Annotated in this window: 40 protein-coding genes (2 of these 40 cut by a window edge); 18 read left to right on the plus strand and 22 right to left on the minus strand. The window is 38.1% G+C overall.

Features of this window, described 5'->3' with window-relative positions:
- The 4 genes from QM524_RS20760 to QM524_RS20775 all read right to left on the minus strand — a co-directional run.
- On the minus strand, positions 1-969 hold the 5' portion of the coding sequence (locus QM524_RS20760; protein ID WP_283346031.1) for an alginate export family protein. It extends 408 nt beyond the left edge of the window; only the first 969 of its 1,377 coding nucleotides appear in the window; it begins with the start codon at positions 967-969; its stop codon lies off the left edge, out of view.
- 150 nt (positions 970-1,119) lie between these two features.
- Positions 1,120-2,898 carry an amidohydrolase gene (locus QM524_RS20765; protein ID WP_283346032.1) on the minus strand — a complete coding sequence of 593 codons (1,779 nt, stop codon included), beginning with the start codon at positions 2,896-2,898 and terminating at the stop codon, positions 1,120-1,122.
- 198 nt (positions 2,899-3,096) lie between these two features.
- On the minus strand, positions 3,097-3,786 hold the full coding sequence (locus QM524_RS20770; RefSeq protein WP_166580138.1) for a hydrolase: 690 nt from the start codon (positions 3,784-3,786) through the stop codon (positions 3,097-3,099).
- 412 nt (positions 3,787-4,198) lie between these two features.
- Positions 4,199-5,020: an alpha/beta fold hydrolase gene (locus QM524_RS20775; protein ID WP_283346033.1), complete on the minus strand. Its 822-nt coding sequence runs from the start codon at positions 5,018-5,020 to the stop codon at positions 4,199-4,201.
- A gap of 527 nt (positions 5,021-5,547) precedes the next feature.
- Here QM524_RS20775 and QM524_RS20780 point away from each other — a divergent pair.
- A complete protein-coding gene (locus tag QM524_RS20780; protein ID WP_283346034.1) occupies positions 5,548-5,910 on the plus strand; it encodes a sugar 3,4-ketoisomerase in 363 nt (120 codons plus the stop codon).
- 118 nt (positions 5,911-6,028) lie between these two features.
- On the opposite strand, the gene QM524_RS20785 is transcribed toward QM524_RS20780, so the two are convergent.
- The 6 genes from QM524_RS20785 to QM524_RS20810 form a co-directional block, all read right to left on the minus strand.
- Complete coding sequence (locus tag QM524_RS20785) at positions 6,029-6,508, minus strand: cyclophilin-like fold protein (protein ID WP_283346035.1); 480 nt, start codon at positions 6,506-6,508, stop codon at positions 6,029-6,031.
- A gap of 8 nt (positions 6,509-6,516) precedes the next feature.
- Positions 6,517-6,930 (minus strand): (R)-mandelonitrile lyase, encoded by a 414-nt coding sequence (locus QM524_RS20790; RefSeq protein ID WP_283346036.1) that lies wholly within the window; start codon positions 6,928-6,930, stop codon positions 6,517-6,519.
- Positions 6,931-7,049: 119 nt separating this feature from the next.
- Positions 7,050-7,619, minus strand: coding sequence for a DapH/DapD/GlmU-related protein (locus tag QM524_RS20795; protein ID WP_283346037.1), 570 nt, complete (start codon positions 7,617-7,619; stop codon positions 7,050-7,052).
- Between the two features lie 276 nt (positions 7,620-7,895).
- Positions 7,896-10,073, minus strand: coding sequence for a xanthine dehydrogenase family protein molybdopterin-binding subunit (locus QM524_RS20800; protein WP_283346038.1), 2,178 nt, complete (start codon positions 10,071-10,073; stop codon positions 7,896-7,898).
- An 11-nt stretch (positions 10,074-10,084) separates the two neighbouring features.
- Positions 10,085-10,603, minus strand: a complete 519-nt coding sequence (locus QM524_RS20805; RefSeq protein ID WP_283346039.1) for a (2Fe-2S)-binding protein — start codon at positions 10,601-10,603, stop codon at positions 10,085-10,087.
- A gap of 3 nt (positions 10,604-10,606) precedes the next feature.
- The gene (locus QM524_RS20810; RefSeq protein WP_283346040.1) at positions 10,607-11,371 is read right to left on the minus strand and encodes a hypothetical protein; all 765 of its coding nucleotides are present in this window, start codon (positions 11,369-11,371) and stop codon (positions 10,607-10,609) included.
- A gap of 150 nt (positions 11,372-11,521) precedes the next feature.
- On the opposite strand from QM524_RS20810, the gene QM524_RS20815 reads away from it, so the two are divergent.
- Positions 11,522-12,418: a helix-turn-helix domain-containing protein gene (locus QM524_RS20815; RefSeq protein ID WP_283346041.1), complete on the plus strand. Its 897-nt coding sequence runs from the start codon at positions 11,522-11,524 to the stop codon at positions 12,416-12,418.
- A 352-nt stretch (positions 12,419-12,770) separates the two neighbouring features.
- On the opposite strand, the gene QM524_RS20820 is transcribed toward QM524_RS20815, so the two are convergent.
- A complete protein-coding gene (locus QM524_RS20820) occupies positions 12,771-13,481 on the minus strand; it encodes a FadR/GntR family transcriptional regulator (protein WP_166577404.1) in 711 nt (236 codons plus the stop codon).
- Positions 13,482-13,835: 354 nt separating this feature from the next.
- On the opposite strand from QM524_RS20820, the gene QM524_RS20825 reads away from it, so the two are divergent.
- The 10 genes from QM524_RS20825 (at position 13,836) to QM524_RS20870 (ending at position 28,314) form a co-directional block, all read left to right on the plus strand.
- Entirely contained in the window at positions 13,836-17,108 is a 3,273-nt protein-coding gene (locus tag QM524_RS20825; protein ID WP_283346042.1) for a SusC/RagA family TonB-linked outer membrane protein, read from the plus strand.
- An 18-nt stretch (positions 17,109-17,126) separates the two neighbouring features.
- Positions 17,127-18,662 (plus strand): SusD family outer membrane lipoprotein NanU, encoded by a 1,536-nt coding sequence (nanU, locus tag QM524_RS20830; RefSeq protein WP_283346043.1) that lies wholly within the window; start codon positions 17,127-17,129, stop codon positions 18,660-18,662.
- Positions 18,663-18,772: 110 nt separating this feature from the next.
- On the plus strand, positions 18,773-19,702 hold the full coding sequence (locus QM524_RS20835; protein WP_283346044.1) for a dihydrodipicolinate synthase family protein: 930 nt from the start codon (positions 18,773-18,775) through the stop codon (positions 19,700-19,702).
- A gap of 3 nt (positions 19,703-19,705) precedes the next feature.
- Positions 19,706-20,848 (plus strand): Kelch repeat-containing protein, encoded by a 1,143-nt coding sequence (locus QM524_RS20840; RefSeq protein WP_283346045.1) that lies wholly within the window; start codon positions 19,706-19,708, stop codon positions 20,846-20,848.
- 363 nt (positions 20,849-21,211) lie between these two features.
- Entirely contained in the window at positions 21,212-22,432 is a 1,221-nt protein-coding gene (locus QM524_RS20845) for an MFS transporter (RefSeq protein WP_283346046.1), read from the plus strand.
- A gap of 114 nt (positions 22,433-22,546) precedes the next feature.
- Positions 22,547-23,752 (plus strand): AGE family epimerase/isomerase, encoded by a 1,206-nt coding sequence (locus tag QM524_RS20850; RefSeq protein WP_283346047.1) that lies wholly within the window; start codon positions 22,547-22,549, stop codon positions 23,750-23,752.
- A gap of 8 nt (positions 23,753-23,760) precedes the next feature.
- Positions 23,761-24,915 carry a sialidase family protein gene (locus tag QM524_RS20855; protein WP_283346048.1) on the plus strand — a complete coding sequence of 385 codons (1,155 nt, stop codon included), beginning with the start codon at positions 23,761-23,763 and terminating at the stop codon, positions 24,913-24,915.
- A 63-nt stretch (positions 24,916-24,978) separates the two neighbouring features.
- Positions 24,979-26,520: a sialate O-acetylesterase gene (locus QM524_RS20860; RefSeq protein WP_283346049.1), complete on the plus strand. Its 1,542-nt coding sequence runs from the start codon at positions 24,979-24,981 to the stop codon at positions 26,518-26,520.
- Positions 26,521-26,662: 142 nt separating this feature from the next.
- A complete protein-coding gene (locus QM524_RS20865; protein WP_283346050.1) occupies positions 26,663-27,346 on the plus strand; it encodes a GDSL-type esterase/lipase family protein in 684 nt (227 codons plus the stop codon).
- 329 nt (positions 27,347-27,675) lie between these two features.
- A complete protein-coding gene (locus QM524_RS20870; protein ID WP_283346051.1) occupies positions 27,676-28,314 on the plus strand; it encodes a YdcF family protein in 639 nt (212 codons plus the stop codon).
- Positions 28,315-28,526: 212 nt separating this feature from the next.
- Here QM524_RS20870 and QM524_RS20875 read toward each other — a convergent pair whose 3' ends face one another.
- The 4 genes from QM524_RS20875 to QM524_RS20890 form a co-directional block, all read right to left on the minus strand.
- Positions 28,527-29,048 carry a hypothetical protein gene (locus tag QM524_RS20875; RefSeq protein ID WP_283346052.1) on the minus strand — a complete coding sequence of 174 codons (522 nt, stop codon included), beginning with the start codon at positions 29,046-29,048 and terminating at the stop codon, positions 28,527-28,529.
- A gap of 73 nt (positions 29,049-29,121) precedes the next feature.
- A complete protein-coding gene (locus QM524_RS20880) occupies positions 29,122-29,952 on the minus strand; it encodes a chromate resistance protein ChrB domain-containing protein (RefSeq protein WP_283346053.1) in 831 nt (276 codons plus the stop codon).
- A 43-nt stretch (positions 29,953-29,995) separates the two neighbouring features.
- On the minus strand, positions 29,996-31,291 hold the full coding sequence (locus QM524_RS20885; protein ID WP_283346054.1) for a sensor histidine kinase: 1,296 nt from the start codon (positions 31,289-31,291) through the stop codon (positions 29,996-29,998).
- Between the two features lie 175 nt (positions 31,292-31,466).
- On the minus strand, positions 31,467-32,150 hold the full coding sequence (locus QM524_RS20890) for a response regulator transcription factor (RefSeq protein ID WP_283346055.1): 684 nt from the start codon (positions 32,148-32,150) through the stop codon (positions 31,467-31,469).
- A gap of 328 nt (positions 32,151-32,478) precedes the next feature.
- Between QM524_RS20890 and QM524_RS20895 the strand changes: the two genes are divergently transcribed.
- Genes QM524_RS20895 through QM524_RS20905 form a run of 3 tightly spaced genes read left to right on the plus strand, consistent with a single transcriptional unit; the run spans position 32,479 to position 38,308 of the window.
- Positions 32,479-33,870 (plus strand): TolC family protein, encoded by a 1,392-nt coding sequence (locus QM524_RS20895; protein ID WP_283346056.1) that lies wholly within the window; start codon positions 32,479-32,481, stop codon positions 33,868-33,870.
- A gap of 4 nt (positions 33,871-33,874) precedes the next feature.
- Complete coding sequence (locus QM524_RS20900; RefSeq protein WP_283346057.1) at positions 33,875-37,156, plus strand: efflux RND transporter permease subunit; 3,282 nt, start codon at positions 33,875-33,877, stop codon at positions 37,154-37,156.
- A gap of 9 nt (positions 37,157-37,165) precedes the next feature.
- The gene (locus tag QM524_RS20905; RefSeq protein ID WP_283346058.1) at positions 37,166-38,308 is read left to right on the plus strand and encodes an efflux RND transporter periplasmic adaptor subunit; all 1,143 of its coding nucleotides are present in this window, start codon (positions 37,166-37,168) and stop codon (positions 38,306-38,308) included.
- Positions 38,309-39,205: 897 nt separating this feature from the next.
- Here the strand turns inward: QM524_RS20905 and QM524_RS20910 are convergent.
- Complete coding sequence (locus tag QM524_RS20910) at positions 39,206-39,937, minus strand: 3-keto-disaccharide hydrolase (RefSeq protein WP_283346059.1); 732 nt, start codon at positions 39,935-39,937, stop codon at positions 39,206-39,208.
- Positions 39,938-40,466: 529 nt separating this feature from the next.
- Positions 40,467-41,309, minus strand: a complete 843-nt coding sequence (locus QM524_RS20915) for an aldo/keto reductase (RefSeq protein WP_283346060.1) — start codon at positions 41,307-41,309, stop codon at positions 40,467-40,469.
- A 225-nt stretch (positions 41,310-41,534) separates the two neighbouring features.
- Here QM524_RS20915 and QM524_RS20920 point away from each other — a divergent pair, with 225 nt between their 5' ends.
- Complete coding sequence (locus QM524_RS20920) at positions 41,535-43,169, plus strand: carboxylesterase/lipase family protein (protein WP_283346061.1); 1,635 nt, start codon at positions 41,535-41,537, stop codon at positions 43,167-43,169.
- Positions 43,170-43,238: 69 nt separating this feature from the next.
- Here QM524_RS20920 and QM524_RS20925 read toward each other — a convergent pair whose 3' ends face one another.
- The 5 genes from QM524_RS20925 to QM524_RS20945 all read right to left on the minus strand — a co-directional run bounded on the left by QM524_RS20925 (position 43,239) and on the right by QM524_RS20945 (position 50,380).
- Positions 43,239-44,510 (minus strand): DUF5690 family protein, encoded by a 1,272-nt coding sequence (locus tag QM524_RS20925; RefSeq protein ID WP_283346062.1) that lies wholly within the window; start codon positions 44,508-44,510, stop codon positions 43,239-43,241.
- 544 nt (positions 44,511-45,054) lie between these two features.
- Positions 45,055-46,167, minus strand: coding sequence for an alpha/beta hydrolase-fold protein (locus QM524_RS20930; protein ID WP_283346063.1), 1,113 nt, complete (start codon positions 46,165-46,167; stop codon positions 45,055-45,057).
- A gap of 190 nt (positions 46,168-46,357) precedes the next feature.
- Entirely contained in the window at positions 46,358-47,242 is an 885-nt protein-coding gene (locus QM524_RS20935; protein WP_095164192.1) for an alpha/beta hydrolase, read from the minus strand.
- 271 nt (positions 47,243-47,513) lie between these two features.
- Positions 47,514-49,181, minus strand: a complete 1,668-nt coding sequence (locus QM524_RS20940; protein ID WP_283346064.1) for a glycoside hydrolase family 43 protein — start codon at positions 49,179-49,181, stop codon at positions 47,514-47,516.
- Positions 49,182-49,987: 806 nt separating this feature from the next.
- Positions 49,988-50,380 (minus strand): hypothetical protein, encoded by a 393-nt coding sequence (locus tag QM524_RS20945; RefSeq protein ID WP_283346065.1) that lies wholly within the window; start codon positions 50,378-50,380, stop codon positions 49,988-49,990.
- A 249-nt stretch (positions 50,381-50,629) separates the two neighbouring features.
- On the opposite strand from QM524_RS20945, the gene QM524_RS20950 reads away from it, so the two are divergent.
- On the plus strand, positions 50,630-54,712 hold the full coding sequence (locus tag QM524_RS20950; RefSeq protein ID WP_283346066.1) for a hybrid sensor histidine kinase/response regulator transcription factor: 4,083 nt from the start codon (positions 50,630-50,632) through the stop codon (positions 54,710-54,712).
- Positions 54,713-54,961: 249 nt separating this feature from the next.
- Positions 54,962-57,671, plus strand: partial view of a SusC/RagA family TonB-linked outer membrane protein gene (locus QM524_RS20955; RefSeq protein ID WP_283346067.1) — the 5' portion only. It continues 440 nt past the right edge of the window; the window shows 2,710 of its 3,150 coding nt (coding positions 1-2,710); its start codon is at positions 54,962-54,964; its stop codon lies off the right edge, out of view.

Raw genomic sequence — 57,671 nt, forward strand, 5'->3', positions numbered from 1 at the left:
ATCACCCGATATAGCTTCAGTTTTTAAGCCAAACTTTGGTTTTAAACGCCATTCATCTTTTTGAAAAGTAGTATTGGATGAAACCGTCCAAGCGCGAATTGTTTTATCTTGAAAAGTCCCAAACTGATAAACTCCTTCAAAATCATATTGCCAAGCGCCAGAGGTTTTCCAAATTCGAGTACCGACCGAGTGACGAAGTTCTTCGCCTTTTCCTGCTACGAGTGTGGCGGTTTTTTTCCAAATACCCAAGTAATAAAAATCAATATTGTTCAATACAGGAGCATGATTAATGACCGAATAAAGCCCCCAAAATTTAGCATTTTCATTAAAATGGTCGTCAAAAATTCCTGCTTTGTTGGCGACGGGATGCGAGTAAAAAGCATCGGATTTAAAGTTTTTTTGTTGGTAAATAAGCTTCAAAGCATCAAATGCCATTCTGTTGTTAGGCGCTTCACGTACTGCCACTAATCGCTGTGAACCATAAGATAATTCTTGGCGCCCGATGCGAGTGGTCAGTGTGGTTTGTGATGAAGTGTTCCATTTCGCCTCAACAAATGCCTGATGTAAATCCAGAGGATTTTCTTCGACTATACTTGGCTGTAAACGGCTGTTGGCCATACTGCTTTGCAATTGTACAAAAGCCCTCAAATGCTTGTTTAAATGCCAATCTGCATGACCTAAAAAACGGGTGAGTAAAAATCCATCTTTGTCGGGAATGGCATCGCCCCAGTCTTCATTTTTTAAGTAAAAGTATTGATAGCGTACCTCTCCACCCAAAGATAAATAGGGCAGTTTTTGATGCTTTGCTAAGGGGATAAACTTAATTTTATCGTAACTGCCTGCACTGCTATCACGTTTCATCTTGGACCAATCTTCGTCATAACGAAGTGGTTTGAAAAGCGAAGCTTTTTGAGCATAAGCACTGATACTTCCTAAGAAAATACCCAATGCTAAAATCGCGGTTTTCATACGGTATAACGAAGATTAAGTAAAACAAAATTGGGCATTAGGCTGTAGGCTGTAAGCCGTAGGCTAAAGTAGTTTCTCTTGTCAACCTATTTTAGGCAAGCACAGCCAGCCTAATGCCTATAGCTTAAAGCCTAAAGCATATTCTCACTATTACTTGGTTTGGTAGCCTCCGTAATATTTGACTGGACTCCAGCTCGGAATTACCTCTAAAGGTTGCGGTGCAATGGCTTTAAAATCTCCTTTGCCATAAACTACTTTCCCATCGAGAATCGTCAATTCTGAAGTAATTTCCTTGATTTTTTCTTCTTCTATATTGAAGTAATCATCGCTCAATACCACTAAGTCTGCCAAATAACCTGAAGCAATTTTCCCTTTTTGCTTTTCTTTAATCAAATCATATCCTCCTGCTGTATACAATTGGAGTGCAGTTTGTCGATCAAGCGTATTTTCTTTAGCCATTACCTGATTGCCTCCCAATGATTTTCCTGAAACTACCCAGTATAATGACATCCATGGGTTGTAGGATGCTACACGCGTTCCGTCAGTACCCAGACCAACAGGGATACCCAATTCAAGCATTCTTTTAACGGGAGGACTATTCAAGGCCGCCTTTTTCCCATATCTACGAATAAAACTTTCTCCTTGATATGCCATACGGTGCTGAATAGCAATGCCACCACCTAAGGCTTTGATGCGTTGCATATTTTCTTCAGTGACAGTTTCGGCATGATCAAAAAACCAAGTCAGTCCGTTGAGTGGCGTTTCTTTGTTTACTTCTTCGATTACCGCCAAATCTCTTGAGATACTTTCGTTATAAGTAGCATGCAGTCTGAATGGCCAGCGATTTTTTACTAATAATTGTAAAACAGGCTTTAGTGAGCTTTCCATGGTAGCTGGTAACTCTGGACGAGGAAAAAGGAAATTTTCAAAATCAGCCGCATCAGCCACTAAATTTTCGCCACCACCTTCAACATGATAATCTACCTCGTTATGTCCATTTGGATGCGAAGCGTCTAAATCAACCATACCAACCCATTTGTTATAGTCGTTTAGTTCAGTTCCTTTTTTCTGAGCAAACAAATAATAAGGCAATCGAACGGTTATTTTTCCTGCTCGGTCGAGCGAATCTGTAATTTTATAATCATCAGGGAAGTTCTGGAAACCACCTCCTGCATCCATTACCGCAGTTACACCCAATCGGTTGAGCTCGGTCATGTATTGTAAGGTCGAATTTATTTTTTCGTTGAGACTAAGCTCTGGTAATTTTGCTAGTGTAGAATACAGAATATAGGCATTGGGTTCAGCGGCTAATAATCCTGTTGGGTTTCCGTGTTCATCTTTTTCGATTAAACCGCCCATTGGATTAGGTGTATCTCCATTGATATGAAGTTTTTCGAGACCAGCCTTGTTGAGCCACGCTTTTCCATAGAGATATAAAATAAAAGTAGGAGTACTGCCAGTGGCCTGATTGATTTCTTCAAGCGTTGGCAAACGTCTTTCTTCAAATTGGTATTCGTTCCAGCCACCAACTACACGAACCCACTGACCTTCTGGCGTGCGTTGTGCTTGTTCTTTGAGCATTTCTAATGCTCTTTTTAGGGATTTAACGCCATCCCAACGTAATTCGGTATTAAAAAATCTTCCCCCACGTATTACGTGTAAATGACTATCAAAAAGCCCAGGAATAACGGTTTTTCCTTTAATATCTACCACTTGTGTTTTGGGAGATTTGTAGGATAAAATTTCTTTATTACTTCCTACTGCCAAGACTTTGTTTCCTGCAATGGCAATAGCTTCGGCATTACTCTTTTGAGCGTCAAGGGTATGTACTTTGGCATTAATCAAAACCATATCAGCTTTGATTTTTTGCCCAAAACCTTGAGAAATGACAAAGGTTAAGAGAATAGTGAGTGCGGTTAACTTCTTCATGGCAATAAGGAAGGTTGGGGTAATGGGGTAATAATGCTGAATGATAAGTTATGAATTGTGAATGTAAAGTGTTAAATAGCAATGCTTTACATTCACAATTATTTTAATTTTGCTCGCTTTAAACATTAGACTTTCGGCAAAAATATTCCCTATGAATGCAAAGAATCATTTGGCTTAATGCCTACCGCTTATAGCCTATTAATGTTTCAACATTTCGTGAGCATATTGGATACCGATACCGTAAGCACCACCGTATTTTTTCACCAAGTTGGTTACAGGTACATAAGTCTCGCTTCTTGCCCAGTCTCTCTGTAATTCAAGTAAGTATTGGATAGATGTCATTGGGTGCGCACCTGCTTGTACCATACGTGCGACAGCTTGGTCATGAGCCTCTTTTGAAACGTCACCACTAGCATCCGTTATAACATATACGTCATATCCTTCGCTGATGGCAGACAATGCTGGACCTACAATACAAACGCTAGTCCACAAACCTGCAAGGACAATTTTCTTTTTGCCTTTATCAACAATCGCTTTGTGAGCATTTACATCTTCCCAAGTATTCATGGTAGTACGGTCGATGTATTTAGTAGTTGCTTGAGGATAAAATTCAGATACTTCAGGAAAAACAGGACCACTAAATGATTTTTCGGCTACCGTTGTTACAACCGTTGGTACATTAAAGATTTTAGAAGCACCTGCTACAATGGCCGTATTGTTACGTAATTCGGTCATATCGATATTTTTTGTAGCAAATCCCATTTGGCTCTCATGGTCGATAAGTACCAAAGCGTGGTTACTTGGACTCAACAACATAGGAGATGGTTTTTGTGCTAAACCAATAAATGAAACAAGAGCGAATGCGATAGATAAGATGGACTTTTTCATGGTTTTAAATGTTTATTGTATTGTGTTGTGAAAATTTTGGGCAATATTTTTCCGCCTCCCAAAATGGGGAGTTGAGCTACATTGCAGGTTTTTGAGTATGAAATTTTAGCTTTACAAAACCTTCAAAGTGTTATTGATTCTCTGTCGTTGTTTTGTTGATTCAAAATTACTACAAGCAATAAACCTGTGCATTGATGTATGTTAAGTAATGATTTGACTAGGCTTTCGGCGGTCGGATATGGGCAATCGGCAAAATGTCTCCATTGTTTTATTAGAAATATATCCGAATTTCTATCCGTGGTCAGTGTCTCACTTACCACGGATGCAAAAAATGTTTATTTCCGAAATCAGAAATCCCAAATCTGAAATTGTTGGAAATCCTCATTACACTCCTAATTGGGCACCGATTCCCTTATTTTGTCAAAAATGCCAGTAATTCTGAGTTAAACTTTTCCAATTCTTCAATAAACAATGCGTGACCACTATTTTCAAATTTCACAACATAAGAATCTGAAATACCCGCGTGCATTTGTTCGGCTAAATGAAACCCACAAATGATATCCTTGGTACCATGGAAGATAGCCGTTGGAACTTTGATTTTGCCTAAATCTTCTCGCAAATCTTCGTCACGCAAGGCAATTAAGCATTGAGTTGTAGCATAAAATGATGCCTCAAAGTTGATGCCGCCCAACCAGCCTGCCAAAGGAGCTGAAATAGCTGTTTCGGATGCGCCGAAAATCTTTCCAAAATTTTCTAATAACTGTGGACGATTGGTAACACTCAAGTCAATCAAACCATTTACTGCTTCTGCCTCAGACCAGATTGGAGCCGCAGCACCAAACAAGGCTAATTTGTTGATGTGGGCGCCTGCGTACTTAGCTGCAAAGTGAATCGAAATCGCACCACCCATCGAAAACCCTCCTAAAAGTGCGTCTTCGACATTGAGTGTCTCTAGTACAATTTTGATATCCTCAGCAAAGATATCATAGTTGTAAGGTCCAAAAGGCTTATCCGATTTTCCGAAACCACGAAGTGTAATACCAATAACACGGTAGCCTTTTGCTACTAAAAATTGATATTGATACTCATACATCGCATTGCTAAGTGGCCAACCATGAATCAGTACTACTGTTGGGCCTTCGCCTAAATCAATTACATGCAATTTTACATTTTCTTCAACTGCAATAAATTCACTTCTACCTACTGAAGTAAATTGTCTGTTAGATAAGGTCATTGTTAGATTTGGAGTTTTAGTGAAACAATAGATAGAGATAATCTCATCTTATTGATTCCTAAAAGCGTGCCTGTTTTGTAACTAATTGGTAACCAATGTTTTGTGTTAAAGTGAAGCGCTTGTGAACTACGAAATATCGTAGTTTTATGAAAGTGTAGTACTATATTTCATAATAGATGTAAAAGAATAGCATTCTAAAAATGTGTGACGATGTTTATAAGTTTGTGCCTTAGGCTTGCTGGTATCGGCTTTCGGCGGTGGGCTATTGGCAAAAACATATCTGTAATTACTAAAAATATGTTAAAACTCTTTGCCTAGTGCCTAAATACACAGCTTAAATCTCATTTTGTACGATTACTTAAATGTTTAGTAAAAATTAAGTATAAATCAATTATCTATTCCTTTATAGATATATTTCCAGTAAAAGGTAAAGTTTTTATATAATTTTCACCTTTTAAAGTTAGACAAACATATATTTCTCTTCCAATTAACCACATTATTAATAGCTTATTTAGCCTTATTATAAGATGAGCCAATTGTTGTTATTGGATAGTTACAGTTCAGACACGGGTGATTTAACCGTTTTTGAAAAAATCTTTCCCGAACACATCAAAAGAGTGTGTTTTATTCAAGGAGATGACAATATCACTTATGGAGGATATCGTCATAAATCCACTAAACTAGCGCTAGTTTGCCTTTCAGGAAACTGTCGTGTCAATTGTAAAAATACTACTGTGCAGGAAGAATTTGTGTTAGATTCAGCACAGAAATGCTTGCTTTTATGTCCAGAAGACTGGTTTTTTATTGATTCTTTTTCAAATGATGCCAAAGTTCTTGTCATTGCAAATCAGCCGTATTGTACCGAAGAGCTAGTGCATGAGCCTTGTTAAAAAGATTTCATGTCTACGACAAAGCGATATTTGATGTCTCCTTTTTCCAGACGCTCAAAAGCCTCATTGATTTGCGATACACCTATCACTTAGATGGTTACACTCATATTTGTTATTTTTATTTTATGTCAAAATGAATTGTTGGATCACCACTGCCCACAGCATTAGCCAGTTTAGTAGAATCAATGATACTACCGAGCTTGGTATAGCTGTAGGTAGTTGATAGAGGTTGGTAAAAAAGAACAAGTGTGTTGGTACCATACATCATCAAATCACCTGCCTGAATGCGTGAGGGAACTATTGGAGCAATAGGGAGGTGTTTAGGAAGGCTAGCATATTTTTCATTGGCATTAAGCTCTGTCATCTTCAAGGTCAGAGGCAATAATGCTTTAAATGCCTTTGCTGTCTCATTATTCAAAAGAGCAGCCGTAAAGGATTGATTACCAATCTTTACTACAATACTATCTTCTTTCATGCTAATTAAATCTTTAGGTGCTTCTTCTACAACGATATTCTCATTAGGGAGTGTAGCACTCTTTTCACATGCAATACCAAAAGCTAAAATGCTTCCTAATAGTGTAATTTGTTTTATCATCATATATAAGATTAATAAGTCACTTGATTTACCCGTGCATACTCCTCCGTTGTTACTGGCTGAAGCCATGTCACTTGTACACCCTCTTTAAAATTGGTAATAGCAATATGCGTCATTGCAGAAGTGTTTGACGCACCATGCCAGTGTTCAATGTTTTCAGGAATATTTACGACATCTCCTTTGGTAATTTTACGAGCAGGATTTCCTTTTTCTTGATAAAACCCTTCACCTTCAATCACAATAAGCACTTGTCCTTTGGGATGCGTATGCCAGTTGGTTCTGGCGCCAACTTTAAAGGTTACACTCCCTACCGAAAATTCATTATTATGGTCTTGTCCGACCAATAGAGTTAAAAATGTTTCCCCTGTAAACCAGTCCTGTGGTAATGGTTGCCCTAAGGGAAATAGACTATTTTCTGCTGACATTTTTGTAGATGTTTTTGTGAAAGATATTTGCAAAGGTAGGTGGAGAAACTCTCTTCTATTTTATAAAAAATACGGTTTTCATAACCAATTTTACCTAAAGACTGTCGCCTCAATGCGTATTAAACAAAGCTCCTGATTACCCTCGCTGGAACTCCAGCAACTACGGTATTGTCAGGAACGTCTTTACTCACGACTGCTCCAGCAGCAACAACCGCATTTTCGCCAACCGTTACGCCAGGTAAGATAGTTGCCGCTGCTCCAATCCAAGCATTTTTCTTGATATGTACCTTCCCTAATACCAGCGCTTTCCGTTCACTCGGATGTAGTGGATGGCTTTCGGAAATAAGACTTACTTTTGGAGCTATCATGACTTCATCTTCAATAATAATACCTCCCAAATCCAGAAAAGTGCAATCGTGGTTGATAAAAACGTTTTTCCCCAACTGGATAAACCCACCAAAATTGGTATGAAAAGGAACAAACACAGTAGTGCTTTCATCTATGTTTGTTCCTATAATTTGAGAGAGTATTTCTCTTACTTGTTGTATATCAGTAGCAGTATTTAGCTTGGCAGACAGTTGCATCGTTTGCGATACTTTTTCCATGATTCTAGGATATTCAGGGTCATGAAAAGAAATCGTCTCGCCTGCGAGCATTCTGGTAAAAATATCGTTTGAGAATGTATTCATTTTTAAAAGAGTTTGTTAATAATAGGTTGGCTGTAAGTATCAATGATGAATTGTGAATGTATTTTCTAATTATCAACAATTCATCACTCCCAATTCTATATTAAGTAATCGAGCAGAATAAGATTTAATCAATTGGAGATGTAAGATGTTGATAATTAAAATTTTACATTCACAATTCACAACTCATAATTCAGCACTAATACTTAGCATATATTGACATAGCTTGACTAGTAACAGCTATTAAACTAATCACTAACAACTTAACCCTATTTTGTACTAGCTAAGATTATCTATGTCAAAAGGCATTTTACGCACGCGGATACCTGTTGCCGCAAAAATTGCATTAGCCAGTGCTGGCGCTACAGGCGGTAAACCTGGCTCACCAACGCCTTTGATTGTTTTGCCACCTTCTGCCAAGATATGTACCTCTATTTGAGGAACTTCGTTTATTCTTAGCACAGGATTATCATGAAAATTGCTTTGTTCTGTTTTCCCTTCGGCAAAGGATATTCCGTTTTTGATAGCGGCCGTAATACCCATTATTACAGCTCCTTCCATTTGTGCCTTTACGGTATCTGGATTTACTACTGTTCCTAAATCTATTACAACATAGACTTTATCAATCTTTACAGCCTTGTTTGATAGTTTTGTTACCTCTACGACGTGTCCACCCAAACCTGCAAAAAACTCCCATTGAGCTATACCACGTCCTTTACCTTTAGGAAGAGGTTTTTCCCATTTGGATACTTCTTTTAATTGGAGTAATAAACGTTTAGTATCCGATTCTTTTGTTAACATTGCTAATCTAAATGCCAAAGGGTCTTTACCTGCTGCGTGTGCCAGTTCATCAATAAAGCACTCATGTGAAAAAGCCAAGGTCGAGCTGGTTACCGAACGCCACCAAAAAATAGGAACATGTATATCTGAATACACGAAAGTGTTTTTCATATTCGGAATTTCATATTGCTGATGACTAATGCCTTCGGTCATATTTCTATCAACTTTTGTTTTGTCATGATTTGGGTCTAAAAATGACATAATCGTTGGCGAAATAACTTTATGCTGTAGAGCAACCAATTTACCATTTTCCGAAATAGCCCCTTTCATGGCCGAGAAGGTAGGCGGTCGGAAAGGGCCAAACTGTGTATCGTCCTCTCTTGTCCAAATAAGCTTAACTGGCTTTTGAATAGATTTAGATAAATTGACCGCTTCAATAATAAAATCGATAGCTAATCTACGTCCAAAACCACCACCGCTCAACTGGCTATGCAACGTAATTTGTTCTTCTTTTAACCCATATCGACCTGTCAAATCTCGTATAATATCAGAAGGAACTTGCGTTGATACCCAAATTTCTAAGGTATTGTTCTCTTTCCAATTTGCCGTACAATTCATTGCCTCCATCGGCGAGTGCGACACAAAAGGAGTTTCGTAGAAAGCTTCTAGTTTTTGGGAAGTATTCTGATAGACCTCATCAAATTTTCCTACATTAGCGTCTTCTACTCCTTCTTTTTGGGCTAATTGATGCAAAGAATTGGTATAATCTTTCGAATTAAACGTTTCTTTTCCCTGATAATCCCAAGAAACTTTTAGAGCTTTTCTTCCTTGTAAAGCTGCCCAATAGTTTTTGGCAACTACCGCAACACCCGTAGATTTGTACACGCCAAATATGCGTTCTACTTCTATTACTTGCTCAACTCCTGCTATTTTGAGGGTTGCAGTTTTATCAAAGCTTTTTAGACTTCCTCCAAAAACAGGACAGCGTTCTACCGAGGCATATACCATATTAGGCACTTCGGCATCTATCCCAAATAGGGCTTTACCTGTCACCTTCAATGGAACATCTTGACGCTTGGTAGATTTACCAAGTATCTTAAAATCTTTGGCGTCTTTCAAGGTCGGATTTTTAGGAACCTCCAGTTTTGATGCTGTTTCTACTAATGCTCCATACTTTAAACTTTTACCCGTTGGTTGATGAAAAACCTGTGCTTTTTCGGCATAACATTCTGTAATAGGTACGTTCCATTGCTGACTTGCGGCGGTAATCAGCATTTCGCGTGCAGCAGCTCCAGCTTTACGTAGTTCAAAATAACTCGAACGCACCGAAAAGCTTCCTCCCGAAAACTGCGCAGGACCAAACTTACTTTCGCCTCCTGTTTGTTGGACGACATATTGCTCAGGCGAAACCTCTAATTCTTCCGCAATCAAGGCTGTAATAGACTGATAGGTGCCTTGTCCAATTTCTGGTTTTGAATTAAAAATGGTAATTTTTCCTGTATCTTCAATAATAATGTATGGCGTGAAATTGTAGGGTGTCGATGCTACATCCAAAGAAGTCCTGACTTCTAATTCCTGAGCTTTTGCAGAAGAATGTGATACCCCAAAAATAATTGCCGCTCCCGATAAACCTACATATCGTAAAAAATCACGGCGCTGAATCTGTTTAGATGACATAGTTGTAAAGTTTAGCGAGTGTTTGAAGGGCGTTTAGTAGTAGCTTTTTCTGTTTTCAACTCCTTAGCAGCTGAATGAATAGCCTTACGAATACGCACGTAAGTGCCACAACGACAAATATTTCCAGCCATATAGGTATCTATATCTTCATCCGACGGATTAGGATTAGCTTTTAATAAAGCCACAGCCGACATAATCTGACCTGACTGACAATAGCCACATTGAGGCACTTGCTCTTCAATCCATGCATTTTGTACCACATGATCGATTTTAGCGGCGTGGAGTCCTTCCGAAACACCTTCGATGGTAATAATTTTACTGTTTGCTTTTAGGGTAGAAATTGGCGTTTGACAAGAACGAATCGCCTGTCCATCTACGTGAATCGTACATGCTCCGCACAAGCCCATGCCACAGCCAAACTTGGTGCCTTTCAAACCAACATAGTCACGAAGTACCCAAAGCATAGGCGTTTCAGGTTCGGCTTCGACTTTAATCGTTTTGTTGTTGACAGATAATGTGTAAGTTTTCATTTCTTATTTCTGATTAAAGTTTTTACTAAAACTATAGCTTAACATTACATTCCACATAAATTGTTTGTTATCTGGAATAGTAGAAGTAAATGTCTGATTTATTGTTGATTGTATAGTAAAAGGGCTCTCTTTTTTTGATAAAATCCCTGTTAATGAGAGATATTTACCTGTGTAACCATCGGTATTCAAAAAATAGAAAGATGGAACAAGTTGGAATCTAAAATTACTTCCCAATTTTATGTTAGAAATACTCGTATTAAGGAACAAAACTTTGGTTTCTTGTGGCCCGTGCAATTGTAACGCATTTCCTTGCAAGTAAATAGCACTCACACTCCAATTGGGTGCAATTTGGTAATTGGGTACAATTTCATAAGCCAAAAACCTCAACATTTCCGTAATTTCTGTTGAAGCAGTATTATCTGAAACAACTCTTCTGACAAGCGTAAAAGCTGGATGTGCACTTACACGTAAACTAAACTTCTTTTGCTCGATAAGGTGATACCTCAGCCAAAATAGCATTCCTCCTTTGCTGGCATCCGATACCAATCTTATGTCAGGATTAAAGCTAAATCGTTTTTTCCGCCAAGCAAAATTGGTCACTACTGCTGGTCGATTTAAAGAAAAAGTCGGAATAATAGAAAAGCCATTATTGGTCACTCCCACAAAACTGCTAAAGGTATTAATCGTTTTGGTACTATCTTGCTGCCCATAAACGAGCCTACCCATGAAGACAAGTGTCATCAGGGTACATAATTTCTTCAAATTCATTTATATTGTGTTTTTGGATAGTGTTAATCTGCTTCAAAATTATACTTTTGAAAGTCTGTTTTTTTTATAAATTTCACGGTTTTACTTACCACTTTTACTGGTCTACACCACACGAATATTTTTCTTCCATAATTTAGAAGTATCACCAAAATGGAAAAGACCATGGTTATTTATGATACCGTCAAACAATACAGTCAGACATTCAACAACTCGGCGTTGCATCCTTTGATTAGTTTAGTCGATTTGGGAAAATCGACCCCTTTACCTCGTGTCAAGTTTAAAATGGGGATTTATGCTATTATTCTCAAAGAATCCAAGTGTGGCGATTTGCGTTATGGCAATACGTATTATGATTATGACGAAGGGACTATAGTATTTTTTGCACCTGAGCAAATCATTACAACAGAGCCAGAGGGAGAGATACATCAGCCCTTTGGTACTGCTTTGGTTTTTCATCCAGACTTAATCAAGGGTACATCGCTGGGGCGACAAATTCACGAGTTTAGCTATTTTTCATATCAGTCAAACGAAGCATTGCACGTATCTGAGCGAGAAAAAGAAACGATCATGAATTGTATCGAGAATATTTCTACGGAAATCAATCAAAATATTGATAGACATAGCAAAAAGCTCATCATTGCTAATCTAGAATTGTTGTTAAAATACTTTTCAAGATTTTATGATCGACAGTTTATCACTCGTGAAGAAATTCATCAAGGTATCCTTTTGCAATTTGACCAATTGTTGACCGACTATATATATGGGAAAGACTTGACTACGAAAGGACTGCCATCGGTGGCATATTTTGCAGATTGCCTACATTTATCTGCCAATTATTTTGGAGATTTAATCAAGAAGGAGACAGGGAAAACGGCATTAGAGTATATCCAATTAAAATTGTTGGATTTTGCCAAGGAACGAGTGTTGGATACCACCAAATCATTGAGTGAGATTTCGTATGAATTAGGCTTTAAATATCCGCAACATTTCACCAGATTCTTTAAACAAAAACTTGGTGTCACACCATTAGAATATCGTTTAAATTAGCTGTGAGGGATTTTTGATTTAGTGAATTGAGATTATTTCGTTGAGTATTGTCCTGTAGCCAATAGCTACTTTTGTTACTTTCATTCACGAAAGAATGATTTATAAAGTTTTCCAGAAATGGCACAAGTAATTTCTCTATTCTGAGTTCCCGCTGTGCTTTACCTAATTCTACAAAATGATTTAATTAATCATGCAAAAATATATTTAATTTTTGTGTTTTAGGCAACAGGCATAAGGCAAAGCGTGTTAAAATGTTTTTTCAAAGCCCACTGCCGAAAGCCGATACCTGAAAGCCTAAAGCCCAAAAGTTGAATTTTATTTTGCCTACTATCTTGATAATTCAATTTTACACTTATTCGGCAAAAAGTCTCGCAAAATGGTTTTCTAGGTGGTTTCTCATGCCATTGCGGAAAAGTTCTGGCGAGCCATTCTCGAGAATATCTACTAAGCCTTTGTGTGAGACAAATTTCTTTTGTGGTAAATCCTTTTTTAGTAATCCACTGTTGTGGACATAATCAAAAATAGGTAGCAACATTTTCTGGAAGCTTTTGAGGGTTTTGTTGCCAGTAATTTCATAGAGCTTTCCGTGAAAATTGATTTCGTGTTCGATATTGAACAAATGTGATTCGCTCGAACTAGGTTCATTTTTGACAATTTCCTTCAACTCATCAATATCCTTTTGTGTAATTTTTTGAAAAATCAAATCAGCCATTCCAATTTCCAAGACCAAACGTAATTCAAAAATTTCACGCAAAGTATCCTCATCCAGAATGTAAGGATTCATGCTTTTGCTCATGATACCTACAATGTCTGGGCTTGTAATAACGGAGCCTTTTTTCTTTTTGGATTCGACAATACCCATGGTTCGTAGTCGAGTAATCGCTTCACGGATTACGGTTCTACTCACGCCCAAAAGCTCGACTAACTCCACTTCTTTGGGAATTACGTCACCAACTTTGAGTTTTCTGCTTTGGAGTAACTCCACCAAATTGGCCTCAACTTTATCTACCAACGAACTATTATCTACTGCGATGAAGCTATCGCTAAAATCTTCATTTGTCATATTATGTATTACTTATTTTCATAAAAGTAGTATAATCTATCGATTTTGAAAAGCAAAACGTATGAAAATTCGAGCTAGAAGCTCTGTAAGGGGTATTTTATTATTTTGTCTAACATGAAAACTATTTTTTACTCTAGAATATCTATTTGTAACAAGAAATATTTATTGTATCCTAAATAAGTATTACATGTTAAATATAAAAATACTTATAAATATGGCTTTGCTACCTTGTTTTAGTAAGCATTTACTACTAAAATAAAATATTTTATAAAAATGTTACTAAAAGTTTGCAAAAGTAGATTGTCACTCTATACCTTTGTTATGTCATACATAATACATTAACTAAACTATATTATGAAAAACATTTATCAGCGAGTGGGTTTACTCATGATTTGCATTCTGTGGACATTTGTTTCATGGGGGCAAAGCAAAAAAGTGAGCGGAAAAATTACCGCCTTAGAAAATGGCGAGGCCTTACCGGGTGTTTCGATTCTCTTAAAAGGAAAAACACAAGGTGCTAGTACCAATGAAAAAGGCGAGTTTAGTCTTGCTGCATCGGAGGGTGATATTTTGGTGATTAGCTATGTGGGATATATCAAGGAGGAAATCAAAATAGGAACTGCAACCAATTTGAGCATTCAGTTGCGTTCAGATGTTACTTCTTTGGGAGAAGTAGTTGTGGTAGGTTATGGCACACAATCGAGACGAAATATTACGAGTTCGATTGGAAAGCTCGAAAAAGACATTCTTGCTAATGCCCCAAGAGCCAACCTTGGAACAGCCTTACAAGGGTCTTTGGCTGGTTTGCAAGTCATCAACCGTTCTGGAACGCCAGGTGCCGCACCTACCATTTTACTTCGTGGGGGAGCCTCAATCAACAGCCCTGGGGCGCCGCTAGTTGTAGTTGATGGTGTCATTAGAGCACTCAATGACATTGCGCCAGACGATATTGAATCGATGGAACTTTTGAAAGATGCTGCTTCAACGGCCATTTATGGTGCAAGAGCCAACAATGGGGTAATTTTGATTACAACGAAACAAGGAAAAGCAGGCGTAGCAAGAGTTAATTACAAGTTTACCTTGGGTTACAACCAAAATCGACAAGGATATAAGTACATGAATGCTCGTGATTATATCTATTACAATCGCTTGGGAAATTTGAACTCAGGTAGAACATTGGCGCAAGTTAATGCCACACGTGGGTATGGCTTATTGACGGACGCCGCCAACTTAGGATTATTTGATATTCGTGCCAATACGCCTGCCAATGCTGGTTTGCTAGCGCAAGGTTGGCAATCGATGGACGATCCTTATGGTAGTTCAATTTTATACAAAGATCATGGTGGCGAAATTGAGAATTTGATTTTTAGAAATACCTATACGCAAGACCATTACCTGAGCGTAGAGGGTGGCAATGATAAAGGAAAGTACTTTGCTAGTTTTGATTATTACAATGAACAAGGAGTAATTGTTGGTTCTGACTACAAGCGCTACACAGGGAATTTGAATGGCTCTTACAAAGTAAAACCAAATTTAGAAATTTCGACAGGGGCAACGTTTTCGACTTCGTCTCAAATCGGAACGCTTGGTTCCGAAGCTAATACTCTATACAGAAGTTTAGCAATTTGGCCAACCATGAATCCATGGCTAGATTCTTTGAAAACCCAGCCAAACCCTGGCAATGGAGTTACAGATGGAAATCCGCTATATTGGTTACAGAAAACAAAGCGTGAAAATGAGATAAATCGTATTACAGTTAATGCTTCGGCGAAGTATGATATTACCAAAGATTTGTACTTGAAGGTATCAGGTAATGCCTATTTATTTGAATCACTGAATAACTCATTTAGTTTGGCCACTCAAAACTATACAAACTTGTATACCAACCCTGTCTCGTATAGCAATACTACTAGAAATGCGTCATCGCTATTCTCTCGTTCGTTCCAACAGCAATACAATGCGATTTTGAATTACCAGAAAAATCTGGGAGATAAGCATCATTTGACTGCCATGATTGGTACGGAATACTTCAAACAAAAAACTTTTGAAATGCAAGTTTTAGGTCAAAATGCACCAACCGATGACATTGAAACCGCCAATGCTTCGACCACATTTGCGGCTGGAAGTAATTATTCTTACAAAGATGAATATCGTATTTTCTCACAATTTGGTCGTTTGAACTATGATTTCGATGAGCGCTATTTGTTGAATTTTGTCGTAAGGAGAGATGGTATTTCAAGTTTGGCTTCGGATAATCGATTTGGTATTTTTCCGGGAATGTCGGCAGGTTGGAATTTGCATAAAGAGGAGTTTTTTAAGGGTAGTACTTTGAGTGATTACGTGAGTTCAGTAAAACCAAGATTTAGTTACGGAGTAAACGGTAACGTTGCAGGTATTGGAAATTATGAAGTGCAAGGAGTTTATGGTTCGCAAGGAAATTATAATACCAATTTGGGCTTTTTGAGTACAAGCATTATTAATACAGGCTTGCGCTGGGAGAAAAGTACTACTTTGGACGTTGGTGTAGACGTTGGTTTACTCAAAAATCGTATTAGCTTGATGGTGGATTATTATGACCGTCGTACCAGCGATTTGTTGACCAACTTGACCCTACCAAGTTATACAGGATACAGCTCAGTGCGTACCAATTTGGGAACGTTCCAAAATACAGGTCTAGAATTGACTTTGAATGCAACAATTCTACAAAAGCCCAATGGATTAGTTTGGAATGTTGGTGGTAATGTTTCGTTCGTTGCCAACAAAATTTTACAGCTTCCATTCAACGGCAATGAAAATAATCGCCAAGGCGGATTGCAAGTGTATGACCCTGCACAAGGAAAAGTCGTGTGGGTAGGAGGTTTGCAAGAAGGTCAGCCGTTAGGTGCTATTTATGGATACAAACAGGTTTCTATTTTCAAAAATGATGAAGAAGTAGCTCGTATTGCAGGTAATAGAGTTGATAATGTTGCAGGAATTGGCGGTCCATCGACAACGATGACTAATAAAATTGCCCCAGGAGATGTCAATTGGCTCGATGTAGATAACAACAATATCATCGACTCGCGTGACCAAGTGTATTTGGGAAATGTTAACCCGAATGTCATAGGAGGTTTTACTTCTACCTTGTCTTACAAACGCTTTTCGCTCTTTACTAGATTTGATTTTGCTTTAGGGCATACGATTTATAATGACCTTGTGGCTCGTACATTGGGTAACTATCAGGGTACTTTCAACTATCTCGAATTGCAGAAAAATGCTTGGTCGCCAACCAATACGGATACAGATATTCCCAAAGTATATTATGCCGACCAAGTAGGCGCACCAGCAGGAAAGAAAAACTATACAAGAGCTAATAACGCTGGAGCAGTTTTGAATGGAAACAATTCAAGATTTTATGAAAAAGGAGATTACTTAGCTTGTCGTGAAATTACGCTTTCTTATGATTTATCGAAAAGCACCATAGTGAATAAACTATTCTCACAAGCTCGTATTTACGCCAACTTCAATAATCTTTTCTATATCAGTAAGTTTAGCGGTCCTTCGCCAGAGCCAGCTTCGGGAGGAATCTATTCGGGTACGTACCCAACACCAAGAACTGTTGTGATGGGAGTACAAGTGTCATTTTAATATTAAAGAAACCGATTTATGAAAAAGATATTTAAGATAACCTTTTTAGGAATAGTGATAGGTTTGGGAATGACCGCTTGTAATACAAGTCTCGACCTAGCACCTATCAGTAGCATCAGTGATGCTAATTATTGGAAAACAGCCGACCAGTTCGATGCTTTTGTTTCAGGAATTCATTCAAGACTAAGAAGTCATAATGCCAATATTCAAGCATTGGGCGAAATGCGCTCGGATATATTTGGTACTGAAGCTAACAGTGCCAGTACCTTCACAGGTGAGGCCACACAAGGTTTAGAAAGAATGTGGCAACATACTCTCGATTTGGACAATTCAGGCGTGAGCAATTTTGGAGGATTTTATACCAATATTGTACAGTTAAATTTATTGATTAGTAAGTTAAATACAACCAATATTGTAAGTACAACTAACAAGAATTACTATTTGGGAATAGCCTACGGAATGCGTGCCTATTATTACTTCCATTTGTATCGTACATGGGGTAGCGTAGTGATTCAAACTGAGCCAGTGTTGTCCATTGATATTGCCAACTTGGCAAAAGAGGCTTCTCCAGAATCGGCAGTGATGGATTTGATAAAATCAGATATTGATAAATCTATTGCTAGTTTTGGTAGTGATTATTCTTTCAGAAATAACAAAGGCTATTGGTCAAAAGCCGCATCATTGATGCTCAAAGCAGAAGTATCATTATGGAATAGTCAGCGAGGTGGTGGCGTAGCCGATGCCACAACAGCATTGAATGCTTTGAACGAAATCAGAACCAATATCCCAACTCTTACGCTGTTACCTAGTTTTAGTAATGTTTTTGCTTCGAATAATAAGGGTAATAACGAAATCATTTTTGCCATTCGCTATGTATTGAATGAAGCAAGTATGGGTTTTGTATCGAGTAGCTTTGTTCCGCAAACAGGTTTGATTGCAAACTTTTATGACTTGAATGGCTCTCGCCAGTTCAATGTAAATACCGATAACTGGAGTGGCTTATTACGTGCTCCTGTGCGTATTGCCACATTCAAAAAGTTTGATGAAGCCGATACTCGTCGCTTGTCTTCAATTCAGCCAGCTTTTGAAAAGCGTAGCACAGGTTTTGAGTTAGTAGGTTGTTTTACCAATAAATTCCAAGGCGAGCAAAATGCAGGCTCACGTGTATATACCAACGATTATCCTATTTATCGTTTTGCAGATTTACTATTGCTTACTGCCGAGGCTAAAATACTATTAGGTCAAGACCCATCAGCCGAAATCAATCAGGTGCGTGCTAGAGCTTTTGGTGCTAATTATGTGGCTAGTAAATACGGTTTCCCGAATCAAGCCAGAGATAAAGACCCTAAAAATGCTATATTAGATGAGCGTTTGTTTGAGTTCATTTTTGAAGGAAAACGTTGGTATGACCTTCGTAGATTTGGCAATAGCTATGTTTTTGCCAATACGACTTTATCAAGCAATGAAGCTTACAAAGTACTATGGCCAATCGATCGTAACTCCCTGACTAATAACCGTTCGTTGGTACAAATGGCAGGATATCCAAGTTTTTAATTTGAATTAAGTAAACTAAAATATAGGCAAGAGGTACAAGTGAAGAAGATTTTGTGTAAAACTTTGTACCTCTATGCCTTTGATTTGTTGTCCCCAAAATAAATAATATTATGAAAATAGCTCATCTTGAAGGACTTATTGCTGCGCCTTTTACTCCAATGTACTCAGATGGAAGTTTGCATCTGGAATTGATTGAAGAATATTACCATTTGCTCAAATCTAATGGTGTGACAGGTGCTTTTATTTGTGGCTCAACTGGCGAAGGAGTTTCGTTGACGCATACCGAAAAACGAGCGGTTGCTCAAGCTTGGGCAAAGGCAACAGTAGGTGATCCAGATTTTAAAGTAATGCTCTTTTTGGGTGGTACAAGTATTGCCGATTGTAAAGAGCTAGCACTATATGCTCAGGATTTAGGCTTGTATGCAATTTCGTTTACTTCGCCATTTTATTTTAAACCAAATTCAGTAGAAAAGCTCGCTGAGGCTTGTCAGGAAGTGGCTTCTGTAGTGCCCGATATGCCCTTTTACTATTACCATATTCCTGTGTTGACTGGCGTTAACTTTGCCATGTATGATTTGTTGAAAGCCATAGATGGAAAAGTGCCCAATTTTGCAGGAATCAAATATACCCACGAGGATTTCATGGATTATCAATCTTGTTTAGAATTTCAAAATAGGAAATATGATATGCTTTGGGGGCGTGATGAAAATATGCTGGCAGCTTTGAGTTTAGGAGCAAAGGGAGCTGTTGGAAGTACTTTCAATTATGCCGCGCCTCTGTACCATGATATGATAGAGGCTTTTGAAAAAAATGATTTACCCAAAGCCAGAGCCTTACAAATGCAATCTATCGAAGTGATTCGTTTGTTGGGCAAATATGGGGGAATCGCAACAGGAAAAGCCTATATGAAATTGGTTGACTTGGACTGCGGAACGTTTAGACTACCCGTTAGAAATATGACAGATACTCAATTCGAACTTTTCAAGAAAGATGTCGAAGCATTAAATTTCTCTGTATTTTGTTCAAAAATGCACGCTTAAACTATGAAAAATTTACTTATGTCTACGATTATTTCTTGTATGGGATATAGCAATGATATGTCGAACGACGTGCCACCTCAACTTCAGTGGTCGGTATTGCATTCATTGCCAGTGGCCAATGGACATACCAAACAAGCAGGCTTGGCTGGTCCAATCGTTGGCGTATCTCAAAATGTGTTGATGATAGCAGGTGGAGCTAATTTTGAAGATGCTTTGCCTTGGGAGGGTGGAAAAAAGAAGTATTTCGATGACATTTATGTATTACACAAAGATCCTAACAAGGCATTTTTCTGGCATTCTCAGACGTTTCGGCTGCCTCAAAAAATGGCTTATACAACCACGGTTCAGTCTGCACAAGGGCTGATTTGTATCGGTGGCGAAGACCAAGAAGGTTATCGAAAAGAGGTTTTTATCCTTAAATGGAATCCACGGGAAGAACAACAAGTAATAGAATCTTTACCTGATTTACCACAAGGAATTAGTAATGCGGCGGCTACCATTGTTCATGATTCGGATATATACTTGGCGGGTGGCGAAACCAAAACTGGTGTTTCGAATCAGTTACTCAAATTGGATTTGAAACATATATCACTTGGTTGGCAACTCGTTACGGAACTTCCTGTGAGCCTTTCGCATGCTTTACTGTTTAATCTCAACCATCAATTATATCTAGTTGGCGGACGCCAAAGGCAAGCCAACGGCATTAGTGATTTCTATAATTCTTGTTATACTTTTGATGATAATAAAAAAGTCTGGGCTACACAAAAATCTTTACCTTATGCTATTTCGGCGGGCACTGGTGTAGCGATGGGTAAACATCAATGTATATTATTTGGCGGTGATAAAGGCGAAACTTTTCATAAGGTAGAGATTTTGTTGGCACAAATTGCCCAAGAATCTGACCCTGAGAAAAAGGCTAAACTTACTGCCCAAAAGAATCATCTACAAGTTAATCACCCAGGTTTTAGTCGAGAAATATTACTTTTTGATTCGCAGAAAAATACATGGAAAAAGCTTGGTAAAATTCCTTTTGCTGTACCTGTAACTACTACGGCCATTACTTGGGACAACAAAGTCATAATTCCCTCAGGCGAAATAAAAGCTGGAGTAAGAAGTGTAGAAATATTAGTAGGAGAAATAAAATAGGGTTTTAGTAATGAGTTATGAATTGTGAGTTATGAATTGTGAATTGTGCTTGCCTAAAATAGGTTGTAAGAGAGTTGAGCTTTATCATTAAAATTAAATTGGTGTAGCGGTAACTCTTGCAGTTACCTCATTCAAAATGGCAACCGCAAGGGTTGCACCTACACCCCAAAAAAACAATAAATAAGAACTCTTTCGAACAAAATAAAAACCTTCGGACAGCAATGGCTTTAAATTTAAAATATTGATAATCAAGACTGTAAACTAGAAACTCAGCACTCATACTTAATTCGTTTGTTCAGTTTTTCATAAAACACAATACTGAGGTTGATATCCGCAATCTAAAATCCAAAATCACCAATCAAAATGTTATCGAATTCCAAAAACTATAAATGGCTTGTTGTAGCGCTACTTTGGGTAGTGGCATTGCTCAATTACCTCGACCGACAGATGCTCTCGACCATGAAAGCAAGTATGCAGGTGTCGATTGTTGAGCTTCAGACTGCTGCAAATTTTGGGCAATTAATGGCCATTTTTCTTTGGATATATGGGCTTATGAGTCCTATCTCTGGACTGGCTGCCGACCGTATCAACCGCAAATGGATTATTGTCAGTAGTTTGTTTGTATGGTCTGCGGTGACATTATTGATGGGCTTTGCTCAAAATTTTACTCAATTGTTGGCACTTCGAGCATTGATGGGCTTTAGCGAATCGCTGTATATTCCTGCTGCCTTGTCGCTTATTGCCGATTATCATGACTCCAAAAGCCGTTCAATAGCCATTGGTATCCACATGACAGGCTTATATATAGGGCAGTCGCTTGGAGGATTTGGGGCTACTATTGCGGCTTCTTTTTCATGGCAGGCAACTTTCCAATTATTTGGCTTTGTAGGCGTTGGATATGCTCTTTTATTAATGGTTTTATTAAAAGAAAATCGGAAAAAAGAAGAATATAATATCACTGAAGTGTCAGAAAATAAGATAGTTCATAATTTAAAAAGTCTGTTTGGCAATACTGCCTTTATCTTGCTATTACTTTATTTCACGATTCCTAGTCTGTCGGGCTGGGGTATCAAAAATTGGCTACCTACGCTATTTTCTCAAAGTCTAAAAATAGATATGGCTCAGGCAGGTCCGCTGTCTACCATCACCATGGCTTTTTCCTCTTTGGTTGGCGTTCTTGCGGGGGGATATTTATCTGACCGCTGGATACAAACACATATTCGAGGACGAATTTTTGTGAGTACGATTGGTTTGGGACTCACGATTCCTGCCTTGTTTTTACTCGGTTTTGGTACGGAAGTTTGGCATTTGGTAGGAGCTGCTATCTGTTTTGGATTAGGATATGGCATGTTCGACGCCAACAATATGCCTATTCTTTGTCAAATCGTTTCCGAAAAACAACGCGGTACTGCCTACGGACTTATGAATATGTGTGGGGTATTCGCAGGAGCATTGATTACCAATATTCTAGGAAAATCTACCGACCAAGGAAATCTAGGATATGATTTAGCGAGTTTGGGAGGCTTAGTTTTTATCGCCTTAGGAATTTTTCTAGCATTAATAAAGCCCAAAACCTCAAAGTGAAAATTGGATAGTTATGGACAAAGGGAAGAGCGATTATTTACCTGATGTGTACATGCTTCATCAAGGTAAAGGCTCTCCCTTTTCTTTCAATTTCTAAAAAATATGCAATCCAAAATGAACATCCAACGACTTACCTCATTAAGAGATTTTTATAAAAAACAATTACTAGAAGATACCATACCCTTTTGGTTTCCTCGAAGTATAGATTGGGAATATGGTGGTTATCTGCTCATGAGAGACCAAGATGGCTCGCTTATCGACGACGATAAAGCCGTTTGGATTCAGGGACGAGCAGCTTGGACACTTTCGACGTTGGTAAATACCTTTGGCAAAAATGAAATGTGGCTCAATGGTGCCAAAAACGGTATAGATTTTTTGAACAAACATTGCTTTGATACCGATGGACAAATGTTTTTTCATGTAACCCGACAAGGAGAAGGTATTAGAAAACGTCGTTACTATTTTTCGGAAACCTTTGCTGTAATTGCGCACGCTGCCTATGCCAAAGCATCGGGTGATGAGTCGGCGGCTCAAAAAGCTCGCGAGTTATTTGGCAAATGTTTGCAATACGCTACCAATCCAACCTTATTACCAGCGAAGTTTACGAACACACGCCCAACACGAGCAATCGGTGTGCCGATGATTATGATGAATACCGCCCAACAACTTCGTGAAACCATTGGTGATGAACGCTGTGATGTTTGGATTGAAACTTGGATTCAGGAAATAGAACAGTATTTTGTCAAAGATGATATTCGCTGCGTGATGGAAAGTGTGGCGCTCGATGGTAGTATTATCGAGCATATCGACGGGCGTACTCTCAACCCTGGACATGCGATTGAAGGCGCTTGGTTTATTTTGCACGAAGCCCGATATCGTAACAACGACCCACATTTGATTGAATTAGGTTGTAAAATGCTCGATTATATGTGGGAAAGAGGTTGGGATAAAGAGCATGGTGGTATTTTGTATTTTAGAGATGTTTACGACAAACCTGTACAGGAATACTGGCAAGATATGAAGTTTTGGTGGCCTCATAACGAAACAATTATCGCCACTTTATTGGCCTATTTGATGACAGGAAATGAAAAATACGCCCAGTGGCATCAAATGGTGCATAACTATGCTTACCAGCACTTTCATGATCCCATTAATGGTGAATGGTTTGGGTATTTACATCGTGATGGAAGTCTTGCGCAAACTGCCAAAGGTAATTTGTTTAAAGGCCCATTTCATTTACCTCGCCAAGAATGGTATTGTTATAAAATATTGAATGACTTTTTAGAAAAAGAGAATAAAACATCAGCTGTAGATTTTTAAATATAACTATGAAAAAGATACTAGGAATCATCCTGAATGTCTTGTTGACAAGCCAGTTGTGGGCACAAGTACCTGTTTTTACCTCAGGACAAGAGGGGCATAAATCTTTTAGAATACCTGCCATAATCAGTTTACCTTCGGGCGAATTATTGGCTTTTGCCGAGGGGAGAGTCAACGGAAGTGGCGATTTTGGAGATATTAATATTGTCCTGAAGCGTAGCAAAGATCAAGGAAAAACATGGGGCAATATCGAAGTTGCCATCAATTATGATTCTCTACAGGCGGGCAATCCAGCGCCAGTCGTTGACCTTACAGATCCAAAATATCCTCAAGGACGTATTTTTTTGTTTTATAATACTGGAAATAACCACGAAGGCGAAATTCGTAAAGGACATGGGATTCGAGAAGTTTGGTTTGTGACATCCATAGATGCAGGACACACATGGTCAAAGCCCCAGAATATCACCACACAAGTGCATAGGCCCAACCAACCAAAGATTAATCCAGCCTATCAGTTTAAAGAAGATTGGCGTTCGTATGCCAATACGCCTGGGCATGCTACACAGTTTTTGAAAGGCAAATACAAAGGTCGCATCTATGTAGCTGCCAATCACTCACAGGGCGAACCACAGGCACATTTTGTGGATTATTTTGCCCATGGATTTTATAGTGATGACCACGGCAAAACCTTTCATTTGAGCGAAACCATCAACATCGCAGGAGGCAATGAGGCTACAGCAGCGCCATTGTCAGGCAATAAATTGATGTTTAATGCTCGTAATCAAAAAGGAGATATTCGCCAGCGAATTGTAGCGATTAGTAACGATGGGGGACAACATTGGCACGATACCTATTTTGACCCAAACCTTCCAGACCCTGTATGCCAAGGAAGTATTCTGAGTTTTACAGAAGGTAAAAAGACGATTCTTGCTTTTTGTAATGCCGCAGATACCAAAAATAGAGATAACCTTACTTTAAGAATTAGTTATGACGAAGGAAAAACTTGGGTGAAAAGTTGGGTTATCGACAAAGCCGAGGCAGGACATACACGTGACAATGCTGCCTATTCAGATATTGTGCAAATAGGAAAAGACCAAATTGGAATTTTGTACGAAAAAGACAATTACAAACAAATCATTTTTCATACAGTGTCATGGAAGTAAGAGCGATTGGCAAAATTCTGTGAAATGGATGTTTACAGTTTTGCCATTTTTTGAATAATAATCATGAAAAAATATCTTTTTACACTTCTAGGCAAATTGCTGTGCTTGAGTCAATTGGCGCAAGCACAGCTTGAATTATCCGCTATTTTTAGCGATAACATGGTATTGCAGCAGAAAATGACTATTCCTGTTTGGGGAAAATCATGTCGAGGTTGTGAGGTGCAAGTTTCGTTTGATGGATTTTCACTAAAAACTAAAACAGATAAGAATGGTCATTGGAAAATCAATATGCCTGCTCATACCGCAGGAGGACCTTTTCAATTGCTGGTTACCTCCCAAAAACAGCGTCTAGTTTTTCAAAATATTCTAGTGGGGGAAGTGTGGCTCTGTGCTGGTCAGTCCAATATGGAATTTCGTTTGGAACAAACCAAAAATGCCAGACAAGAAATATCACAAGCTGAAAATGCTCAAATTAGATTGTTTCGAATGACTCCACGTGCTGTGGCTCGTCCCTTGGCTAAGGTGGTATTTAGTGATAGTCTTTTATCTGAGCTGAACGCAGGTAAGTTTTATGAGCCTACAAGCTGGCAGCTATGTACACCCGAAACTGCTGCCAAGTTTTCGGCGGTTGGTTATTATTTTGGCAAACAGTTACAGCAAAAGCTCAATGTACCAATTGGGCTAATTTGTAATGCCGTTGGTGGTACTACTACCCAAGCTTATATCGATTCGGCAAGTTTGGCTTCCCATCCTCAATTACAGCAGTTTGTGGATAAAGATTGGTTACAAAAAGCCCAAGATATTCATCCTTGGGTATTAGAGCGAAGCAATGAAAATTTGGCTCTTGCACTACAGGATGCCACGCCCAATCGGAAGTTGTTACATCCATTTGCAGGTTCCTTTTTGTATAATAATGGCATAAAACCTCTAGCTCCATTTGCCATCAAAGGTGTGATTTGGTATCAGGGTGAATCCAATGCCACACATCCCGAAATTCATAACCCTTTGTTTGAGACTTTAGTAAAAAGCTGGCGAAAAACATGGAATCAAAGTGATTTTCCCATTTATACAGTCCAATTGCCTGCCATTGCTAATCGTTCTGGCTGGCCTGCTTTTCGTGCGAGTCAGTTTGAGTTGAGTCAAAAAATCAACAATGTCGGTATGATAGTGAGTATCGATACAGGGGATTCCTTGGATGTTCACCCGACTGATAAAAAGCCTATTGGCGAGCGACTGAGTTTATTAGCTTTAGCCAAAACCTATCAGTTACCTCTTGATTATTCAGGACCTATTTTTAAAGAATATCAACAAAAAGGAAATATTCTTGAACTTAGTTTTGACTTTTCCAGACAACTGCAAACCAGTGATGGATTAAATCCTAAAGGCTTTATCTTACAAGGATTTAATCTAGGAGGAACAGAAGCATCTTTTTTTTATCCAGAAAAAATAACGCTCTTTTCTGATAAAATAATCCTTACCTTGCCTTCGGATAAACAGGTTACCCAAATCAATTATGCATGGCTTCCTAATCCAAAATGTAATATTGTCAACGAGGCTAATTTACCATTGATGCCGTTTAAAATAGAATTGAATGGGAATTTTTAAAACGGATTTTACGATAAAAAAACATATTTATACTCAAACAGAAATGAATTGCGACAAATAGTCTTGCTAAAGGTTTTATTAATAGCACTTTGTGCCTTAGTGCCTTTGCAACTCTGTGCCTTTTGTCTATAACATATCATCTATGAAAATTAGATTTGTAATAGGCTGTGTATTCGGCCTATTTTTTGCCTTTATGGCACAGGCTCAACAAGTAAAGTATCATATTCCAGATTCTTTATTTTCAACGTATTATCACCAACGAGTAGCGCTTTTTAAAGTTTTACCTAAAACCTCAAAAGACATCATTATGTTGGGCAATAGTATTACCGACGGCGGAGAATGGGCAGAAATGTTTCAAAATCCTCACATTAAAAACAGAGGCATTAGTGGCGATATTAGCGCAGGAGTATTGAACAGAATCGATGAAGTAGCTGAAAGAAAGCCAGCTAAGGTGTTTTTGTTAATAGGAACCAATGATTTGGCAAGAGGTATTTCACCCGATAGTGTGGTCAAAAATATTCGTCAGATTGTGGCAATTTTGCATGAAACATCGCCTAAAACGCAGGTTTTTGTACAAAGTATTTTTCCAGTGAATGAGTCTTTCAAGAAATTCGGAGGACATACTAGTAAAAAGGCTGAAATCATTCAAGTAAATCAATCTTTGAAAAACCTAAGCGATTCACTGCCATTTGTGTATCTCGATGTATATACAAGTTTGGTAGACGAAACAGGTCGAATTAATCCCAAATTCACCAATGATGGACTTCATTTGTTAGGAGAGGGATATTTGGCATGGAAAAAAGTGATAGAAAAGTATCTTAATTAATCGTGCAGAATAAGATTTAAGTTTTTTTTGAAGGCATAAGGCAACAGGCCTTGCTGTTTCAAGTTTAATAACTTGGAACAATAAATCAAGTGCAGTCTCCGACTGCATAACCAAAAAAGCCAATAGCAAAGGTTGAATATTTTAGTGTGCAAGGTCGCAGTCGGAGACTGCTTTTTATCTGGCGTTCCAAGTTCTTAAACTTGAAAGAGCTAGAAAATTAGACTTTAACCTTTTGATTATGAATACCTTCAAATAACCAATAGACTATTAACTAATAACGTTTTCCTACTTATTCACAATTTACAACTCACAATTCAGCACTAATCCTTATGTTGCCCGAAGAGAAAATTTATAACTACCTAAACAAACGTTGTGCCCCACAACATCCCGATTTTATCTTGGTATTGGGTAGTAGCGATTTGCGAGTACCGAAGTTTGCGGCTGAGTATTTTTTAGAAAATCCTGTAAGCAACATCGTTGTTTCAGGAGGTTTGGGAAAGATTACCAATGAAATTTGGACGGAGACAGAAGCACATACATTTTCCAAAGTTATGATAGATTTAGGTGTACCAGCCGAGAAAATCTATTTGGAAGAAAAGGCCTCTAACACAGGTGAAAACATTCTTTTTTCCAAAAAAATCATTGAACAACATGGCTTACCACATCGTGAAGGCCTGTTGATTGCCAAACCTTACATGACTCGCCGAGCTTATAATACCGCTTCTCAACAGTGGCCTGAGGTAGAATGGTCGACCGCAGCCGAACCCCTGACTTATCATGAATATTTAGAATTGGTAGACGATCAAGAAACCTTTATTCACTTGATAGTAGGCGATTTGCAACGCATAAAAGTATATGGACAATTAGGCTTTCAGATAACAAAACAAGTACCAGCGGATGTTTGGGAAGCGTATGAAGAGCTGGTTGATAAAGGATATAATCGGTTTGTTATTGATCATGTTGGGTAAGAATTTTACCAAACATGAGTTATCCCGAATTGAGTGAGTTGAGATTGAGTGATTATGGGAAAATTAGTAAAGACGTAATGACTGTGTCTCAAGCCAAGTTATATCGAGCATAATAGCATCAAAAAAGCGGTCGGAAAATATTTTTCGATCGCTTTTTTGATAATAAAACTCAGAAAATAATTCCAATCTTCAAAATTCTGGATGACTCCTGTTTAAAACCCTATACCAAACTGAAAGGCAATACCTACTGAGGTTGGTTTGTCCTTACCAAAACGAACGGGCAAGGGAATAGCGATAAAATAATTGGTATCTTTTCCTTTTTTAATAACCTTATTGAAAACGGGCGTAAACCCTAGTCTTCCAGAAGTTTCGAACGCCGCACGACCAACAAAGGTAAATCCGTGTTTGAATCGAAACATAATGCCAGGATGAAAAAGAAAATTGCTCACACGAGTCTGACTGGCATCGCTTCTTACAAAGGGCACAAACTCTAAACTAGCTCCAATGTGGTCAGATTTTAGGATATTGATACCTACGGGCATTCCAACAGTGTACACCGAGCCAAAGTTTCCCGTACTACCTTGCGAGTCAAATGTAAAGAGTGGATGTACTAGCCCTGCATATCCTACTACTTTAGGATAGCTATTACTTGGAGTTTGAGCCAATGATACAGTAGGTTGAATCGTAAAAATTAATAAGCTCAAATATAAAAAGAGAGAGTATTTGTTTTGCATAAAATGTTTTTTCTACAAAATTCTTACCCGAATCTTTCCCTAAATAGTACTATTATTACCTTTGGTATAAATTTTACTTTTTTGCTGTTTTTCTATAATTTGAGGGACTTTCTCCCATGATTTCCTTGAAAGTTTTAGTAAAATGACTTTGATCCGAAAACCCTGATAAATAGGCTATCTGGGTTAATTTATAATTGGTACTGACCAATAAGTCTTTTGCTTTTTCGATTCGTAACTTACGGATATATTCTCCGTAGGACATATTGTCAAAGTATTTGGGAAACTCCCTTGAAAGATAGGTTGGATTGAGGTCGAGTTCTCTCGAAATATCGCTAAGTGAAAAGCTTAAATCGGCATCGATATAATCTTGTAAGAGATGTTTGAGGTCGAGTACCCAGTTGGGTGTATTTTCGTTCATCAAATTTCCTTCCGCCGACAAGCCCACTAAGATACGTTCCACGCTACTTTGTACATGTTTGGCCTTTTGCAAATGACTCGCCCATGCATACAACGCATCGTAAATGATTGCTCCTTGGGCTAGTAATTGGTGGTCAACCAAAATATTATAGGATAAGCCCGACGAAATCGCCCATAGTCCTGCCGAGTATGGTGAAAAATCGTGACGGTCGGTATCGGCACCACGAATAATCGGTGCCATGATTTTAAGCGCAGGGTCGTTTAGTTTATACTTTTTGAGAAGCGTATCGAACGTACAGTATTTCCCTCGGTGTGAAAGTTCTACATGAGGTATGTCAAATGGGATAGCATCTTGTAAGTGAGCTATTTCTAGGACTTTATCCGATGGGACAAATAAAAATTCAGCATCGGCATCAATGTATTTTTTGATAAGCCATGGACAAGCTATTCTATCTATTTTAGGTCTTTCACGGGTAATCCACTTCATTTTTTATTCAAGTCTTTTTCTTAAAAGTAAGTAATAAAGTAATTTAAGATGATGCCACTTCCATATATTCAGCTTCTTTTTGAGTTTTGGCATTTTTGAAACATACCACAAATGCATGGCGATAGTCGATGTATTTGTAAGTGATTTCAAAAAAATGTAACTCGCAAATTTGCTTGACAATAGATAATCCTAAACCAATGGAGTCAGGGTTTTCTTTCTTAAATCGTCTGAAAAGCTCTTCGGTTGGCATACTTGGGGCTTTTCCTGTGTTTTCAATATAAAGTTTTTTGGGAGTCAAGGTTACGGATATTGTTCCATTACAAATATTGTGACGGATGGCATTGCTAAATAGATTATTCAAAAGAATAGAAGCCAATACAGGATGAAGTCTGAGCGAAATATGCGGTTCAATTTGCTTTTGAAGCGTAATAGATTTCATCTCCAAAAGTTCTTCAAAGCCTTCCAGTGTTTCATTGACTAATTGCGAAAAGTTGATTTCTTCGATACTTTCATATTCTTGATTTTCGAGTTTTGTCAATAAAATCAACGATTGGTTGGTCTTATTGAGCTTGTCGAGGGCATTTAGGGAGGATAAAATTAAACCTGCTTGTTCATCACTAATGGGCGATTGCATGAGCAATTCCAGTTTTCCTTGAATAATCGCCAAAGGCGTTTGCAACTCATGAGAAGCATTTTCAGAAAACTCCTTCAAGGAATTATAGTCACAAATGGCTTTATTCATCATTTTTTCCAGAAAATGATTCAAACGATTAAACTCATTAATGCTAGTTTCGGGAAGGTGAATAGCTTGTTTATTCTTTAAAGAAAAACGATGTATTTCATCTAAAGTATTATGAAAAGGTGCTAAAATTCTTTCGGAACCCAGCCTGATAAAAACCCATAAAAGTACAATTAGCAATAGGAAAATACCCGCCATCGACTCAAATACCACTTTGGTGACATCGTCGGTATTAATCATCATATTGTATACCGAAATATCATAATGATGCCCATTGATTTTGTACGATGCTGAGGCTTTTATCTGACGATCAATACGTTGTAATTGAGGACTCCACGCCAAAGTATCGGATAGCGTGACTTTTTTAACAGGAGAATTGTAAGGAATTTCAGCAATGTGCAATTGTTCTCTTACGAGCTTTTCATAAGGGACGCCATTTTCGATTTTTTGACAAATATGGTGTAAAAGTTTTTCTTGTTCTTTCGCTTGGGCTATTTCGATATGAGATTCAAAACTATAAAAAGTCAGTATCCCTCCGACCAAAAAAACAAAGGCTGAAATACCTAAATACCAAGAAGTGAATTTATTAATGAGTTTCATAATGTTTCGTAGCAACAAAAAGGATTGTGTAATATGTGAGTTATCAGGCAACAGGCATTAGGCAGATAGTTTTAAAATGTTTTTTTGCTGAAATTCAATTTCCCTCATCTTCTTACCTGAAATGGGCATTAAGCTTTATGCCTATGGCTTATAGCCTAAAGCCCACTACGACAATCTATTTTGCATTTGTGTCAAATTTATATCCAAGACCATAAACCGTTGAAATATAATCGTTTCCGCCAAAATGGCTAATCTTTTTTCTCAGGTTTTTTACATGTTGGTAAACAAAATCAAAATTCGATAAAGTATCTGTATAATCTCCCCAAAGATGCTCTGCAATAGACTGACGAGTGATGACTCTATTTTTATTCGCTAAAAAATACACTAATAAATCAAACTCCTTTTTGGTCAAATCTAAGGTTTGTTGATTGACTTGTACTTCGTAGGTAGTGGTATTAATGGTTATTTCATTGAAAGTTACCACGTTGTCGCCTCCCAAATGATTTCTACGATAAAGTGCTCGTAATCTGGCTAATAGCTCCGACAAATGAAAGGGTTTTGTGAGATAATCATCTGCTCCAATTTCTAATCCAGTGATTTTATCATCTAAGGAGTTTTTGGCGGAAATAATCAGTACGCAACTTTGAATCTTATTTCGTTTGATAAAACGGAGTATATCCAAACCATTGCCGTCGGGCAACATAATATCTAATACAATACAGTCATATTCAAAACCAAGCAAGCGGTCTTCGGCTTGTTGGGCAGTGGCGCAAAGTTCACATACAATGCCTTCTTTGCTGAGAAACTGGAAAATATTTTGAGCCAGTTCAGGATGGTCTTCTACGATTAATATTTTCATAAGTGCCTAAAATAAAAAATTCTTTTTGAAGCAAATTTGAAGAACTGTAAAGTTTTTAAATCGCCTCAATATTTTCTTGATTTTATCCTTTTCCTTTAACGAATCAAATTCATTCTTCTTAAAATACTACAATTATTGTATCATATTGGTACTATAGAACAGGATACAGCATAAAAACTGTTCAATTTTGTTGAAACTTCAAAATCTCCTCAAAATCTTGCTGAAAATTTGAATTAATCAAGCGTTAATTCGTCCATTTTCTCAACAATTACTAATGATATGAGGCTTTGTGGCAAAGATACCAAAGTCGTTAATTTCTCATAAAACTATGTCTCTAAAACCCTTGTTTATGTTTTTGTGTTGCTTTTGCTTGCTTCGGCCTGCTTTTGCACAAAAACCAGTACTTACTCTTTCGGAAGCTATCCAAACGGGTTTGCAAAATTACAATTCTATCAAAGCCAAAAAGAGCTATCAGGGTGCATCAACTGTTATGGTTGAAAATGCCAGAAGACAATTTTTGCCTGATGTAAACACCGCCATTCAACAAAACTACGGAACAGCCAATGGACAATTTGGTCCTTTGTACTCGTACAAAGGCGTAGGAATAGCGGCTTCGGGTCCAAGTTCAACTTCCCAAAACTGGAACACCGCTTTTGGGGCGCTTTATGCTACCAATATCAACTGGGAGGCTTATTCTTTTGGGCGTTTGGATGCTACCCTCGATTTGGCAAAGTCGCAGGTAGCACGTGATTCGTTGGATGTATTACAGGAAAAATTTGCGCACAGCATGAAAATCAGTGCGGCTTATTTTAATGTGCTGGCAGCACAAAAATTTGTAGAAGTCAGTCAGGCAAATCTCAAACGCGTTACTGCTTTACAAGATGTTGTAAAAGCACGCGCCAAAAATGGTTTGAATGCAGGGGTTGATTCATCTATTGCCAATGCCGAAGTCTCTAATGCTCGTCAGGGAATTATTGATGCTAAAAATCTTGAAATTCAGGCAAATGCACAGTTAGCACAGTTTCTTAATAAATCTCCACAAGCTTTTGATTTAGACAGTTTATACTTTATCAGTATTCCTAAAAGCTTGGAAACTGCTCAATCTATCGAGCAAAATCCAACCCTTCAGTGGTATGCTTCAAGAATTACTTTAGCCGAAAAACAACAAGTTTTATTTGAAAGAAATAAGCTTCCTACGGTAAACCTTTTTGGCGCTTTTCAGACTAAAGGTTCAGGTTTTAAAAATGATTATACTCCTGATAATCATCATATTGACGGCTCTTACTTCGGAGGAGTTGGACCTACTAGGAGTAACTTTTTAGTGGGAGCGGGAATATTCTGGAATTTTATGGCTCCAACCAAAATCAATAAGCAAATAGAGGCACAGAAGTTATTACGAGAAGGCTTGCGCTATGAGTATGAACAAATGAGTTTGCAACTACAAAATCAGGTAGTTTTGGCGGATCAGCGTATCCAAAATGCCTTAGCAAGTTTTCACGAAGCACCGATTCAGTTAGAAGCGGCACGTACTGCTTATAATCAAAAGGCACTATTATACAAAAATGGCTTATCGAATATCATCGACCTTACCCAAGCGCTATTTGTATTGAACAGAGCCGAAACCAATATCAATGTAGCTTATGCCAATGTTTGGCAAGCCCTATTGCTCAAAGCCGCCAGTTCTGGTGATGCTGATTTACTCATGAAACAAGCTAGATAATTGTATGAATTTAATTAGAACAGCCCTACGCAAACCCATTACTATTTTGGTATTGGTGGCAGGTATGGTCTTTTTTGGAATAAATGCAGTCCGCAATATTAAAGTGGATATTTTTCCAGATATGAACTTGCCTGTTATTTATATTTCACACCCTTTTGGAGGGTACACTCCAACACAAATGGAGGCCTTTTTTGGCAAGCAATATGTCAACTTATTGCTGTATGTTTCGGGAGTAAAAAGTATCGAAACCAAAAACATTCAAGGACTTACCTTGATGAAACTAACCTTTTATCAAGGTACTAATATGGCGCAAGCTGCCGCCGAAGTATCAGCGTTTAGTAACCGTGCGCAAGCCATATTTCCTCCTGGCTCTCAACCTCCCTTTATTTTGCGTTTTGATGCCTCAACTTTGCCAGTGGGTCAATTAGTATTAAGTAGTAAAGTTCGTTCCAATAATGAACTGCTCGACTTGGCAAATACCTATATTCGTTCGTCATTTACTTCAATCCCAGGTTTGATGGCGCCACCACCATTTGGAGGTAATATCCGAACAGTCGTAATCAAAGCAGATCCTGAGTTGATGCGCGCACACAATATTACACCTGACCAAATTGTTGAAGCTATTCGACTCAACAACCAAACATCACCTTCTGGAAACGTTCGTATTGGCGATGTCAATTATATCACGCCAGTGAATACAACCATTAAAAAGATTGAAGATTTTCAGGATATTCCTATTTTCAAAGGAGGGGTTGCCAACTTGTATTTGCGTGATGTGGCAAAAGTGGAAGATGCTGCCGATATTACTTCCAGTTACGCACTAGTCAATGGTAAACGCTCTGTGTATATGGCTATTACTAAAACGGCTGATGCATCGACTTGGGATGTAGTCCAAGATTTGAAAAAGAATCTTCCCAAATTCAAAAGTCAATTACCTGAAGATGTACAATTGTCTTACGAATTTGACCAAAGTGTCTATGTAATGAATGCCGTAAAAAGCTTGATGAGCGAAGGGGCGATTGGTGCAGTTTTGACTGGTTTGATGGTATTGCTTTTCTTGGGAGATACCCGTGGTGCAATGATTGTGATTATGACCATTCCGACCTCGATTATTTCAGGAATTTTATTCTTGTATTTGAGCGGACAAACCATCAATATCATGACATTGAGCGGTTTATCATTAGCAATTGGTATTTTGGTAGATGAATCAACCGTAACGATTGAGAATATTCACCAGCATTTTGATATGGGCAAACCCAAAGCCTTGGCGATTTGGGATGCTTGTAAAGAAATCGCTTTTCCTAAATTGTTGATTCTCTTTTGTATTTTGGCCGTTTTTGCACCTGCCTTTACCATGAAAGGTATTCCTGGCGCATTGTTTTTGCCTCTATCTTTAGCGATTGGTTTCTCGATGTTGGTTTCGTTCTTACTTTCTCAAACTTTTGTACCAATTATGGCCAACTGGATGATGAAAGGTCATGCCAAAGCTCATGCCAAACAAGCGGGTCATCCTATCACAGAAGATGAGGAATTCCAAATGTCAGGTTTAAGTCCTGAGTCAGAAAAAGATACGTTGAATCAGAAAAAAGTATTAGTAGAGCCCAAACCAAAACCTACTAAACTAGGAGTGTTCGACCGATTCAAAACTCGCTTTATGGCCTTTCTGGATAGGCTATTACCGCATCGAAAATTGGTTGTAGTTACCTATCTGATACTAGCGAGTGTGGCAGCGTTCTTTTTACTCAAAAATATTGGTCGTGACGTATTGCCAAGAGCCAACGGTGGTCAGTTTCAGGTACGTATTCGTGCCAAAGAGGGAACACGTATTGAGCGTACAGAGCAAAAACTGATTCAGACAGTGGGTATTTTAGAACAAATGGTAGGTCGAGAAAACATTTCTATTACTTCGGCTTTTGTGGGACAACACCCTGGGTTATTTTCTACAAGCCCTATCTATTTGTTTATGAGTGGACCACATGAAGCGGTATTACAAGTGCAATTGGAGGAGCATTACAAAGCAAATTTAGAAGATTTAAAAGAAGAACTTCGTGAAAAAGTAAAAGCAAAAGTACCTGACATTCAGTTGTCTTTTGAGCCTATCGAGTTGACAGACAAGATTTTGAGTCAAGGTTCGCCAACACCAATTGAGGTTCGTATTTCAGGAAGAAATAAGAAAAACAATGAGGAATATGCCAAAAAAGTTGTAGATAAATTGAATGAGTTGCCTTATTTGAGAGATGTCCAAATCGGTCAATCGACCAATTATCCTGCTATTAATATTTCTATCGACCGTGTTCGTGCGGCACAATTGGGTATTGATATTGCTGAAATCTCTCGTTCGATTACCGCTTCAACTTCGTCATCGCGCTATACAGATAAAAGTGTTTGGATAGATGAAAAATCGAACCAGACCTACAGCGTTCAAGTACAAATTCCTGAAAATCAACTAAAAAGCATTCAGGATATCAGTGAAATTCCTGTTACGAGAAATGCTAGTCGACCTGTATTGAGCGATGTGGCTACCATTACGACAAGTAAAACGTATGGCGAAAATGACAACTTAGGGGCGGTTCCAGTAATTTCGGTTACTGCTAATTTATACAAAACCGATTTGGGTACAGCCACAACTGGCGTAACTAAAGCCTTAGATTCTCTTGGAGAACTTCCTCGTGGTTTGACAATTGAGCCAATTGGTTTGAGTAAAGTATTGACCGAAACCCTAGATAGCTTGCAGTCGGGTTTGTTAGTCGCCATTGTAGTGATTTTCTTGATGTTAGCTGCTAATTTCCAGTCATTTAAAGTATCTTTTGTGGTGCTTACAACGGTTCCTGCGGTAATTTTAGGGGCATTACTCATGTTAGTAATGACTCGCTCGACGCTGAACTTGCAATCCTACATGGGAATCATTATGTCGGTAGGGGTATCAATCGCCAATGCCGTATTGATGATTACCAATGCCGAGCAACTTCGCAAACATAGTGGTAATGCGCTCAAGTCTGCACGTGAGGCGGCCTCTTTGCGTCTTCGTCCGATTTTGATGACCAGTGTTGCGATGGTGGTAGGTATGATTCCGATGGCTTCGGGCTTGGGCGAAGGGGGAGATCAAACCTCACCTTTAGCTCGTGCCGTAATTGGAGGGCTATTGGCTTCGACTTTTGCTGCCTTGGTATTTTTACCATTGGTTTTTGCTTGGTTCCAAGAAAAAACTTCCACAGAATCTGTTTCACTAGATCCTGAAGATGAAGAAAGTAAGCATTTTATCTCGACGATCTATCAATCAAAATAAGACTCCAACATGCAACCGACAAAAGTTATGAATTATCCAACTGTTTTTAGATATACCCTTTTTGCCACGGGATTAGTATTAAGTTCTGTAATATTTACAAGTTGTGGCGAATCTGAAGCCAAATCTGAGCATAAAGAAAAAACGGCTTCGGCGTCAACAATCCCGACAATAGAAAGTTTTTCTTTAACAAAAGAAAAAATGACTGCTTCTCTACAATTACCAGGTGAGCTAACTGCCAAGCAAGATGTAGAACTTTACGCAAAAGTCAACAGTTTTGTGCGCCAAATGACCGTAGATGTAGGCTCAGAAGTACGTGCAGGACAACTATTGGCAAGCTTAGACGCACCAGAAATCACAGCACAATTGACTGCCGCTTCGTCTCGTCTCAAGTCGCAAGAAGCTATTTATATTGCTAGTAAAGCCAATTATGATCGTTTGTATCATACCTCCCAAACGCCTGGGACTATCTCACCAAACGAATTAGACCAAGCTTTGGCGCGCAAAAATGCAGATTTTGCTTTGTTAGAAGCTGCAAAAGCGAATTATAAAGAGATTGCAGATACTAAAAATTACCTAGAAGTCCGTGCACCATTTGATGGTACGATTTCGGTACGTAATATCAGTTTGGGAGCTTATGTAGGGCCGTCGGGTAAAGGTTCTGATAAACCAATGTTTTTCCTTCAAAACCAGAAAGTACTCCGTTTGGCGGTAGCGATTCCAGAAATATACACGGCCTATTTATCACCACAGAGTACGATTACTTTCCGAGTGAGGTCTCGACCAAACGAATTATTCAAAGCACAAATCAAACGTGTGGCCGGGGCATTAGACACCAAACTTCGTGCAGAGCGTATTGAAATGGATATTGATAATTCAAGTAAAAAACTACTCCCTGGTATGATTGCAGAAGTCAAATTGAATATGCCTTCGCAAGTTCCAACTTTTGTTGTACCAAAATCGGCGGTAGTTAATTCGCCAGAAAGAGTATTTGTCATTAGAATTGTGAATGGTAATGCAGAATGGGTAGATGTAGAAAAAGGTCGTGAAGCGGATGGCAAAATTGAGATTTTTGGTGATTTAAAAGAGGGTGATAATCTAGTAACAACTGCCAGTGAAGAAGTCAGAAATGGTTTTCCTGTAAAAGTAAAATAAGACAATAGGAATGATTCTGAATTGAAGAATATTCTCAAAGTTTTTATCAAAAAAGCGGTCGAAAAATATGTTTCGACCGCTTTTTGATGCTACTGTGCTAGATATGAATGGCTTAAGACGCGAGTATTGCGACTCTACTGATGCAATCCATTTTTTACATAATCACTCACTCGCTCAATTGGGGAGTTGATTGACCTTGAATCGAGTAAAATCATCACTTTGATAGTTATAGCGACAAATGATAGAAGGGAAAGTTTCTATCCACAAATCTCCAGAAGTATTCTTATATATATAGTGAATGTGATTACTCGTAATAGAATGAAGATCTTTGGGATTATTTTTGTAAGTCTTAAATTTATAACCATCATATCTGCAAAGCCCATTCCAAGTCCCAAACCACGTAAAGCCGTACTTATCTTTTACGATAGATCATCCTTAGTCGTCAGGTAACTAAAATATTGTCCACGAACCTTCTCCGCGTGGAAGAAAGCCATGAGGCTTATACAAGCAGCTATTATAAATATTTTCATATCGGGAAAAACAACAAAACTATTTTTAAAAGCACATCAATGCAAAAATCTCCTTTAAATATTGCTGACTGCTCTACTCTAATCAAAATAGTTGCCTATTGGTACTTTTGATGACTAAAGTCTTCAATTATTGTACCGTTAATATGATTTCAATACGTAAATAAAACTTTGTAAGTGGTACAAGTTTAATAAACAAATAAATTACGTCATTTGAAAGGTGTACACCAGCTATAGAGATTGTACCAGAAAAGGAGGGTTAAATTTCACTGAACTCCCAAGTGGAAATGGATCTAGGCTTTGTTGGGAAAAGCCTAAAAACAAAAAATCCCAAAGTAGCTAGTACTTTGGGATTCATGCTATCTTACTATTACAATTCTTTTATTTTGATATTTTTAAAGGCTATTCCTTTTGACCAATCTTGTAAAGCAATGCGTCCTTTTACCGTTTTGCCGAAAGTAGAGAAATATTTAAAATTACTTTTAGCAACTAGGTCTTTCCAATCTTTTGAGGTCAAATCTTGTTCGGCTGTCAAAACGCCATTGAGATAGAACTCTATTTTTCCGTTGACTTGCTTAATTCGAGACTCATTCCATTCGCCAGCGGGTTTGGTTACTGCGGCATTTTTCTGAGGGAAAAATCCATATAAACATCCTGCTCTTTTTTTGAAATTGGCTTCGTAGTCGTCATGTTTGGTATCGAGCAATTGATATTCTGGACCAGTAGACCATGCGGTTGGGTTACTTTCTTTTTCGACTACATTAAAAAATACACCACTGTTTCCGCCTACGGTAATTTTCCATTCAAAACGTAAATCAAAATTCTGGTATTCTTTGTCAGTGACCAAATCGCCATGCTCTACCGTAAAAGTATCTGGCTTACAATACAATTCATTGTTTTGGATAATCCATGCCGTCGGGATTTTGCCTTTGTTGTACAAATGCCACCCGTTGGTAGTTTTACCATCAAACAGCAATGTCCATCCCTCTTTCTTTTCTTGTTCTGAAAGTTGATTGGGCTCGTTGTTGGTTCCTACAAACGACGAAAGTCCTAAGGTAGCGATACCCAAAGTAGCCACCGACTTAATAAAGAAATTTTTCATAGTATATAATTAAAATTGGATAGTAATAAGTATTAGTGCTGAATTGTGAGTTGTGAATTGTGAATGTAAAATTTTAATTATCAATATCTTACATCTCCAATTGATTAAATCTTATTCTGCACGATCACTTAAGTAATCGAGCAGAATAATATTTAAGTTATGTGTTTAGGGACAAGGCAACAGGCACAAGGCACAGAGTGTTAAAATGTTTTTATTAATCACAGCTATGCTTTTTTCCAAAGCCCACCGCCGAAAGCTGATACCTGAATGCCTAAGGCACAAAAATTAAATTCTATTTTGCCCACTAACTTAAGTAGGAAGACGTTATTAGTTAATAGTATATTGGTTATTTGAAGATATTCATAATCAAAAGGTTATAGTCAAATTGCACCTCAGATATACTATTAATTTAATTTCACCCGCAATAGGCATTAAGCTATACGCCGTAAGCCAAAAGTTAAATGTTTTTTTCATGAAAAAATTTAAGCTTTTTTGCCTAATGCCTATGGCTTACAGCCTAAAACGTATACTAAAAATCAACTTGATCTGGGTCTAATCCAGAACCCCCACAATAGGGCATTTGGTTGATAATCTGCATATCTGCGGCACTGATTTCAAAATCAAAAACCAGTTTATTCTCGTCGATACGACTTGGCGTAACTGATTTTGGTAATGGCAATGTTCCGTTTTGTAAACACCAACGAACACATAATTGAGCCACTGATTTGTTGTATTTTGCAGCAATCTGAACCAAGGTTGCGTTCGTTAGCATTTTGCCTGTACCGAGCGGACTCCAAGCTTGCACCAAAATATTATTTTGCTGACAAAGCTCCACCACTTCAGCTTGACGATGACCCGGGTGAAACTCGATTTGGTTGACCATTGGTGCTATTTCGGCTGTTTTCAACAACGCTTGCAAGTGATTTACCATAAAGTTACTCACCCCAATAGCTTTAATGTATCCTTCTTTGTATAAGTCTTCCAACGCACGCCAAGTTTCGGCATTGATACTTTGCCAGTTAGCAAACTGTTTACCATTGGCTGGCCAGTGAATCAAATACAAATCCAAATAGTCGAGTTGTAAGTCGCTTAAGGTTTTGGCAAAAGCTTTTTTAGTTGACTCATAACCACGGTCGGAGTTCCATACTTTGCTGGTAATGAACAACTTTTCGCGAGCTACACCACTTTCCTTGATGGCTTGTCCGATACTTTTCTCATTACCATATATCGCAGCTGTGTCAATATGTGTATAACCCGATTCAATGGCATATTTTACTGAACTAATCGCCACATCTCCATTGGGAGTTTGCCAAGTGCCAAATCCGATACTTGGAATAGCTAATTGATTGGATAAAATGAATTGTTCTTGCATAAATTAGATGGGGAAAACATAAGTTTGAGTTTCGGCAATCGCCAAATTTATAACTGGGAGAATTACAAATAAGGTTTCATTGGGGTAAAATAAACTTTTAACAAAGTTCCTATAATTATCCAAAACACTAAGATTTTTTAGTATTAAATTGAAAAATAATAGGATTTTTTCAAAAAAGCTTTTATTATTGTCACAGAGTGAGACAATAGAACATTTATCCAATCCATGAAAAAACATCTGACTATCCTAGCAAGTGTAATTTGCTTAGCAACAAGCACGATGATTGCTCAAACTAATTTTAATTTTCCAGTTCAAACTTCCATCGACAATGGCGTTATTGAAGGAAACTTTGATACTCAAACAGGTATTCAAACCTACTTCGGCATACCCTTTGCCAAGCCTCCAGTAGGTCCGTTGCGTTGGAAAGCGCCACAGCCTATCGACAATTGGACAGGCATAAAAGAGACTAAAAAGTTTGGACCAAGACCCGTTCAAGCGATTGTTTTTGGTGATATGGCTTCACGCTCAAATGGTTTGAGTGAAGACTGTTTATATCTAAATGTTTGGACACCAGCCAAGCGCAATACCAAAGATTTACCAGTGTTGGTGTATTTCTATGGCGGTGGTAATGTAGCAGGTGACGGTTCTGAGCCTCGTTATGATGGTGGTACTATGGCAAAAAAAGGCATTGTGGTAGTTACGTGCAATTACCGTTTGAATATCTTCGGTAATTTTGCACACCCAGAATTGAGCGCTGAATCTCCGTACAAAGGTTCTGGAAACTATGGTTATTTGGATCAAGTAGCGGCTTTGCAATGGGTAAAACGCAATATTGCGAAGTTTGGAGGCAATCCTAACCAAGTGACTATTGCAGGTGAGTCAGCAGGCTCTATTGCAGTGAGTTATCAAATGGGTTCTCCTTTATCAAAAGGTTTGTTTCATGGAGCTATCGGCGAAAGTGGCGCAGGAATTAACCCTACCATGGCACCTGTAACCTTGGCAGAAGCAGAAAAACAAGGGTCTGATTTTGCGAAAAGTGCAGGCGTACCAAGCTTAAAGCAATTGCGTGCTATGAGTACACGTGAGCTGTATGAAATCTATAACGAATCTAAGCGATTTGGTTTTCCAGTGGTATTAGATGGTCATTTTTTACCAAAAACTTTACCACAAATTTTTGAAGCCAAACAACAAGCGCAAGTACCGCTTTTATTGGGTTGGAACTCTGCCGAAATCCCAGGTATGGCATTCATGATGGGACAGCCTTATACAACCGAAAAGTTTATCGAACGTGTGAAAAAGGAATATCCAAACGATGCTGACAAAGTTTTGGCCTTGTATCCTCATGCTACAGAAAAAGAAGTAGAGTTGTCTGCGACACAATTGGCGTCTGACCGTTTTATCTCTTATAGTACTTGGAAATGGTTTGATTTGCACAGAAATAACTCTTCGCAACCAGTGTATCGTTATTTGTATAGCAAAGTTCGTCCACCATTGGTTGATCAATCTTTGGCTTCAGGTTTGGCAGGCGGTACTGTCAAAAAAGAAGGCGCACCCAAAGCTCCCGAACCAGTAGGAGCGCCACATGCTTGCGAAATCGAATATTGTATGGGCAATCTCCATTTGATTAAAGATTACGCTTGGACTGCCGACGATTATAAGGTATCAGATACTATGTCTAATTTCTTTGCCAACTTTATTAAAGCAGGTAATCCAAACGGTGATAAATTGCCAGAGTGGCCAGCAGCCAAAGCAGGTGACAAACAACCTCCTGTGATGATTATTGATGTAAACTCAAGAGCCGAAAAGTCAACTATCGAACCTCGATATGATTTCTTGGATGCTAGTTATATGAAGAAATAACAGTGATTTTCGGCTATGAGTTATCAGTTTTTGGAAAATATTCTCCACTAATAGCCCATAGCCGAATACTTAAAGTCTATGCTGATATTTTTTATGCAAATACCCAATAGATAGCCCTACCAACAAAATATAAATGGCTGAAATAGCGTAGGATAATGAGATAAAGAAGTCAAGATAGTTGATACTTTTCTGGAAAAAGTTTTTGTAAAAAAGCACTAAAATACTTCCCAAATACGCATAGTAATCGGCCAATGTGATAAGAAAACCTATGGTTCCTGAGCGCTGAAAAGATGCAATCATTCTCTCAAAATACAAACTATTACACATCGAATACGCTACATAAACGCCAAAGCCCAAAAGCGTTAGCCAAACCACAGGACCGATTACATGAGCTTGAAACAAAAATGTGCTCAAGCCGATGAGTATTCCTCCCAACAACATCAAAATCTCAATCAAGAAAAAAGCTTGATAATTATTTTTTATCCATCTCATCGAAGCCATCAATAACAATACAGCAACCGCAATAGGTGTTTCAGTCTGCGTAAAAATGGCTGAATTATTGGCGTATCCCAGCAGTTTCCAGATTTCAGGAGTAAAGTTATCCCTAAATTCACGGAAGGTTGTGAGCACAATATATGAAATGACAAAAATGCTGAGACTGAAAAAGAATTCCTTCACAAAAGCTTTTCTATCCTCTTTTTGCATCGGTTTTCTTATGGTTCTACTAACAATATCCTCTGCATTAGGCGCAGGAATTTTCCCCATCAAGGTAGCACAAATAACAAAAGGAATAAACATAATTGCACAAGCGACAAACGGCATCCAAAATTCTGTAATTCCCCACGTATTCATCACCCATTTTCCAATACTTTTGGCAAAACCAGAGCCCATAATAAACGAAGCTGTGAGTACTGCTACCAGCAAATCTGTACTGCGTCGCCCTTCCAAAAATCCCAAAATTGTGCCATAAACCATACCTAAAGGCAAACTCGCCAAAAAGATAAAAATCAGGTTATAAGGTGCAGGTGTCAACGCAAAAAGCAGATAGGCCAACCACGATAGCGCCAACATGATAATCAGACTCTTAGACCGATTTTCGGGAAGCATTTCAGAAACATATTTCACCCCTAATCCTTTCGAAACGGCAAAGCCCAGCACCTGAGCTGTAATCATCAATATCTTGAATTGAATACCCCAAAAAATCCAATCTTCATACGTGGCTGCCGTATAAGCTCGTCGGAAGGGATAAAAGCATAAGTAGGTAAAAAATGCCGTCAGGGAAGCAAATACTTGAAAAGCCAGCGAATTTCGTTGAAGTGTAATTTGTAATTTTTGAAGCATAATTAGTTCAGATGAAAATACAAGGTTTGTTGATGGTCAATAACTAAAGATAAGATTTTGCGCCATAACACCAAAATTATCTGTAGGCTTCAGAGCTCTCAAAGCACCTTTCACCTGTCCTGAACTATCCTTTCAATAACCTCATGAAGCAGGACGGCCATATGAAAATATATCTTGAAAATTGTGTAGTAATGCTTTAAGCAATAAACTGTAGATATTAGGTAGGTAAAATCGTGTAAAAGAGGATTGTTTAAACTTTTCAAAAAATAGTTTTATTGATTAATTCTTGGCCTTACTTTTTAACTAGGCGTTCCCAACTTAATACAAAACATAACCGCAGTGGTAGTCGCAAAAAATTCAAGAATTTATAATCGGAGTGGCGTCCCACCTCGCTGCTCTCAAACAGTATAAATTCATTGCTCAAGCAAGCAGTGCTACGAAAATTTAAACAGGTTTGCCCTTGTCTAAAATTTGTTGCCTTCAAAAGGCAACAAATTTTAGACAAGGGCAATTCACAACTCATCATTCAGCACTTATGTTTGGTCTATTTGAACAAAAGCGGTGCTAATTCACGTAAACTTCTACGCCATGTTTGGAACTCATGACCTGTTTTTTCGGAAACATAAGAAACGGCATTAAAATTAGCTTCTTTTAAAGCTGTCACTGCATTATTCACACCTTCTGGTCTTTCCCTGCTACCGCAACTCAAGAAGATAAGTTTCACTTTTGATTTATCTTTGATATCGGTTGGTGCATAAGTACCGCCACTCAAAAGTGCATAATACGAAAATACGTCTGGCTTATTCAAGGTAATGGTTTTTGTTTCCATACCGCCCATACTTAGTCCAGCCATCGCACGGTGTGATTGTTTGGCAATAGTTCTGAAATGAGCGTCCACATAAGGGATCAATTCATCTATTAAAACCGTTTGGAATGGTTCGATTTTAAACTCTCTGATTTTTCCAAACTTTACTTCGTTGGTCATGCCATAGGTATTTACGATAATAAAAGGCTTGATTTTACCTTCGGCAATCAGGTTATCCATGATTAAATTGGCATGACCTTGGTTCATCCAAGCGGTTTCATCTTCGCCCCAACCGTGTTGTAAATACAAAACAGGGTATTTGTCTTTGCCCAATTCGTAGCCAGGAGGTGTGTAAACAAAGGCTCTTCGAGAAGTGTTAGTACTTGGCGATGGAAACAATACTTGTTGCACGTGACCATGTGGTACGTTTTTGAGGGCATAAAAATCTTGGTCATGGGCAGGAATTTCGATGCCACTTTCCCAACGAATAGAGCCGTAGTAATTCATAGCACCGGGGTCATTGAATTTTCCTCCGTCGATTTTTACATTATAATAGTGAAAACCTTCGTCCATTGGGCCTTCCGTTGTACCCATCCAACTGCCGTCACTGGCTTTTTCTAATTTTGTGCCACCTCTGCCACCAAGCCCCAAACTTACCCGAACGCTATCGGCAGCAGGTGCAATAATTTTGAAACGAGCATATCCTTGGGAATTTACCATCGGATACTCTTGTTGTGGCTGGTTGAGCGGAGAGGGTTTAAAGTCCTCAATAATAGCATTTTGCTGGTTTTGTGCTAGCGCAATACCACAGCTTGATATGCTGAATAAAAGAGATAAAACGGTACTTTTCATTGTTAATTTTAGGTTTATGTTAAAAAGCTGATTACTGGACAAAACGTGAGGGTGTCATTCGAGTGCTTGGGTTTTATCTGAATTTTGTAAAAACAGTTTCAACCTATAAAAAAAATGCGTCCAAGACTAAGTCTTGAACTAGTAGAGCCGAAAGCCCAAAGTTTAGATTCAACTCTGCACGATTACTTAATTACAACCAATTATTGCGCTTCAACCAATCAAAGAGAGGTTCCATCCAGCCTTTATGTCTGAAAATAAATCCGTGGTCGCCTTTGGGATAAATGTGCATCTCGACCTCAACTTTGTTTTTTCGTAAATTTTCAAAATAGGAAATACTATTGTCCACATCTACAAGTTTGTCGTCGGCAGCGTGAGTCAAATAAGCTGGTGGCGTATTGGCTTTGATTTGTAATTCATTAGAAAAAGTTTCGATGTCGGCAGCAGTAGGATTTTTACCAATCAAATTATCACGAGAACCGCCGTGCGTAAGTCCGTCTTTCATCGTAATAACGGGGTAAACCAATATCTGAAAATCAGGTCGTAAGCTGGTGTTATTGGGATTTTCGATATAGGATTTCTCGAAATGCGTAGCGGCAGTACTTGCCAAGTGTCCTCCTGCCGAAAAGCCCATGATACCTATTTTGTTTTTATCAATCCCAAATTTGTCAGCATTTTCACGTACAATCTTGATGGCTTTCTGAGCATCTTGTAAAGCTCCTATTTTTTTATCCACCATGATATCATCGTTGGGTAATCTGTATTTCAGAACAAATGCGGATATCCCTTTTTCTGCCAAGGCTTTGGCGGTACTCAAACCCTCACCATTATAAACAACTACGCCATAACCTCCCCCAGCAATTACGATGACTGCAGTCCCGTTGGGTTTTTCGGGTTTGATATATTCTAGTGTAGGAGTAACTACATCCCTGTACATTCCATTTTCGTTGATTTCTTTTTTGCTGGTAGCTCTAGCATTTGGAACAGCGCCATCATATAAAGGGATAATTTGCTGAGCTTGAGCGGAATTTACGAGACATCCGACCAAGCAACTAACTAATAGTAGTACTTGCTTCATTGTTTTTGGATAGTTTTGTTAATTCAAATCATGACGAATAATGTGCATAATCAATAGAATACTGTCAAGGTGCGAAATAGAATTTTATTACCTTGGTGGGTAAAATACCATTCAATTTTTGGGCTTTCGACTTTCAGCAATGGGCTTTCGGCAAAAATATTCTATCAATTCATACGAAATATTTTAATCCAATGCCCACAGCTAAAAGCCGAACGCTCTATAGTTTCACTCAAGATTACCTTATTTAATGGTGAAACAAATAAGGCTACTTTTATTTCAGTACAGAATCTTCACCGCTGTATTTTAAATACTTGAATGTGGCACTATTGTCAGATTTTTCACCGTTTGAAGTCGCATACATCGCAAAAACGTTACCAATAAATCCACCTGAAACTCTGGTAGATAGATGCTTACCATCTTGATTTTCAGCCAAATTCTTAAAGTCTTTGCCATTTTCTGAAATGGCAAAATGGCATTTATCTGCATTATTGGTTATGCGTAAAACCAATTTTCCATTGCCAACAGGTAGCGTACTGATTAACTCTACGTCTTTTTTGCGGTGAACACTTTTATACAATTCTACCTGTGTTTTACCATCTTTGATTGATTTTGCTAAGAAATAGTAATGACTTTCATCTTGATAAATCACCAAACCAGCTTTTTCTTTTTCAGATTTTGGAGAAAAAACAAGTTCTGTTTCGGCAGTGCTATTCATGTGTTGCTGGCGTTTGGCCACAAAAGATGGATTGCCGAGTTCTGAAATAGTTTCAGGTTTGAGTTTTAGGGTAAGCCCGTTTTTAGAAGTTTTGAACGAACTACTATCTACAGTGCGTAAGTGCATCATGGAAAGGTCAAGACCTTTATCAAATTTCATGGTATAAGAAAAATTACCGTTTTGAGGCAAAGCACCGTTTTGTTTTACTTCTTTAATATTGGTTTCGTATTTGTATTCGATGGCTTTTTCACCATGCTCAATAATTGGCCAATCGTTCACCCAAGTGAGCGGAGCAATAAACATTTCACGACCTGTATTGTAATAATCACCTTCATACGGACGAACCGCCAGAAATATAGAATACCAGTTGCCATCAGGTCCTTCGATAAATTGGGCGTGTCCTGCCGAGGTAATCGGATTTGGGCGGTTAGCTGGTAATTCTCTTTGCGTTAATACTGGATTTCCTTCAAATGGTACGTAAGGCCCCCAAATATCTTTGCTACGCAAGGCCACTTGTGAGTGATTGACCGAGGTTCCGCCTTCTGCACAGTACAAAATATACCAATCGTTACGTTTCATAACGTGTGGTCCTTCTATCCAAACAGGTTTTTTTGTAATATCTACGCCGCCGTTGATCAATTGCTTTTTGTCACCAATCGTTTTCAAGTTCTTGTAATCAAACTCATACATTTGCACGGTACGATGACCAGAGTAAAGAGGCTTATTATCAGGAGCTTCGCTGTTATAAACGATGTAGGCTTTATCGGTAGCTTCGTCAAAATAAATGGAGGGGTCGATGCCTCTTACTTGTGGCAATTTTACAGGATCGCTGTAAGGACCTGCAGGATTCGTAGCCGTCACCACAAAGTTACCGTCGTGGTCAATATCGGTACAAGTAACATAGTAAATGCCTTTGTAGTAAGCAATGGCAGGGGCAAAAAGTCCACGACTCATACGCTCGCCCATGAAGTCCATTTGTGAGGGACGGTTGATGACATTCCCAATTTGTTTCCAGTTTTTCAAATCACGGCTGTGCATAATAGGCAAACCTGGGAAATACGAGAAAGTAGAATGAACAGAATAATAATCTTCTCCTACTTTTACAATACTTGGGTCAGGGTAAAAACCCGTCAAAATAGGGTTTTGCAAAGTAGTTTTCTGTGCGTTTGAAACACTGACTGTAAACAAATAAGTAAGTACTAAAATGAATGCTTTGATTTTCATGACTATAAAATGTATTTGCTAAAATTTATTTTACTGAAAAAGTAAAAACTTTGCCCCTCTGCGTAGCTACGTCAAAAGGAATACTTTTTTAATTCAAAGGATTGAATAATTGGTTTTGGGATAGGGAGTCTATCTAGATGAGCGCTTCGTAATGGTTCAGACATTTGATGGTAATAAAGTCAGAAGTAGTTTTAATTTTTGCACCGTGAAAATAGGTGAACGTATAATAGAAGTGTAGCACAAATAATCAAAAAAGGACTAACTATGTTCAAACCAATCCATTTATTGGTACTATTAGGTGTTGTGTGAAGATTTTGTGACATAATTTATTGCTTTAAATTTCGGAATCAAAAAAGTCCTTGATAGAATTTTTTACGTTTTTTTACAAACTAAAATACCTAATGTATTGCCTATGATAAAGTTAGAAACGCTGATTTGAGTCCATGTTGATTTACCTAGTAAAAAACTTTGATTTATCGTTTGATGTCAAAATAGTTTATTGGGAAGCCTCTTAAATGATGATTAAAAGGATTTTTTAATAATGACCGAAATCGGAGTTTGTCTTAAATTAAAGTTGCAGCACTATTTGATAAAATTGGGTCAATGGGAAAAGATATAGAAAACAGATAGATGAAATTTTTAATAGCACTCTATCTGTTTTGAGTCCTTAGGAAATTTAGCGTATCAGGTTCTGACATCAAAAATCGATTTAATATCAAGGGTCGTAGGCAATAATAGAAGCCCCCATTTTTTAGGTATGAAATAGACCCTTGAAGAATTGAAAGTAACAGAACTGCAATATTTAACTATTTCCAACTCACTGCAACTCCTTTGATATTAAAATCTGTCACATCAAGTCTAATAATGGCGTCTGCTCCGTGTTTTGCAGCCACTTTTTTCAAAATAGCTAAATTCTGATTCACTACACCAGCATCATACCTATTGGTTCTTGTGCTGATATACAAAATACCTATTTCATGATACGGTTTTGATGGAAGTTGAGTAACATATAATTGCACAGAATCGGCTGAAGTAGGCTTGTAGTCTTTATCAGGATTTAAGGCAATGAATGTATCAGGAAACATCTGATTACTACAACTTAAACCGCTCACAGACAGTGCTATCAAGAGTAAAAATAATCTACACTTATAAAGTTTTGACTTTGGGATAAATGGATAAGAACTTAATACGTTTTTCATAGTTTTAATTTTTAGAATAGTGTAACAATTTACTATTGGAGGTACTCAAGACACCAAGGGTGGCATTAAGAAGTATCTTTCTAAAAGTAGTAAATTTCTCTTTATCACTCGAAAGCACTCCTAAAATTATTTAGTTTTTCAGGAAGTAAGAGCTCAGCCTTTTTGGGATTAACCTAAGTAAAAGTAGAAAAAGCCTCTTTATTCCTTTTTATATTAGAGATATCGATTACTGCTTAAAACTCCCAGCTTATGAAAAAAATGATCCTTTATATTTTTATCCTATTATGTTATCAAAGTTGGAGCCAGCATTCGATATATAACTTCACTAATTATACTACCAAAAATGGTCTTGCCTCTAACACTACCTATGCAATTCACAAGGATAGGGATGGTTTTATGTGGTTTGGGACTGATGATGGTCTAACAAAGTTTGATGGGCAAAACTTTAAGGTGTTCCGTCACAAAGATTCTGATCCCAGAAGTATCGGAAGAGGTTCGGTGGCGGCAATGACCGAGGACAATCACGGCAACTTATGGGTGGGAATTTGCACAACGCTGTCTTTGTATGACCGAAGCCAAAATCAATTTACAAATATTGATTTCACCCCTTATGGTTGGATTAGAAGTTTGTGTTCCGACAGCCGAGGAAATTTGTGGGTGGGTACTTATACGGGTCTATACTATTTGGATACAAGAACAAAGCAAATTCGGGGCTACCGAAAAAATGAAAAAGATGTCGATGCTTTATCTTCTGATGTAATTTTGTGCTTGTTTGAGGATTCAAAAAAACGAATTTGGGTAGGAACAAACGCTGGTTTACATAGACTAAAAGAAGATAGAAAGGGCTTTATTAGATTTGAACATAATCCTAAAAATCCTACTAGTATATCAAGTAGTATAGTTCGCTCTATTGCAGAAGGAACCAATGGTGAATTTTGGTTTGGTACCGATGAAGGTTTGAATTTATTACAAGATGATAATCGATTTTTGAGCTACCAACATCATCCCAACAATCCTAATACACTCAGTAATAACAAAATTTATAAAATCACTTTTGACAAAGACGGGATGTTATGGGTTGGTACTGATGATGGAGCTAATGTTTTTGATACACATACCAAAAAAGCCTTTAGAATAGCAAATACAATTGCTAAAAATCAGTATTACCAAAATGACTTTATAGGTCATTCGGTACGTGAAATTTATATCGACCATAATGGGCTTTACTGGCTAAGTACTTTACAAGGAGGTATTAATAAGTACGATGCTAATTTGGCTTTTTTTAATCACAAATCTTACAATCCTTTCGATGCACGTGGCTTGAGCGCAAGATCGATTACTTCCTTCGCCGAAATGCCCAACGGAAAAATCTATATAGGGACCGATGGAGGTGGGCTTAACCTTTATGATAAAAAAACAGGGCTTATTGAGCATATTCTATTCAATAAATTAATTCCTAGCAAAATTGTTGGTGCATTGGAAGTGATTGGTAATAAGCTTATTGTAGGGACATATGGCGATGGAATGTATATTTTGGATACCGAAAATAAACGAGTAAAATATATCAAAATAAGGGCGAATCAGGGTAGTGATGTTCCCGTAAATTGCCTGAAAGTAGATAAACAAGGTAATATCTGGATTGGTACCAACGGAGAAGGGGTATTTATTTATGAAACATCCACCCAAAAGCTACATTCGATTAGAGACCTCTATCAGTCTACCTCTAAAGTCTATAACTTTTTAACGAATGGATATACCACGACATTAGAAGAAGACGCTCAGGGTAATATGTGGATAGGAACAAATGGTGCAGGTTGTGCGATTTATAATCCTAAAAATCATAAAATCGAAATCCTGAATCATGCCACAAGTAATTTAGCACTTGACCGAATCCTGAGTATTTATTGTGACACCCGTGGTAAAGTCTGGATGGGTGTATTTGGTGTGGGCCTATGTACATTTGATTTTCAGCAAAGAAAGTTTATACAATACGGTGAAGCCCAACTCTTATCAAATGATATCGTCTACAAAATCCTTGAAGATGAAGAAAATAATCTTTGGGTGAGCACCAACCAAGGAATTAGTAAGTTTGATCCAAGAAAAAAGACTTTCAAAAATTACAATTACCATAATGGTGTTCAGCAGAGTACTTTCAATATGGGGGCTGGAATCAAAACACAGTCTGGCGAAATCTATTTTGGTGGGCTCGATGGATTTAATTATTTTATACCTTCTACGCTAAATATTAATAACAAAACCCCTAAGTTGATTCTGACGGATTTGAAGATTGGTAACAAAAGTGTCGTTCCTGGCGAAAATGCTGAAATTGACAAACCGATTACCGTAGCTGATAAGATTACCCTGAGCTACAAACAGAATTTTTCGCTCGATTTTGTGGCACTCAATTATACCTCCCCACAAGAAAGTCAGTATTCGTACATATTAGAAGGATTTGATAAAGAATGGAATAAGGTCGGAGCTGTAACCAATGCCGTTTACACTAATTTGGACCCCGGCAAATACCTATTTCGGTTGAAAGCTCAAAGTGAAGATGGTTCTTGGCATACGCCCGAAAAGGTCTTAGAAGTCAATGTGTTGCCTCCTTTGTGGAAGACTCCAATTGCCTATTTTATTTATTTTTATATCGTATTTTTTACCCTTTGGTATCTTCGAAAAAGAGGGATTGAAAAACTCAAAAATGAGTTTGAATTAGAAAAAGAACGAACAGAAAATGAGCGTAGAATAGAGCTAGAGAAACTCAAAATCAAATTTTTGACCAATCTAAGTCATGAACTAAAAACACCATTGACCCTTGTACTGAATCCAGTAGAGAGTCTGATGGTAAATGAACAAAGTGAGAAAAAAATACAAACACTCAATCTTATTAATCGAAATGCAAAGCGGTTATTAAACTTGGTCAATCAGCTATTGGATTTTAGAAGAATAGAAGACAATGAGCTGAAGTTGCACCTATCAGAAGGTGATGTGATTGAGGTGGCCAAAGATATCTTTGAGTCCTTTAAATATTTATCCGAAACCAAACATATTCAGTTGGACTTTGAAAGTGTAACTCAGTCCTATTATTGCGCTTTTGATAAAGATAAAATTGAGCGTATTTTATTGAATTTACTCTCAAATGCCTTAAAGTTTACAGATCCTAATGGAAGTGTCTATTTTCATGTCGAAATAGCAGCCGACGCCAGTGGAATTAAATTTATCGTAGGAGATACAGGCTCTGGCTTTTCTAAAGAGATGTACGAAAAGATTTTTGATAGATTTTTTCAGATACCTACCAACCAATCAACCTTAAACCAAGGTAGTGGTATCGGGCTGTCTATTACCAAAGAGTTCGTCAAATTGCATGGTGGTAATATCGAAGTAGAAAGTGAAGAAGGAATGGGAAGTATCTTTACCGTCTTTTTGCCCTTGAAAGAGACAAGTAGTACTTTTCAACAGGAGACTTTTGTTCCACAGGAAGAGGAGTTCTCTGAGGAAGAATGTGCAATTGATATTCAGGAAACAACGACGGAGAAATTTGAAAAACCTACTATTTTGCTCATAGACGATAGTGATGATATTCGGTACTACTTGAAAGAAAACTTGAGTGACAAATACAAAATTATCGAAGCTGCAGACGGTAAACAAGGCTGGCAAAAAGCTTTATCAGCGCATCCAGTATTGATTGTCAGTGATGTCAATATGCCTAAGATGGACGGTATATCACTTTTACAAAAAATCCGAAACGATAATAGAACCAAACATATTCCTATTATACTTTTAACCGTTTTGGCTGAAGAAAAAGACCAACTAAATGGACTATCGCTAGGCGCAAACGACTATCTGGTCAAGCCTTTTAGTTTTAATCTTTTGGATGTAAAAATTGGTAATTTATTAAAAACGAATCAGACCTTCAGAGAAACCTACAGCAAACATATTAATGTAGAAACGCCAGAAGTACAGATAGAGTCGCAAGACGAAAAGTTCTTATTGGAAGTAACTCGTCATATCGAGGAAAATATCTTACAAACAAACTTGTCAGTTGAAGAAGTAAGTAAAATGATGAATATGAGTCGTAGCACTTTCTATATCCGTATATTGGCGCTCACAGGCGAGACTCCCGTAGAATATATTCGATCGATGCGCTTGAAAAAGGCTGCCTACTTACTCGAAAAAAGTGATTTAAGAATTGCAGATATTAGCTTTGAAGTGGGCTTTTCAAATACAAATTACTTTGCGAGAGCCTTCAAGACAAAGTACCAAATGACACCTTCTGAATATATTCGATTGAAACGAAAAACAGATATTTTAGTAGAGAAAACAGAAGTTTACTAAATTGAAAAAAAGGGTAGATATACCCCAACTTTTACCAAGAAAAAAGACCAATCAAGATACCAGTATGCTAGCCAGCAACCTATATACGGCTAACATACTGGTATTTTTTTATGGATAAAACATTTCGTACAAAAATCGAGTAAAATGTGCTAATCCAATTTTCGGACATAAACTTACTTTACACCGTCAAAAGACGCCCCTCTTCTCGAGAGGATAATATTCTATCTTAAAACAATCATATTTTACTCTATGAAAAGAAATAATTACTTTATTATTCAGTGGCAAAGTTTTCCCTTGATGAAATTGTGTTTAATGATGTTTGCAGTTCTTTTGAGCTATACAATTCAGGCGCAAACTATCAAAGGAAAAGTAACGGCAGAAGATGGAAAACCTGTGGCAGGCGCTACTATAAAGGTAAAGGGAAGTAATGTAGGAACAGTAGCTAATAACGATGGAGAATACACTCTGTCTAATGTAGCGAAAAACACGGTTTTTGTAATTTCGAGTATTGGATATTTACCAGCTGAAATTAACATTGGTACAAGAACATTTGTAGAGATTGTATTAAGTGCCGATACCCGTGAGCTTGGTGAAGTAATTGTAGTGGGTTATGGTACTCAAAAGAAAAGAGATATCACTGGAGCTGTGGTTTCCGTATCTGAGAAAACCCTCAAAGAAGTACCAGCACCCAACTTGCTAAATTCATTAAAAGGTAGAGCCGCTGGGGTTTCTATTGTGAGCAATGGCTCTACACCCGGTAGTCAGGCATCGATTCGTGTTCGTGGTAACCGCTCATTGACAACAGGCTCTGGCGATGGACTTGATGGCCCATTAGTAGTGGTAGATGGTATTCCTTTTGGAGGTTTGAACGATATCAACCCAGATGATATTTCGAATATTGAAATTTTGAAAGATGCTTCAGCAACGGCTATTTATGGCTCACGTGGTGCAGGTGGTGTGATTTTAGTAACTACCAAAAGAGGTAAAGTTGGCAAGCCAATATTTAGTTATGATGGATATCACGGCATAACAAGTATGATGGGTAAATACAACGTAATGAATGGCGAGCAGTATGCCAAATTCAAAGATTTGTCGGCAGCGTATAACACACAAGGTGCGGGTACAACAGCATATCCTTTGACAGAAGAAGAAAAGGCAAATTTGGCGGCAGGGGTATCTACCGACTGGCAAAGTTTATTGTACAAGCCTGGGTTTAACAGTAGTCACCAACTTGGATTACAAGGTGGTGTAGAAAATACGCAATATGGCATGGGAGTTGGCTATTTCAATGAAACGGGGATTATGCCAAATCAGAATTTTGATCGTATGACAATTCGTGCGACAATAGACCAAAAAATAGGAAAGCATGTAAAAATCGGCTTGAATACCATCAACACCTTGACACACCGTAACGACCCTGCGGGAGGTGGTATACCAACAGAACTTGTTCGTCTTTCGCCTTTGGTGTTGCCGTATAATGCTGATGGTTCTGTGAATTTGAATCCTAAAAAAGGAACAATCGAAGCACAAGCAGTAAGCCCATTGACACTAATCTCTCGCGGAGCAGATATCCTTTCTAATGAGCGTTCGTTAAGAACTTTCAATAGTTTGTATGCTGAAGTAAACATTTTGGATGGACTTAAATATCGTTTCAATGCTGGTTTGAACTTTAGTCAATCACATTTCAATGGTTATGCTCCACCAAACACCTTTGTCAATACAGGAACAGATCAAAGTGTTTCAAGTGCCGATATTAGAAATACCGAGTATTGGGATGTGAACTTCCAGAATTTGTTATACTACGATAAAGTATTTGCTCAAAAACACAAAGTTAGTTTGACTGCTTTATATGAAATCACTAAAAACCATAGTTTAGGTTCAAACTTTAATGTAAAAGGAGTACCTGCGGATTACATCAAAACAGCCAACTTCGCTTTAGCATCTGGAACGATAACTGCCAATGCTTCTAGTGGAAACTTTTTCTCAGAAACTGGTTTGGTATCTTACATGGCACGTTTGAATTATACATTCAACAATAGATATACGATGACTGCTACTTTCCGTAGAGACGGTTCGTCGACTTTATCGCCAGGTAATCAGTATTTTAACTATCCTGCCATTGGTTTTAGCTGGAATGTTATTGATGAGCCTTTCATGCAAAAACTTCCTGCAGTTTCAAACTTGAAATTGAGAGGTGGATGGGGTATTTCAGGAAACCGTAACGTAGATCCTTATGCAACATTAGGCGCACTTTCTGCAGGTTATTATAACTTCGGTACTACTACAGCGGGTCAAGCTCTTGCGTATACAGTAACTAGTTTGCCAGCAAGTAATTTGGGATGGCAGTCTACAGCACAATGGGATTTTGGTTTAGAAATCGGGTTGTTTAACAACCGCGTAACTGGTTCATTTGATGTATACAAACAAAGTACAAAAGACATTTTGCTTTCAGTAAACCTCCCTCAAAGTAATGGTGCAGGTTCGGCGCTCAAAAACTTAGGAAAAACAGAGGGTAGTGGTTTTGAATCTTCTGTTACCATTGATGTAATCAGAAGTAAAAGTGGATTTAACTGGAGCACAGATTTAACGTACTTCTTCAACCGTGAAAAAATCACTCAGCTAACAACACCTACCGAATTGGACAATAAAGGTAACTATTGGTTTGTTGGACAGCCACTTACGGTTATTTATGATTATAACAAAATCGGTATTTGGCAACAGTCAGATAAAGACAATGGTACTTTAGCAAAACAAACATCACCTGTACAGGTGCCAGGTGAAATCCGTGTAGAAGATGTAGATGGTAACGGAAAAATTGATGCTAATGACCGTAAAGTTATTGGTAACTTCCAGCCAGCTTGGGAAGGAGGCTTCACCAATAGAGTTAGCTACAAAAACTTTGACTTGTCAATTGTGACTTACGCTCGTATGGGTATGAAAGTATTAGTACCATATTTGG

The sequence above is a fragment of the Flectobacillus roseus genome, assembly GCF_030056595.1.
GTDB classification, from domain to species: Bacteria; Bacteroidota; Bacteroidia; order Cytophagales; family Spirosomataceae; genus Flectobacillus; species Flectobacillus roseus.

Bases quoted from the DNA above. Each gene is read 5' to 3' on its own strand.
- QM524_RS20940 (WP_283346064.1), bottom strand. From the start codon at position 49,181: ATGAAAATCAAAGCATTCATTTTAGTACTTACTTATTTGTTTACAGTC.
- QM524_RS20870 (WP_283346051.1), top strand. From the start codon at position 27,676: ATGTTGCCCGAAGAGAAAATTTATAACTACCTAAACAAACGTTGTGCC.
- QM524_RS20795 (WP_283346037.1), bottom strand. From the start codon at position 7,619: ATGAATACATTCTCAAACGATATTTTTACCAGAATGCTCGCAGGCGAG.
- QM524_RS20910 (WP_283346059.1), bottom strand. From the start codon at position 39,937: ATGAAAAATTTCTTTATTAAGTCGGTGGCTACTTTGGGTATCGCTACC.
- QM524_RS20915 (WP_283346060.1), bottom strand. From the start codon at position 41,309: ATGCAAGAACAATTCATTTTATCCAATCAATTAGCTATTCCAAGTATC.
- QM524_RS20935 (WP_095164192.1), bottom strand. From the start codon at position 47,242: ATGAAGCAAGTACTACTATTAGTTAGTTGCTTGGTCGGATGTCTCGTA.
- QM524_RS20765 (WP_283346032.1), bottom strand. From the start codon at position 2,898: ATGAAGAAGTTAACCGCACTCACTATTCTCTTAACCTTTGTCATTTCT.
- QM524_RS20785 (WP_283346035.1), bottom strand. From the start codon at position 6,508: ATGATGATAAAACAAATTACACTATTAGGAAGCATTTTAGCTTTTGGT.
- nanU (WP_283346043.1), top strand. From the start codon at position 17,127: ATGAAAAAGATATTTAAGATAACCTTTTTAGGAATAGTGATAGGTTTG.
- QM524_RS20905 (WP_283346058.1), top strand. From the start codon at position 37,166: ATGCAACCGACAAAAGTTATGAATTATCCAACTGTTTTTAGATATACC.
- QM524_RS20930 (WP_283346063.1), bottom strand. From the start codon at position 46,167: ATGAAAAGTACCGTTTTATCTCTTTTATTCAGCATATCAAGCTGTGGT.
- QM524_RS20835 (WP_283346044.1), top strand. From the start codon at position 18,773: ATGAAAATAGCTCATCTTGAAGGACTTATTGCTGCGCCTTTTACTCCA.
- QM524_RS20790 (WP_283346036.1), bottom strand. From the start codon at position 6,930: ATGTCAGCAGAAAATAGTCTATTTCCCTTAGGGCAACCATTACCACAG.
- QM524_RS20815 (WP_283346041.1), top strand. From the start codon at position 11,522: ATGGAAAAGACCATGGTTATTTATGATACCGTCAAACAATACAGTCAG.
- QM524_RS20880 (WP_283346053.1), bottom strand. From the start codon at position 29,952: ATGAAGTGGATTACCCGTGAAAGACCTAAAATAGATAGAATAGCTTGT.
- QM524_RS20825 (WP_283346042.1), top strand. From the start codon at position 13,836: ATGAAAAACATTTATCAGCGAGTGGGTTTACTCATGATTTGCATTCTG.
- QM524_RS20865 (WP_283346050.1), top strand. From the start codon at position 26,663: ATGAAAATTAGATTTGTAATAGGCTGTGTATTCGGCCTATTTTTTGCC.
- QM524_RS20875 (WP_283346052.1), bottom strand. From the start codon at position 29,048: ATGCAAAACAAATACTCTCTCTTTTTATATTTGAGCTTATTAATTTTT.
- QM524_RS20780 (WP_283346034.1), top strand. From the start codon at position 5,548: ATGAGCCAATTGTTGTTATTGGATAGTTACAGTTCAGACACGGGTGAT.
- QM524_RS20775 (WP_283346033.1), bottom strand. From the start codon at position 5,020: ATGACCTTATCTAACAGACAATTTACTTCAGTAGGTAGAAGTGAATTT.
- QM524_RS20885 (WP_283346054.1), bottom strand. From the start codon at position 31,291: ATGAAACTCATTAATAAATTCACTTCTTGGTATTTAGGTATTTCAGCC.
- QM524_RS20895 (WP_283346056.1), top strand. From the start codon at position 32,479: ATGTCTCTAAAACCCTTGTTTATGTTTTTGTGTTGCTTTTGCTTGCTT.
- QM524_RS20810 (WP_283346040.1), bottom strand. From the start codon at position 11,371: ATGAATTTGAAGAAATTATGTACCCTGATGACACTTGTCTTCATGGGT.
- QM524_RS20840 (WP_283346045.1), top strand. From the start codon at position 19,706: ATGAAAAATTTACTTATGTCTACGATTATTTCTTGTATGGGATATAGC.
- QM524_RS20845 (WP_283346046.1), top strand. From the start codon at position 21,212: ATGTTATCGAATTCCAAAAACTATAAATGGCTTGTTGTAGCGCTACTT.
- QM524_RS20900 (WP_283346057.1), top strand. From the start codon at position 33,875: ATGAATTTAATTAGAACAGCCCTACGCAAACCCATTACTATTTTGGTA.
- QM524_RS20805 (WP_283346039.1), bottom strand. From the start codon at position 10,603: ATGAAAACTTACACATTATCTGTCAACAACAAAACGATTAAAGTCGAA.
- QM524_RS20800 (WP_283346038.1), bottom strand. From the start codon at position 10,073: ATGTCATCTAAACAGATTCAGCGCCGTGATTTTTTACGATATGTAGGT.
- QM524_RS20860 (WP_283346049.1), top strand. From the start codon at position 24,979: ATGAAAAAATATCTTTTTACACTTCTAGGCAAATTGCTGTGCTTGAGT.
- QM524_RS20820 (WP_166577404.1), bottom strand. From the start codon at position 13,481: ATGACAAATGAAGATTTTAGCGATAGCTTCATCGCAGTAGATAATAGT.
- QM524_RS20945 (WP_283346065.1), bottom strand. From the start codon at position 50,380: ATGAAAAACGTATTAAGTTCTTATCCATTTATCCCAAAGTCAAAACTT.
- QM524_RS20770 (WP_166580138.1), bottom strand. From the start codon at position 3,786: ATGAAAAAGTCCATCTTATCTATCGCATTCGCTCTTGTTTCATTTATT.
- QM524_RS20855 (WP_283346048.1), top strand. From the start codon at position 23,761: ATGAAAAAGATACTAGGAATCATCCTGAATGTCTTGTTGACAAGCCAG.
- QM524_RS20920 (WP_283346061.1), top strand. From the start codon at position 41,535: ATGAAAAAACATCTGACTATCCTAGCAAGTGTAATTTGCTTAGCAACA.
- QM524_RS20925 (WP_283346062.1), bottom strand. From the start codon at position 44,510: ATGCTTCAAAAATTACAAATTACACTTCAACGAAATTCGCTGGCTTTT.
- QM524_RS20850 (WP_283346047.1), top strand. From the start codon at position 22,547: ATGAACATCCAACGACTTACCTCATTAAGAGATTTTTATAAAAAACAA.
- QM524_RS20890 (WP_283346055.1), bottom strand. From the start codon at position 32,150: ATGAAAATATTAATCGTAGAAGACCATCCTGAACTGGCTCAAAATATT.
- QM524_RS20950 (WP_283346066.1), top strand. From the start codon at position 50,630: ATGAAAAAAATGATCCTTTATATTTTTATCCTATTATGTTATCAAAGT.